This window comes from Streptomyces roseicoloratus, assembly GCF_004117935.1.
In the GTDB taxonomy this organism is placed as follows: Bacteria; Actinomycetota; Actinomycetes; order Streptomycetales; family Streptomycetaceae; genus Streptomyces; species Streptomyces roseicoloratus.
The window spans coordinates 1-57,671 of the sequence record NZ_SDOY01000156.1 but is presented as its reverse complement, the minus strand read 5'-3'; the positions used below and the strand labels follow the sequence as shown (position 1 = coordinate 57,671).

Genomic DNA, 57,671 nt, shown 5'->3' with positions numbered 1-57,671 from the left:
AGGCGTTGCGTCGGGCGTTCACGATGTTCTGCACCTCCTCGTTGCTCAGTTCGCCCTGGTGGTACATGAGGAACTGGTTCAAAGGCGTGAGGGAGGCCTCCCTGCCTCGGGCGAACACGGCTGCCCTTGCCTGCCGCGCCTGTTCTTCCAGGTCTCCCTTGTGTTCGTCGGCCGTCTCGTCCGACGACTCCGCGACCAGACGGCCCGCCAACGTCTCCATGGCGCCACTACCCGTGTCCACGGCCAGAGGCACCACGATGGCCGCGGCACCTGCAGCCGCCGCTGTCGCTGGAAGGAACGCGACTCCGGCCGCGATGGCCGCGGTCGTACCGAACTCGATCCACGCGCCTCTTGCTTCCTGAGCCTTCTCGAAGTCCTCCTGGGTCTTCAGCGACTCGGCTGTGATCTGATCCGCCCGCGCGCGGTCCACGAGCCCATGGATGGCGGCGCCGGTGGAGACGGCCGCATCGACGCGACCTGCATCAATCCGACCACCATGCTCCTGTGCCTCTCGCTCCAGCACACTGGTGAGGTAGGCCTGCTCGGCGACGGAAACCGTGGCGTAGCTGTCAGGATGCTGTCCGAGCGTACTGAGGAAGGCAACGGCGTCATCGGGTCGGAGGAGCGCATGAGCCCCCCGCTCCCCCACATCCCCCCGTGGCGCAAACACGCTCTGCGCCACATTGCCGTCCCCCACCGCCCAGTTGAGGTCGTCGATGTACCCCGCCGCCATCGTCCCCAGGCTGTCGGCCAGCGCCGAGTGATGCTCCTTCAGGAACGTGGCGTCGCCGTACACGCCGACTACCTCCTGCATGATCCCCGCGGTCGTCTCGTCCCGAACGAGCTTCGGATGCGGGTCGTCCCAGGCGTGGCCCAGCGTGGCCGCCTCCAGGGCGTGCCCCAGGGCGTCGGGCAGGAAGTCCTTGGTTTTCGCCGCCTCCTCCGGGCCGCGGCCGTCGGTGTCGGGGAAGGACTCGTACTTCTCGTCGGTGAAGACGCTCAGATACGTCTTGAACCCGCCCTTCTCGTCCGTCCCGAGTGAGTAGTCGCCGCCGGGCGTCCCGTCCTCCTTGTACGAGGTCGGCGCCTTCGAGAAGAACTCCTTCGCCGCCTCGGGGCTGTGCCCCAAGGCCTCCAGCACCGGCAGCACCGGGTCGTAGCCGGCGCCGTTGACGCCGGAGGGGTTGAACGGGTTGTTGCGGAACCCGCCGAAGCCCTTGCTCTCGGCGAACGTCTTCGGGTCCTTGGCGTGCAGCTGCGTGACGTGCTCGGCGACCGGCACGAGGAACCGGGGGTTGTAGTCGCCGTTGCGGAGGAGGCCGCCGAGTAGCTGGTAGCCGTAGGGCGCGTTGTAGTCGTTCCTGGCCATGGGAATGCGCTCGGTGCCGAGGCTCCGCATCTCGGCGGACCAGCGGTCGGCCCATGCGTTGTCCGCGCGGGTCGCCTGGGCGAGGTTCAGGCCGAGGTTCTTCTGGAGTTCCCGAACGTCGGCGAGGCGCTGTTCGTCCACCTTGCCGTACTCGTAGGTGTCCGCCGACAGGTGCCCGAAGAACATGAGCGACTTCCTCGGACCGAGACCGTCGTAGAAGGTGCGGGCGAACTCCTTGGAAGAACTGTTGTCCGCGAGCAGCTCGTTGAGACGGACGAGCTCCGAGTGTGACAGCTCCTGGCCCTTCCGGGCGAGTTCGAGAGCCCGGTGGGCCTCTTCCGCGTCGAGGCTGGAGTACTTCGGAGCGCTGAAGTCGTGCCGGTCCGCCGTGATGTTCGCCTTGAGGGCGTTGGCGCAGGCCAGGTCGGCTTCGTCGCACGTTTCGAGGATGGCGCCGATGCGCTCCTGAAGGGCGCCGATCCGCTCCTCCTCCTGACGGATCAGGGCGAGGTAGTCCGCGTCCCGGCGCAGTTCGGCGTCATTGAGCCGGGAGATCGGATGAGGCGCCTCGACGGTGCCGTTGCTTCTGACGACCAGCTTCTGCTTCGGCGCCTCCGTCTCGGCGATGTGGCGTAAGTCGTCCTGGGCCTTCCTGAAGGCCTCGTAGCCCTGGAGAAGGATCTTGTGCACGCCCTCGGCGGCCTTCGCGGCGTCCGCGAACTCCTTGGCGGTCTTGTCCACGAACGGCTTGGTGACCTCGGCGTTGACGCCGCGCCAGTAGTCGTCCTTGGCCTTCGCGGCCATCGTGGTGCGGGCGTCCTCGGCGAGGCGGTCGAGTTTCGTCTTCATCTCGGACCAGTGGTCGACCGCGCTCTTCAGCTTGCCGAGCGAGGCCTGCATGACGTTGTCGTAGGTCAGCATCGTCGGCCCGCCCTTACGTCAGGTACTCGTTGAGCTTGGAGACCGACAGGGCCGCCCGGATGTCCTCGTCGTCCTTCGCGTGGGCGGCGGCGCTGTAGTCGAGGTGGTTCGAGATCTGCGCGCAGGCGTCCAGCAGGGTGCGGAGCTGCGCGTCCCAGGTCTTGTGGACGGTCGCCAGGGCCGAGCCCGTGAGGAAGGCGTTCTTGGTCAGGTCGCCGCTCGCCTCCGTGGTGAGGGAGGCGGCGTGGTTGCCGTCCTTGGCGAGGCGGCCGTGCAGGGCGAACGCGGCATGGCCGATCGCGCCCAAGTGGTTCCGGCTGACGGCCAAGTCGGCTCCGCCGCCTCCGCCCCCGCCGGGATCCGCCTGGTCGAGGCGCATGGCGGTGCGCTGGTGTACGTCGGCGCGGGCGGCGGCCCACTCCTGGTCGAACGAGTCCGCTGACACAGCTCCCCCTCTCCGTGGGCGGCTCCCCCGCCGCCCACGCGCTGCTGCCGGCCGATGCTAGTGCAACGGCCGGTGCAAAGGGGGTACTTCAGGCCACCACCACCGCCGCCTGCGGTCTGATCGGGAGGCGGTTGACGGGGCGGCCCGTGGCGGCGCGGACCGCGGAGGCCACCGCGGCCGGGGAGGTGACGACCGGGACCGCGCTGACGGGTTTGGCGCCGAAGGGGGCGACGACGTCGCGTTCCTCGACGAGTTTCACGATGCGAATGTCCGGGGCGTCGAGGGAGGTCGGGAGGGCGTAGCCCGTCAGGTCGGGGCGGCGGACCAGGCCGCGGGAGGTGCGGAGGTTCTCGGTGAGGGCCGCGCCGACGCCCTGGGTGACGCCCGCCTCGATACGGGTGGTCAGCTGGGCCGGGTTGAGGATCCGGCCGACGTCCTGCGCGACGGCCATCTCCACGACCCGGATCGCGCCGAGCTCCACGTCGACGTCCACGACCGCGCGGATCGCGCAGAAGGCGAGGCCGACGAAGGCGTCGCCCTGGCCGGAGTCGTCGAGGGGCTCGGTGGGGTGCGGGCGGCACTGGGCGGTGGCCCAGAGTTCCTTGCCCTCCATCGCCTCGGCGACCGTCGTCGACAGCACCCCGTCGTACGAGGTGATCTTGCCGTCGGTGATCTGGAGCAGTTCGGTCGACATGCCGAACTTGTGCGCCAGCGGCTGCAGGAGCTGGGTGCGGACCATCTTCGCCGCGCGCTCGACCGCGCCGCCCGAGACCCAGGTGTGGCGGCCGTGGGTGGCCGGGCCGGCCGGCGGCTGATCGGTGTCGACGGGGGCCACGTGGACCTCGTCGACGCCCAGGGTGTCCTGCACGATCTGGCGGGCGAGCGTCGAGAAGCCCGAACCCGTGTCCACGGCCGCGCAGATGACCGTCGCCACGCCGTCCTGGACCCGTACCGTCGCCGTCGACACCTCGTCGGTGCCCTCGGCGCCCAGCATGTGCACCATGCCGATCGCGTAGCCGACGCCCCGCCGCACCGCGCCCGGCTCCCCCGCGCCGTCCGGCCCGCCGGGCAGCAGCCAGTCGTCCTCCGGGGATTCCATGGGCAGCGACGGCAGCGGGAAGTCCCGTACGGCGGCGAGGAGTTCGGCCACCGGAGCCGGGCAGGTCACGGTCTGGCCGGTGGGCAGGATGTCGCCGGTCGCCAGCACGTTGCGCATCCGCAGCTCCGCCGGGTCCAGGCCCAGCTTCCCGGCGAGCTTGTCCATCTGCGCCTCGTACGCCGCGCACACCTGCATCGCGCCCTCGCCCCGCACATGGCCGGACGGCGGGTTGTTGGTGCGCATCGCCCAGCCTTCGACGAAGGCGTGCGGGACGACGTACGGGCCGCAGGCGAAGGAGACGGCGGCGGCCAGGGATTCGGACGAGGAGTCGGCGTAGGCGCCCGCGTCGAGCAGGATCTGCGCCTCGACCTTCACCAGCCGGCCCTCGGCGTCCGCGTGGTGGCGGTAGCGCAGCAGGGTGGGATGGCGGTGGGCGTGGCCGAGGAAGGACTCCTCGCGGGTCGCGGCGAGCTTGACCGGGCATCCGGTGCGGAGCGCGAGCAGGCCCAGCGGGATCTGGAAGCCCGGGTCCTCGCGGTCGCCGGTCGCGCCGGGCACACCGGTCACGACGACCTTGACCTGCTCGGGCGGCAGCCCGAAGCAGGCGGCGGCCAGGTCGCGGTCGGTGTGCGGGTCGGTCGACGCCGTGTAGATCTCCACGCCGCCGTCGGGCCGCGGCACCGCCAGCGCGGCCTCGGCGCCGATCGGCGCCGTGTCCTGCCGGCCGATCCGGTACAGGCCCTCGACGACCACCTCGCCGGTCACCTCCGGGTCGCCGAAGCTGAGCGGGATGTGCCGGATCAGGTTGCCGTCGGGGTGCAGCGGCTCGGCGGCGAAGGCCTTCTCGGGGTCGGTGACCGGCTCCAGGACCTCGTACTCGACCGCGATCGCGGCGGCCGCGAGCCGTGCCGTGTCCGGGTGGTCGGCGGCCACGGCGGCGATCGCCTCGCCGTGGTGCCGGACCAGGTCGGAGGCGAAGACGGGACGGTCGGCGACCCGCCGGCCGTACGTCGCGGCGCCCGGCACGTCGGCGTGGGTGACCACGGCCCGTACGCCGGGCATCTCGGCCGCCGCCGACGTGTCGATCGACACGATCCGGGCGTGCGGGTGCGGCGAGCGCAGGATCGCCGCCCACAGCAGGCCCTCGGCCCACAGGTCGGAGGCGTACGGGAAGGTGCCCTCGGTCTTCGCCCGCGCGTCGGCCTGCGGGAGCGAGACGCCGAGACCCAGGCCGAGGCCCTCGGGCTCCGTGGTCGTCGGGTCGCTGCTCACGCCGTGCCTCCGTCGTGCGGGTGGGGAATCTGGTGCGGGATACGGGCGGCCGCCCCGTCCGGGGACGAGGACGAGGACGGCACCGAGGACGGGGACTGCATCGAGGACGGGGACGCCGCCGACGGCGACGCCGACTGCGCGGATTCCGCCCCGGCCCCACGCCCCGCGACGATCTCGTTCACGGCGTCGAGGACACCGCGGTAGCCCGAGCAGCGGCACAGGTTGCCGCACAGCGCCTGACGGGTCTCCAGCTCGGTCGGCGCGTGATTGCCCTCGAGCAGGTCGTGCACGGTCATCGCCATGCCCGGGATGCAGAAACCGCACTGCACGCCGCACTTCGCCAGCGCCCGCTGCACATCGGACGGCTCGCCGTCCACGGCGAGGCCCTCGACCGTCCGCACCTCGGAGCCGGCCGCCGTGGCCGCCGGCACCAGGCAGGAGGCGACGAGCCGGCCGTCGACCTGCACGTTGCACGCGCCGCACTCGCCCTGCGAGCAGCCGTCCTTGGCCCCGGCGAGGCCGAGCCGCTCCCGCAGCACGTAGAGCAGCGACTCGCCGATCCAGGAGTCGGTGACGGGCCGGTCGACGCCGTTCACACGCAAGGTGTACGCGCTGGTGGGGTGCTCGTCGCTGTCCCGGCTGTCACCGGGGACGACGTCGTCGAACCTCGCCCCGGCGGCGTCCGTGGGAGCGGCGTCGAGCGACTCCCGCGGAAGCACGAGCTCCGGCTCGGGCACGGGATCCGGCTCCGGCACGGGATCCGACTCCGGCTCGGGCGCCGGATCCGGTTCCGCGGATTCCTCTACGGGTTCCTGTACGGGTTCCTGTACGGATGCGGGGACGGGCTCCTGTACGGAGGCGGATTCCGGTACGGGTACGGGCTCCGCCGTCTCCTCGGCGACCGGCTCCGGCTCGGGCTCCGCACCCAGGTCCGCGATCGGCTCCGGCTCCGGCTCCGTCACCGCCCACGGCGCCGGCGCGCCGCCCGGCAGGGTCGCGGGGGCGCCGCTCGCGTACTGGGCGAGCCGGGACGCCGTGTACTCGCCCGAGTCGTCGAGGCCGTCCGTGCCGTCCTCGACCGTCGGGATGGTCCACTGCCCCGTCGAACCCGGCCCGGCATCGTACGCGGGCGCGGGCGCCGACTCGTACGCAGGCGCGGGCGCGGGCTCGGTGTCGTACGCCGGCGCGTATTCCCGCCCGTACTCCTGCCCGTACTCCTGGAACTCCTGCCCGGGTACCTGTTCCTGCCCCTGCCCGGGTACGGGCTCCGCCGGCGGTGGCACCGGCCACGTGCCCGTCGCCGACGGGTCGGTCTGGGCCAGCGGCGTCAGCGGGACGATCATCGGCGGCACGTAGCCGTGGCCCGGGGCCTCCAGCGGGATGCCGTCCAGCATGAAGTCGGGCGGCAGCTGCACGAAGGCCGTGGCGTCGCCGTCGTAGCCCTCGCTCTGCGGGATCGGCTCCCAGCCGCCCGAGCCGTGGGGCCCGTGGGACCCGTGGGGCCCGTCGTGTCCGTGGTTTCCCCGTGCCTCGTCGCTCACGACAGCGCCCTCCCCAGTGCCCGTCGGGACAGCGCGGCGACCGTGCGCCGCAGGTGCAGTACGGCGGGCGGCAACGGCTCGTCGCCCTCCGGGTCCGGAATGCACGCGGCGGCGACGTACTCGCCGAACGCGGTCAGCGCCTCCGGCGCCAGGCCCCGCTCCGCGTCCCAGTCGACCAGCGAGGCGATCCACTGCTCGGCCTCCAGGGGCCGCAGCGGCATCGGCGCGATGGCGCCGACCGCGCAGCGCACGCCGCGGCGCGCCGGGTCGAGGACGACGGCGACGGAGGCGGTGGCGCGGGCCGGGCCGGTGCGGCCGGTGGCCTTCAGGAAGACCTGCGGGGCGTGCAGCAGCGGCACGCGCACGAAAGCGACGAGTTCGCCGGGCGCCAGCATGTCGCGGCCTGCCAGGAGGTGGCCGACGGGCAGCTCGCGGGTGCCGAGCGGCCCGACGACGACCAGCTCGGCCTCGAGCGCGGCGAGCACGGGCAGCGAGTCACCGGTGGGCGCGGCGGAGACGACGTTGCCGCCGAGGGTGCCGGCGTTGCGGATCTGCGGCGGGCCCGCGACGCGCGAGGCGGCGGCCAGGGCCGGGATGAGCGCCGCGAAGTCGGGGCGGCCCATCCGGGCGTGGGTGAGGCCGGCGCCGAGCAGGGCGTGTCCGTCCTGGTACTGCCAGCCGCGGATCTCGTTGATCCGGCCGAGTCCGACGAGTCCTGCGGGGCGCAGCTGCCCGCGGTTGACGGCGGCCATCAGGTCGGTGCCGCCGGCCACGGGAACGGCGGCCGGCATGGCCGTGAGCGCTGCCACGGCCTCGTCGAGCGAGGCGGGCAGCGTCACGGCTCGCGCCGCCCGTGATGCCGTCTGTGGTGCGTGCGTGGTCAACCCGCTGCCCCTTCCCGGTGTCCCGGTGATCCCCGACCGTCCCCGGCTGTCACGCCTGTGTCACGCCTGTGTGGGCGTACCGTACGTGCTCACAGCCCGGACGTGGCAACTCTGGCACATCTTCCGAGCCGTTCGTCGCGAGGGTCCGCGAAGGGACGGTTCCGTCCAGGATGCCGGGAGACCCCCTCGGGGACCGGGAGTTCCGTTTTGCCGCTCTTGGGTGACACCGGGCGGTAGGTGCCGTCACACGTTCGGGGGCTCCCCCTCCAGGGGACGGCCGAGAACACCGGGGCGGCGCTGCCAGGGGCGGGGGCCGGAGGGCGGCCGGTAGTCGACGCCGAGGGCGTCGAGCCGGCGGTAGTGGGTGGTCATGCGGCGTTCGAAATCGGCGAGATCACGTACCTCGGGGGCGGGCAGCCGGGACCAGGCGACCTCGGCGAAGGCGGCGAGCCGCGGCTGGGTCTGGTAGTCGACGCGGGCCCGGTTCTCCATCACCTCGGTCCACACGTTGGCCTGGGTTCCCATGACGTGGGCCGCCGCGGCGGCGGACAGGCCGGGCGGGACGGGCTCGAAGCGGTAGACGTCCGCGAGCGTCCGCACGTACCCGATGGGCATCGGCTCGTCGTCGCCGGGCGCCTGCCGGTGGTCGAGGTAGACGTGCTGTTCGGGGCACATCACCACGTCGTGGCCGGCCTCGGCGGCGGCGATCCCGCCCGCGTAGCCGCGCCAGGAGGACACGGCGGCGCCGGGCGCGAGCCCGCCTTCCAGGATCTCGTCCCAGCCGATGAGGCGGCGGCCGCGCTCGGCGAGCCAGCGGTCGAAGTGCCGGACGAACCAGGACTGGAGACCGTCCGCGTCGCCGACGCCCAGTTCCCCGATCCGGGCCCGGGCGGCGGGCGAGGCCTTCCACTGGTCCTTGGGGCACTCGTCGCCGCCGATGTGGACGAAGGGCGAGACCTCGGCCGGGAAGAGGTCGAGGACCTCTTCGAGCACCTCCTCGTAGAAGCGCAGGACGTTGTCAGTGGGGGCGAGTACGTTCGGACTGACTCCCCAGGTGTCCCAGACGGAGAGGGCGGTGGTGTCGATGACGTCGGTGTTGCCGAGTTCGGGGTACGCGGCGATGGCGGCCTGCGAGTGGCCCGGCACGTCGATCTCGGGGACGACCGAGATATGCCGGTCGGCGGCGTAGCCGACGATCTCGCGGATGTCGTCCTGCGTGTAGTAGCCGCCGTGCGGCGTCTCGTTCCACAGCGGTGAGGCCCGGTGTCCCCACTTGCTGCGCGCCCGCCATGCCCCGACCTCGGTGAGGCGCGGGTGCCGCCTGATCTCGAGGCGCCAGCCCTGGTCGTCGGTGAGGTGCAGGTGCAGCACGTTCAGCTTGTGCGCGGCCATCAGGTCGAGCTGTCGCAGGACGTCGTCCTTGGGCATGAAGTGGCGGGCGACGTCGAGCATGAGGCCGCGCCAGGGGAAGCGGGGCGCGTCGGTGACGGTGACCAGGGGCAGGTCCCAGTCGCGCGCGCCGCGCACCAGGCGTGCCTTGCGGTGGGCGTCGGGCCCGAGGAGCTGCCGGAGGGTCTGGGCGCCCCAGAACACGCCCGCGGGGCCGCCGCCTTCGATGAGGACGGCGGCGCCGGCCGACCCGGATGTCTCGGATTCGGGTGCCATGGGTGCCATGGGTGCCTCGGATGACTCGGATGACTCGGGCGCGCTGGACGCCCGGGGCACTCCGGTCGTGCTGGGCGCCCCGGGCGCGCCGGTCGTCTCGGCGGCGGAGCCGTCGGTGCTCAGCCGGTAGCCCTCGGGGCCGTACGCGCGCCGTACGTCGGCGCTGATCCGCAGGCGTACGGCGAAGGGGCCGGCGCCGTCGGCGAGCGGGAGGCCGGTGGCGGCGCCGAGCGTCGCCCGCAGCCAGCGGGCGGTGTCGTGCGTGCCGGGTCCGGCGTCGAGGGTGGTGCGTTCGTCCAGGGAGACGTACCCGGTCGAGCTGCCGCGTACCTCCATGGCGAGGGGCGCCGGGATCAGGTCCATGCCGGGGTACGGCTGTTGCACGGTCATCGCGTCCGTCCTGTCAGTCCTTCACCGCCCCGCCCAGTCCCGAGACCAGGCGGCGCTGTACGAGTACGAAGAAGACGAGCACCGGGACGGTCATCACGGTCGAGCCGGCCATGATGCCTCCCCAGTCGTTCTCGTCGGGCTTGAAGAAGACGAGCAGGGCCATCGGCAGGGTGGACCGCGAGGTGTCGCTGATGATGAAGGACTTCGCGAAGAGGAAGTCGTTCCAGGTCGAGATGAAGGAGAAGACGCTCGTCGCGACGAGTCCCGGGAGGACCAGCGGGAAGAGGATCTGCCACAGGAAGCGGGTGCGGCTCGCGCCGTCGATCGTCGCCTGTTCCTCCAGTGCCTCCGGCACCGCCTTCACGAAGCCGCGCAGCATCCAGATCGCGAAGGGGAGCGAGAAGGCGAGGTGCGGGAGGATCAGCGAGCCGAGGGTGTTGAGCTGCCCGAAGTCCCGCATGAGGAAGAACAGCGGGATCGCCAGCGCCTCGACGGGCACCATCTGCGCGACCAGGAACATCACGAGCAGGGTGGTCCGGAAGCGGAAGCGGAACCGGGTGACGGCGGTGGCCGCGAGGAAGGCGATGACGGTGGAGGCGAGGACCACCGTGCCGGCGACGACCAGCGAGTTGAGGAAGTAGCGGCCGAACTCCTGCTGGTCGAAGACCCGGCGGAAGGAGTCGAGGGACGGCGACAGGGTCCAGGGGCGCGGCCGGGCGGACTGGATCTCGCCGGCCGGTCTGAGGGCGGAGAGGACCATCCAGTACAGCGGGAAGGCGACCACGGCGGCGACGAGCAGGGCGGCGGCCTCGGCGGCTAGCCGCCGGGGGCGGCGGATCAGGGTCCTCCCGGGCGTCTGCCCGGGCCCGCGCGTCCGGAGGCTTCCGGGCCCGCGGGTCTGGAGTGCCCCGGGCCCGCGGGCTCCGAGGGTGCGCGGGGTGCTCGGGGGCCGGGGCGGCTGCGGGGCGCTCACCGCTCCTCCTCCCCCTGCCCGCGCAGCAGCCTGAGGTGGACCAGGGTCACCGCCAGCAGGATCAGCAGCATGACGACGCCGATGGCGGAGCCGAGGCTGTACTGGGAGGAGGCGAAGGCCTTCTGGTAGGCGTACACGTTGAGGACGAGGTTCTGTCCCGCGATGCCGCCGCCGCCCGTCATCACGTAGATCTGGGTGAAGATCTTGAAGTCCCAGATGATCGACTGGATCGTGACGACCACGAGGACCGGCCGCAGCATCGGGGCCGTGACGGAGCGCCAGGTCCGCCACGGGGACGCGCCGTCGAGCGCGGCGGCCTCCAGGACCTCGGCCGGGACGGCCCTGATGCCCGCGTAGACGGTGACCATCACGAACGGGAACGAGCACCAGACGACCTCCATGAGGACCAGCGCGAAGGCGCTGTAGCGCCCGTACGTCCATGAGAAGTCGCCGAGGCCGAGCAGGCGGTTGACGGGACCGTGGTCGGGGTCGAACAGGAAGACCCAGACGGTGGATCCGGTGACGGCCGGGGTGGCCCAGGCGCCCAGCGCGGCGAGCATCAGGGCGAGCCGGGGCAGGGCGCGGACACGGGTGAGGAGGACGGCGAGGGCGCAGCCGACGGCGAGGGTGGCGACCACGCAGGCGGCGGCGAAGAGGACGGTGGCGAGGAGGACCTGCCGGAACTGGGGGTCGGAGAAGAGGTCGGTGTAGTTGCCGAAGCCCCGGAAGGAGGTGGGCCGGCCGCCGCTGACCTGGGCCTGGGTGTACTCCAGGAAGGAGATCAGGCCGAGCTGGTAGAGCGGGTAGACGAGGAGCCCGCCGAGGACGGCGAGGGCGGGCAGCAGATAGAGCCAGGGCGTCCAGGCGGAGCCGGCCCGGCGGCCGCCCCGGCGACCGGTCCCGCGACCGGTCCGCCGTGGCGCGGAGCGCCGGGGTCGCGCGGCGCCGCTGCCCTTGCCCGGGCGGGTTGCCGTGAGGGTCATCGGGTACGCCTCAGCCCGCCGCCGCGAAGGCCGCGTCCATCTTCCTGGCGGCGTCGCCGGACGCGGTCCTGACGTCCTTCCGGCCGCTGACGACCTCCTGGAACATCGTCGGCAGCACGAGCGAGGCGTCGATCCGCCCCCAGCCGGCCGAGGCGGGGACGAAGCGGGCGCCGGCGCCGAGGGTGTCGATGAACGGTTGCACGAACGGCTGCTTCTGCGCGGCCTGCCGGCGCACGTCGGTGTACGTGGGCAGGAAGCCGAGCGCGTCGAAGAGCCGGGCCTGGGTGTCCTTGCCGGCGAGGGCCTTCATCAGGTCGACGGCGAGGGTGCGGTGGCGGGTGCTCCTGAGGACGCCGATGTTGTTGCCGCCGGCGAAGGCGGGGGCGATGGAGCCGGGCGTGGTGCCGGGCAGCGGCACCACGGCGTACTTGCCCTTGACCGCGCCGGCCTCGACGGCGGCGTGGCTGAAGTCGCCGCCGATGGCCATGGCGGCCTTGCCGGAGGCGAAGGCGGTGACGGTGGCGTTGCCGCCCATCTCGGCGCACTTGGCGGCCGGGCAGTTGTCGTCGCCGAAGAGGGAGGTGTAGGCGGTGATGCCCTTGCGGGCGGCCTCGCCGGCGATCGCCGAGCGGTACGAGTCCCCTTCGGCGGTGGCGAGTTCGCCGCCGTGGGCCCAGATGAAGGGCAGGGCCCCGTAGGTGTAGGCGCCGCCGACGGCGAGCCCGTACAGCTCGGGCCTGGCCTTGCGGACCTTCTTCGCGGTCGCGATCAGTTCGGCCTGGGTCCTGGGGGCGGCGAGGCCGAGCTCGCGGAAGACGTCGGTGCGGTAGTAGAGGGCGCGGACGCCGACGAAGAACGGGGCGCCGTAGACCTTTCCGCCGACGGTGACGGAGGCCCGGGCGGCGGGATCGGTGTCCTTGGCCTCGGGCCAGGCGCCGAACTCGGCGGTGACGTCGGCGAGTCCGCCGTCCTTGACGTACGACGCGGTGTCGGTGTTGCCGTACTCGACGAGGTCGGGCGCGGAGGCGGGGTCGTTGAAGGCGGCCTTGATGCGCTGGGCGCGGCTGTCGACGGGGATGTACTCGACCTCGACCTTCGCGCCCGCGTGCTGCTGCTCGAAGGCGGCGACGACCCGGTCGACGACCTGTTCCTTGGGCTTGTTGGCGACCTCCTGGAAGAGCCAGACGCGCAGGGTGCCGGTCTTCTCGTCGGCGGTGGCCGTGCCGCCGGAGGTCTGCGGGGCGCAGGCGGTGAGGGTGACGAGGGCGGCGGCGAGGGTGGCGAGGGCGGTGCGGGCGGGCAGCTTCACGGCGGTTCCCCTCCAAGCGTGTTGCAACATACGCAACGAGCGTTTCGTGTTGCACAACACGCGTGAGGTTAGGGGCCGGCCACCGCCACGACAAGTGGTCTCGACCACTCCTCACCACTCCGTGACCCGGCGCGGAGACCGGCCCGGCGCATGCCCGAACCGGTGACGGGCGAACGGCAGCGGCCCCCGGCGCGCGCACCCTGGGGTACGCGCGCCGGGGGCCGCCCCGAACCGCGGAGTCCGGCCGACCGGACTCCCGGACCGCCGGACCGGCTGCTACTTGCCGCCGCCGTCCTTGCCGCCCTTGTCCTTGTCGCCGCCCGACCCCATCGACTCGTAGATCTCCTTGCACATCGGGCAGACCGGGTACTTCTTGGGGTCGCGCCCCGGTACCCAGACCTTGCCGCAGAGTGCCACCACGGGAGTGCCGTCGAGGGCGCTCGCCATGATCTTGTCCTTCTGGACGTAGTGGGCGTAGCGCTCGTGGTCGCCGTCACCGTGGGACACCTGCGGCGTCGGCTCGACGAGGGTTCCCGTACCTGCCCCGCGCTCGGGCTCGAGAGTGCTCATGGCCCCCAGGGTACTGAAAGACGCCCGGCTCAGTTCAGCGAAGGGTCGTCCGGGTACGTCGCGACCATCGCGAGTTCGCCGCGCTGGCGGCGGAGGACCTGGCGCCAGAGGGTCTCGGGGTTCGGGGAGGAGACGTCGCCGGGTTCCGACTCGACGACGTACCAGGCGCCGTCGCGCAGCTCGGTCTCCAGCTGGCCGGGTCCCCAGCCCGCGTAACCGGCGAAGATCCGCAGGGCGCCGATGGCCGGCCCGAGGAGTTCGGGCGGGGTCTCCAGGTCGACCAGGCCGATCGCGCCGAACACCCGGCGCCAGCCGAGCGGGCCCTCGTCGCCGGGGATGACGGCGATGCCGAGGGCGGCGTCGAGGGAGACCGGGCCGCCCTGGAAGACGACGCCCGGTTCGCCGGCCAGTGCGGCCCAGGGGGCGAGGATGTCGCCGACCGTCACCGGCGTCGGGCGGTTGAGGACCACGCCGAGGGAGCCCTCGTCGTCGTGGTCGAGCAGCAGGACCACCGCGCGGTCGAAGTTCGGGTCCGCCAGCGCGGGGGTGGCGACGAGCAGTCGGCCTGTGAGCGAGGACACCTCGGTCATGCGACACATGATTCCGCACTTTCGGCGTTCGCGGGGGTTCTGCGGGCGTTCTGCGGGGGTTCCCCGGACGGGTCCGGGGTAGGCGGGCGCCATCGCAGGTCAGCCGGGCGCGGTCCGGGCCGTGGTGTGCGGCGGGAACGCGGTACCGGGAAGAAGCGGACGGTGACGCTCCGCGAGAGCGCGGGGACGGAGGGTGTTGTGCCGAATTCATTACCTTCGCGGGGCCCCCTCAGCCACACAAGTGAGGTCTCCTGGCCCCTTACTCTTTTCTCTGGCCACCCGACCGACGACCCGGAACGCGAGATTCATGACCGGCACAGACAGCCATGATGTACTGCTTGTCCATGGCGGAACCCCGCTGGAGGGCGAGATCCGCGTTCGCGGCGCGAAGAACCTCGTGCCCAAGGCGATGGTCGCCGCCCTGCTCGGCAGCGAGCCGAGCCGACTGCGCAATGTGCCCGACATCCGTGACGTCCGCGTGGTCCGCGGACTGCTCCAGCTGCACGGGGTGACGGTCCGCCCCGGCGAGGAGCCGGGCGAGCTGATCATGGACCCGACGCACGTCGAGTCCGCCAACGTGGCCGACATCGACGCCCACGCCGGATCCTCCCGGATCCCGATCCTCTTCTGCGGCCCGCTGCTGCACCGCCTCGGTCACGCCTTCATCCCGGGCCTGGGCGGCTGCGACATCGGCGGCCGGCCGATCGACTTCCACTTCGACGTCCTGCGCAAGTTCGGCGCCACCATCGAGAAGCGGGCGGACGGCCAGTACCTGGAGGCCCCGCAGCGGCTGCGCGGCACCAAGATCCGCCTTCCGTACCCCTCCGTCGGCGCGACCGAGCAGGTGCTGCTGACCGCCGTCCTCGCCGAGGGCGTCACCGAGCTGTCCAACGCGGCGGTCGAGCCGGAGATCGAGGACCTCATCTGCGTGCTGCAGAAGATGGGCGCGATCATCGCCATCGACACCGACCGCACCATCCGCATCACCGGTGTGGACAAGCTCGGCGGCTACAACCACCACGCCCTCTCCGACCGCCTGGAGGCGGCGTCCTGGGCCTCGGCGGCGCTCGCGACCGAGGGCGACATCTACGTGCGCGGCGCGCAGCAGCGCTCGATGATGACCTTCCTCAACACCTACCGGAAGGTCGGCGGCGCCTTCGAGATCGACGACGAGGGCATCCGCTTCTGGCACCCGGGCGGCTCGCTCAACGCGATCGCCCTGGAGACGGACGTGCACCCCGGCTTCCAGACCGACTGGCAGCAGCCGCTGGTGGTGGCGCTGACGCAGGCCTCGGGCCTGTCGATCGTGCACGAGACGGTGTACGAGTCGCGGCTCGGCTTCACCTCGGCGCTGAACCAGATGGGTGCCCACATCCAGCTGTACCGCGAGTGCCTGGGCGGCTCGGACTGCCGCTTCGGCCAGCGCAACTTCCTCCACTCGGCGGTCGTCAGCGGCCCGACCCGGCTCCAGGGCGCCGACCTGGTCATCCCGGACCTCCGCGGCGGCTTCTCGTACCTGATCGCCGCCCTCGCGGCGCAGGGCACCAGCCGGGTGCACGGCATCGACCTGATCAACCGCGGCTACGAGAACTTCATGGAGAAGCTCGTCGAGCTGGGCGCCAAGGTCGAGCTCCCGGGCAGCGCGCTGGTCTGACCGGAGTCGTACGCGGCCTCCGGCCGGCCGCCGCACGGCGCCCGCACGGGGCCGTACGGCGGCCGTACGAGGCCTCTGAAGGGCAAAGGAAAGGGCGGCCACCCCTGGAACGGGTGGCCGCCCTTTCGGCTGCCTACAGGCTGCTTACTTGCCCTTGGCGGCTTCCTTGAGCTTCGAGCCCGCGGAGACCTTGACGCTGAAGCCGGCCGGGATGTTGATCGGGTCGCCGGTCTGCGGGTTACGAGCGGTGCGAGCGGCACGGTGGGTGCGCTCGAAGGTCAGGAAGCCGGGGATGGTGACCTTCTCGTCGCCCTTGGCGACGATCTCGCCGGTGATCTCGGCGAAGGCGGCCAGCACGGCGTCGGCGTCCTTGCGGGTCACCTCGGCGCGGTCGGCCAGGGCGGCCACCAGCTCACTGCGGTTCATTTCGTTACTCCCGTATTTCTTCTTGCCTGTGAGGCGGGTTGCCTGTGAGGCGGGCCACGCGGCGGGGCCGCATGATGGGCACTGCGAAGCCGATGCTGCCAGGGCCCTCGGACAGTGCCCGGACCCGGGTCTGGTGACAGACCATCGCGCCCAGACCGCATCCTGCCCCCACCAGCGGCGGGAACGCCAATCCGGCACCCTCTGGGGTCACACGAAAAGCGCCAGTGCCCCTCGATGGTGACGTTGCGTCGACTCCGCGCGGACGGTGCGGAGCCGGACTACCACCCTAAAGGCGGGTTTGGGATGCGGCGACCCGCGACACGCGCCGGGGTCGCCGCCGGGTCCGCGTCGGGGCCGCTCCCACGGCCCCGCCGGAGGCTCAGGCGCCCGCCGCCTTGGCCGCGTTGCGCACCGCGCCCGCGACCGCTCCCGCGACCTTGTCGTTGAAGACCGAGGGAATGATGTAGTTCGGGTTGAGCTCGTCCTCGGTGACGACGTCGGCCAGGGCACTGGCGGCGGCCAGCATCATGTCCGTGTTCACCGTCCGGGACTGTGCGTCGAGCAGACCGCGGAAGACGCCCGGGAAGACCAGCACGTTGTTGATCTGGTTCGGGAAGTCCGAGCGGCCGGTGGCCACGACGGCGGCCGTCTGACGGGCGACCGCCGGGTCGACCTCGGGGTCCGGGTTCGCGAGCGCGAACACGATCGCGCCCTCGGCCATCGCGGCCACGTCGTCCGCGCCGAGCACGTTCGGGGCCGAGACGCCGATGAACACGTCGGTGCCCGCGACGGCCTGCTTGAGGGTGCCGGTGACGCCCTCGGGGTTGGTGTTGTCGGCGATCCAGCGCAGCGGCGAGTCCGCCGGGGCGGCGACCAGGTCCTCACGGCCCGCGTGGACGACGCCGTGGATGTCGGCGACGACGGCGTGCTTGACGCCGGCCGCGATCAGCAGCTTGAGGATGGCCGTACCGGCGGCGCCGGCACCGGACATGACGACCCGTACGTCGCCGATGCCCTTGCCGACCACGCGCAGCGCGTTGGTCAGGGCGGCGAGGACCACGATGGCGGTGCCGTGCTGGTCGTCGTGGAAGACCGGGATGTCGAGGGCCTCGCGCAGCCGGGCCTCGATCTCGAAGCAGCGCGGCGCGGAGATGTCCTCCAGGTTGATGCCGGCGAAGCCGGGGGCGATGGCCTTGACGATCTCGACGATGGCGTCGGTGTCCTGGGTGTCCAGGCAGATCGGCCAGGCGTCGATGCCGGCGAAGCGCTTGAAGAGGGCCGCCTTGCCCTCCATGACGGGCAGGGCGGCCTTGGGGCCGATGTTGCCGAGGCCGAGGACGGCGGAGCCGTCCGTCACGACCGCGACGGAGTTGCGCTTGATGGTGAGGCGGCGGGCGTCCTCGGGGTTCTCGGCGATCGCCATGCACACGCGGGCCACGCCCGGGGTGTAGATCATGGACAGGTCGTCACGGTTGCGGATGGGGTGCTTGGACGCCATCTCGATCTTGCCGCCGAGGTGCATCAGGAACGTACGGTCGGAGACCTTGCCGACGACGATGCCCTCGATGTTCTTGAGCTGCTCGACGATCTCGTCGGCGTGCGCCGTGGAGGTCGCGGCGATGGTGACGTCGATGCGCAGCTTCTCGTGGCCCGAGGCGGTCACGTCGAGGCCGGTGACGGATCCGCCGTGGGTCTCGACCGCCGTGGTGAGCTGGGAGACCGCGGTGCCGCTCGCGGGCACCTCGAGCCGGACCGTCATCGAGTACGAGACGCTGGGCGCCGTTGCCATGGCCGTGTTCCTCTGCTTTCCCTAGCTTCGTTGCTACGCCGGCCCGACTGGTCGCCGGACGGCGCCCTCCGATCGTCGCACCTACCTGCGGGTAGCAGGTAATACGGTCATTTCGTTTTCGGAAAGTAGTTTCCACCATACGAGAGATGACCGGGAAACAGAAGAGGCCCCCGGCACGGGACGGGCAACGGAAGAGGCCCCCGTCACCCGAAGGTGACGAGGGCCTCCCCACGTAGGCGACACCGGCCCGCCATGCTCGCCTCGCGGCAAGTGGTCCCTCTGAGGGACGAAGGTTGGGCCCGGGGGCTTGGATCGAGCCGGTGTCACGACCAGGCTAACAAAGAGCCCGGCGAAGTGATTCCTGCGGCGCGGGTTGACCGAAATCGATCCCGCGCCGCTTCGTCGTCAGTCCCGCAGCAGGTCCGGTACGCCGTCCGCGTCCGGCAGGTCGCGCTCGCCGGAGATCACCGAGAGCGCCTGCGTCGAACGGGTCAGCGCCACGTAGAGCACCCGCAGGCCGGCCGGCGACTCGTCCGCGATCTCCGCGGGCGAGACGACCACCGTGGCGTCGTACTCCAGTCCCTTCGCCTCCAGGGAGCCCAGCGCCACGACCCGGTCGCCGAGCCCCGCCAGCCAGCGGGCGGCCTCGGCGCGCCGGTTCATCGCGACGACCACACCGACCGTGCCGTCCACCTCGCCGAGCAGCCGCTCGGCTTCCCGACGTACGGTTCCGGCCAGGTCGCCCTTCTCGGCCACCGCCGCGAACCGGGGCTCGACGCCCGTGGAGCGGACCGCCTTCGGCGACTCCTTGCCGGGCATCGCCAGCGCGAGCACCTTGGCGGCGAGCTCGGCGATCTCGGCCGGGTTGCGGTAGTTCACGGTGAGCTCGAAGCGGCGCCGGGGCCGGGTGCCCAGGGCCTCGTCGCGGGCCGCGGCCGCCTCGTCCGGGTCGGACCAGGAGGACTGGGCCGGGTCGCCGACGACCGTCCAGGTGGCGTGCCGGCCGCGGCGGCCGACCATGCGCCACTGCATGGGCGTGAGGTCCTGGGCCTCGTCGACGATGACGTGGGCGTACTCGGTGCGCTCGGCGGCGAGCCGCTCGGCCCGCTCGCGCTGGCTCTCCTCCCGTACCGGCATCAGCTCCTCCAGGCCGGTGAGCTGGTCCAGCGGGTCGTACTCGCGCTTCTTGCGGGGCCGGGCCGGGGCGCCGAGCAGGGTGTTCAGCTCGTCGAGCAGCGCCACGTCGTGCACGGAGAGGCCGGGGCGGCGCAGCGAGCGGGCGAGCCGGCGGACCTCGCCGGGGTTGAGGATCCGGCGGGCCCAGCGGCCGAGCCGCTTCTCGTCGGCCATGGCGTCGAGGACCCGGCGCGGGGTGAGCTCGGGCCACCAGGCGTCGAGGAAGGCGAGGAAGGAGTCCTCGGTGGAGACGTCCTCGTCGAAGGAGGAGCGCAGCTCGGCGGCGAGCTCGGGGTCGCTGTGCCGGCCGGCGGCACCGGACTTGGCGTACAGCGCGTCGAGCAGCAGGCGGCGGGCGCGCGGGCGGAGCAGGTTGACGGGGGCGGTGCCGGACAGCACGTTCTGCCGGATCCGGCGGAGCTCGTCGGCCTCCAGCTCCAGGCGGCGGCCGAAGGCCACGACCCGCAGGAGGGTGGGGGTGACCGCCGGTGCCGCCGCGGTGCCGGCCTCGTCGTCCTCCTCCCCCAGCGTGAGCTGGGCCTTGGGCGCGGGCGTCTCCAGGGCGCCGCGCGCGGCCTTGCGCAGCACGGCGAGCATGCGCGAGGAGCCCTTCACCCGGGCGACGGCGGGCTCGTCGTACGCGTCGGCCTCGACGCCGTCGACCAGCGAGCCGAGGGCGCGGATGGCGACCTGGCCCTCCTCGCCGAGCGAGGGCAGCACGCCCTCGGTGTACGAGACGAGGAGCGGGGTCGGCGAGACGATGAGGATGCCTCCGGCGTAGCGCCGCCGGTCCTGGTAGAGCAGGTAGGCGGCGCGGTGCAGGGCGACGGCGGTCTTGCCGGTGCCGGGGCCGCCCTCGACGTACGTGACGGAGGCGGCGGGCGCGCGGATGACCAGGTCCTGCTCGGCCTGGATGGAGGCGACGATGTCGCGCATGGTGTGGCCGCGGGCCTGGCCGAGAGCCGCCATGAGGGCGCCGTCGCCGATCACGGGCAGCTCGCGGCCGTCGAGGCGGGCCTTGAGCTCGGGGCGCATGAGGTCGTCCTCGACGCCGAGGACCTTGCGGCCCTTGGAGCGGATGACGCGGCGCCGTACGACCCGGCCCGGGTCGACCGGGGTGGAGCGGTAGAAGGGGGCGGCGGCGGGGGCGCGCCAGTCGATGACGAGCGGGGCGTAGTCGGCGTCGAGGACGCCGATGCGGCCGATGTGCAGGGTCTCGCCGATGTCGGCGGTGTTGTCCGGGCGCACGGCGTCGGCGGCGGGTTCGACGGAGGTGTAGGCGCCGTCGGGGCCCTTCTTGCCGTCCTTGCCGTACAGCAGGTCGATGCGGCCGAAGAGGAAGTCCTCGAACTCGTTGTTGAGCCGGTTGAGGTGGATGCCGGCCCGGAACACCTGGGCGTCGCGCTCGGCGAGGGCGCCGGGCGTACCGACCTGGCCCCGCTGGGCGGCGTCCCGCATCAGGAACTCCGCCTCGTGGATCTTCTCCTCGAGGCGGCGGTAGACCTGATCCAGATGTTCCTGTTCGACACCGATCTCACGGTCTCTGACCGTGTCGACGGCTTCCTGCGCGGCCACCGGGCCCCCTTCTGACGTGCACTGGGCAGCCGTCGAGCGTACGCCACCCGGAGGCGGTATGTCAGGCCTGGCGGCGGCCCGGCCGGGGATGGGCGGCGCGGTGCCGGGCGACGCGGGCCCGGTTGCCGCAGGCCGTGCTCGAGCACCAGCGGCGGCGCCGGCCCCGCGAGGTGTCCAGATAGCAGCGGCGGCAGCCGGGTCCCTCGCAGCGGCGCAGCAGGGCGCGGGCGGCGGGATCGGTGAGCAGGTCGACGGCGTCGCGGGCGACGGCGGCGAGCAGGGCGCGGCAGTCGGGCTCGCCGCTGAGGGTGCGGACCAGGGCTCCGGAGCGGGTGCGGACGGCGCGGGGCGCGGGCGGGGCGGCGGCCGCGGCCAGCGCGTTGAGCAGCTCCAGGGCCGCGGGCCGGACCGGTCGGCCGTCCAGCTGGGCGGCGACCAGGTCGGCGACGCAGTCGCGCAGTTCGCGGAAGGGGCCGAGCCAGCGGGTGTCGAGGCCGCGCAGCCGGGTGGCGGGCGGGACGAGCCCGGTGGTGCGGAGGAAACCGGCGAGCGCCTCGGGAGTGTCGAGGCCCTCGACGGCGAGATCCAGGCAGACCCGCCCGGACTCCCAGCCTCCGGTCACGCCCCTGCCACCTCCCGCTGCCTCCTGCGGCTTCCTGCCGCTTCCTGCCGCGGTGCGCACTGCTCCGGGCGGGCCGGGACCAGAGTGCTCCTGGGGAGCGGAGCTGACCAGAGGGCGTTCCGCCGAGGAGATTCCGGGCGGGACCTCGCCACGTCCGTGGTGATCGCTAGGGTCCGTATCGGATCGCGACGGGCTTTCCGCACGGAGGGCCGTACGCGGAGGGGCGCCGGCCGGGGCGAGGCGAGGGGTGAGGCGAGGGGTGGTGGCGAGGGGGTGGTGGTGCCGAGCCGTACGAGAGGCGGACAGCGGTCGGCCCGGGCGTACGGGGGAGCCGCCCGGGCCGACCGAACACCGGACCGCTCGGGGGAGCGCAGTCCGGTGGTTCATGGTGTCCTCGCAGGTCAGCGGGGTCCGCTGGGGCCCGCAGGTCGAGGCACCCACAGCATGAATGTTGAACTGTCTATTATCTACGGGTCGTTTTTCCTACAAATTCGCACACGGACAATTCGGGAGGCCAGGTGAACAGGACGGCACTGCGGGCACTGCTCAAGGAGCGCCGTGAGCTGATCGCCCCCGAGGCGCACGGCCTCTCCCGCCCGACCGGCCGCGGCCGGCGTGCCCTCGGCCTGTCGCAGCAGCAGGTCGACGAGCTGACCTGCCGCGCGGTCGACACGTACAACCGCCTGGAGACCGGCCGCTACCCGAACCCGCCCGCCGACTACCTGCGCCAGGTCGGCCGCCTCTTCGGCCTCAACGAGCAGGAGTGGGTCTCGCTCTGCCGGTACGCGGGCATCGGCGACCCGCCCGGCCCGCTCAACCCGTCCTCCGGCCTGGAGGTCCCCGGCGCCTGGCAGGAGGCCGTCGACGGCATCGGCCACATGGCGTACCTCACCGACGCCTCCTGGAACGTGCTGGCCCACAACCGGCACTTCGCCGAGATGTACCCGGCCGGCCGGCCTCCCGCGAACACCATCCGCTGGATGCTCCTCGACGAGAGCGCGCGCGAGGACACCCTCATCGACTGGCACGACGTCTGGGCCCCGCTGATCCTCCCCCAGCTGCGCGCCGCGATCGCCGCGCGCCAGGAGGACGAGACCCTGCGCGCGATCGAGCGGGAGGTGCGCGCCGACGCGTTCCTCGGCCGGCTGTGGGAGGAGGGCGGCTTCCACATCCACCCCGACGGCGACGAACGCCCGCTGCGCCACGCCCTCCTGGGCCCCGGTCACGTCACGATCTGCGCCGCCCAGCCGCTGACGGCGCCGGGCGCCCGCCTGATCATCATGATCTTCCGCCCGGGCCTCCAGAAGTCCCACGTCCGCGCCCCGATGCTGCGAGCGGCCCCTCGGGGCACCTCTTCCTGACCGGGGCCGCCCGGGCCGGGTACGGGGCCGGAACGGTCCGGGCCGTATCCGGGTCAGTACGGGGCCGGGGCCCAGACCCGCCCCGGGTCAGGAGGACCCGGCCTGGTCCCCGTCCTCCTGCCCGTACTTCGTGTCCGCCGCCGGGTCCACGGCCAGGCGGTAGCCGCGCTTCACCACCGTCTGGATCAGCTTGGGCGTGCCGAGCGAGGTCCGCAGACGGGCCATCGCCGTCTCCACGGCGTGCTCGTCGCGGCCCGCGCCGGGCAGGGCGCGCAGCAGTTCGGGGCGGCCGACGACCCAGCCGGGGCGGCGGGCGAGCAGCCCCAGGAGGGCCATCCCGGCGGGCGGCACCGGGCGCAGCGCGCCGTCGACGAGGACGGCGTGGCCGCGGATCTCGACGTGGTGGCCGGCCACCGGCAGGATCCGGGCCCGGGCGGGCAGCCGGGTGCAGAGCAGCTGGACGAGCGGGCCGAGCCGGAAGCGCTCCGGCTGGTGGGTGTCGACGCCCAGACCCTGCAGCGGCAGCGCCGTCACGGGACCCACGCACACCGCGAGCACGTCCTGCCGAAGCGCCGTCACCAGCTCGTCGAGCAGCCCGCGTTCGCGCGCCCGGTCGATGAGCGAGGCGGCGGCCGGGGCGCTGGTGAAGGTCACCGCGTCCAGGGCGCGGGCGACGGTCGCGTCGAGCAGCCGGTCCAGCGGGCCGGGGTCCTCGGGCGGCATCCAGCGGTAGACGGGGACGGGCACGACCTCCGCGCCGCCCTCGACCAGCGCCTCGACGAAGCCGGGCAGCGGCTCGCCGTGCAGCTGGAGCGCGATCCGCCGGCCCGCGACGCCCTCGCCGAGCAGCCGGTCGAGGACCTCGGCCATCGACTCGGACGAGGGCGACCAGGACTCGGTGAGCCCGGCCGCGCGGACCGCGCCCTTCACCTTGGGCCCGCGGGCGAGGAGTTCGACGCCGCGCAGCCGGTCGAGCAGCTGCTCGCCGTACCCCCATCCGTCGGCCGCCTCGACCCAGCCGCGGAAGCCGATCGCCGTGGTGGCGACGACGACGTCCGGGGCGTGGTCGATGAGGTCCTTGGTGGCGGCGAGGAGTTCGGTGTCGTCGGCGAGCGGCACGATCCGCAGCGCCGGACCGTGCACCACGCCCGCGCCGCGGCGGCGCAGCAGCGCGATCAGCTCGTCGGCGCGCCGTGCCGCCGTGACTCCCACGGTGAAGCCCGCCAGCGGGCCGTGGCCCTGTTCCTGCCGCTCGTCCATGTCGTCGCCCCTGTCGTACTCGTCCCTGCCGGCCGAGACTGCCGGGGTCGCGTGTCGGTCTCGGTTCACCATTATTTCCTGGTCGTTACGGCCGTGCGGGGCCACTGTGACTCATGCCTCGGCGGGGGCGCGGTCCGGCTCCGCGCCGGCGGCCGTGTCCGGCACGGGCGCGACGTCGGCCGGCCGGCGAAGGTATACCGCCCAGGTCACGGCCATGCACGCCGCGTAGAAGAGCAGGAAGGCGACGAAGGCGCCGGTGCCGGAGCCGACGGTGAGGAAGGACTGGCGGAAGGCGAGGTTGATGCCGAGGCCGCCGAGCGCCCCGACGGCGCCGATGAGGCCCATGGAGGCGCCGGAGAGCCGCCGCCCGTACGCCTCCGCCGCCTCGCCCGCGAGGCCCCTGCGGCGGCCCTGGGTGAGGAAGATCGCCGGGATCATCTTGTAGGTGGAGCCGTTGCCGAGGCCGCTGAGCGCGAAGAGTCCGGTGAATCCGATCAGGAAGACCGTGAGCGACTCGACGACGGAGGCGTAGAGCACGACCCCGGCGGCGACGGCCATCGCCGCGAAGGTGAGGAGGGTGATCCGGGCTCCGCCGTGCCGGTCGGCGAGCGAGCCGCCGACGGGCCGGACGAGCGAGCCGAGCAGCGGGCCGATGAAGGTGAGCGAGGCGGCCTGGAGCGGGGTGCGGCCGAACTGGGTCTGGAGGACCAGGCCGAAGGCGAAGCTGTAGCCGATGAACGAGCCGAAGGTGCCGACGTAGAGGAAGGCCATGATCCAGGTGTGCCTGGCCCGCACGGCCTCGCGCACCGCGCCGGTGTCGTTCCTGACGGGCGCCAGGTTGTCCATGAAGAGGGCGGAGCACAGGGCGGCGACGGCGATCAGCGGCAGGTAGACGCCGAGCACGATCCTCGGGTGCATGGCGCCGGCGGTGCCGATGACGAGGAGGCCGACGAGCTGGACGACGGGCACGCCGATGTTGCCGCCGCCCGCGTTGAGTCCGAGCGCCCAGCCCTTCTTCCGCAGCGGGAAGAAGGCGTTGATGTTGGTCATGGAGGAGGCGAAGTTGCCGCCGCCGACGCCGGTGAGGGCCGCGACGAGCACGAAGGTGCCGTACGAGGTGCCCGGCTCCATCACCGCGTACGCGAGCCCGGCCGGCAGCAGCAGCAACAGGGCGCTGATCACCGTCCAGTTCCGGCCGCCGAAGCGGGCGACGGCGAAGGTGTACGGGATGCGGATGACGGCGCCGACGACGGTGGCGGTCGCGATCAGGAAGAACTTCCCCGCCGCGTCGACGCCGTACTCCGGCCCCATGAAGAGCACCATGACGGACCACAGGCTCCAGACGGAGAAGCCGATGTGCTCGGCGAGCACCGAGAACCACAGGTTCCGGCGGGCGATCCGCTCGCCCTGCTCACGCCAGAAGGTCTCGTCCTCCGGCTCCCAGCGTTCGATCCACCGACCGCCGCCCATCCCGCACCTCCGCTGTGTCGTCCGCGCTCGTCCGCGCCGTGCCGTGCCGTGCGCGCCGTGTCGTCTGCCTGCGGGACCGACGCTAGGAAGCGCGCGTTTCAGGGCGGTGGCGGGACGTGACGGGTGCGGAACCTTGCTCTCACCCGGAGCGCGGGCGGGCTGTGAGCGCCCCCTGGACGCCCGCGACGATCTCGCCCTCCGGCAGCCAGGAGCCGGGCGGGCGGACGTGCCAGCCCTCGTGGGCGGCGATCTCGGCGGCGGCCCGGCGCAGGGCGTCGAGCCCGGGGTGTCGCAGCCCCTTGCGCCACACCAGGCTCACGGGTGCCAGGGGTACGGGGTCGACGAGGGGGCGCAGGACGCTGCCGGGCATGGCCGGGAAGTCGACGACGGCGAGGACCGGGACCTGGGACTTGGCCATGACCCGGCGGAACTCCTCCTTGCCGACGGCGAGCGGAGCGGGTGCGGCGACGCGGATGTCCCGGCCGGCGAAGAGGAGCGCGGCGTACGCGGTCCACTCGGGCGTACGGTCGTTGCCGGCGCCCGCGTAGACGTCGCGGCCGGCGAGCGCGGCCAGCGGCACCTCGGGGAGTCCGGCCAGCGGGTCGCCCTCGGGCAGCACCACGGCCATCGGCTCGTACCGGACGAACTGGGCCTCCAGACCGGCCCGCAGGCCCGGCGCGAGCCCGCCGTACCGCCCGAAGGACACGTCGAGCCGGCCGGCGAGGATCTCCCGCGCGGCGCCGGTGAGGCCGCTCTCGTAGCGGGCCATCAGCTCGAGTTCCGGGGCGAGTTCGCGGGCACGGTGGAGGACGCGCTCGTGTCCGAGGCCGGCGCTGTTGAGGTCGACGAACAGCGGGCGCGGCGCGGCGCGGAAGGCCTCGGCGAGCTCGTCGTGGGCGGCGAGGACCCGGTGGACGTAGGGCAGGAGCCGTTCGCCGTCCGGGGTGAGCGCGACCTGACGGGTGGTGCGCACGAACAGCTCGGCGCCCAGCTCGCGTTCGAGCCGGCGGATGTCGCGGCTGAGGGCCTGCTGGGCGACGAGGAGCCGGGCGGCGGCGCGGGTGAAGTGGAGTTCCTCGGCGACGGCGAGGAAGGCGCGCAGGAGGCGGGGGTCGAGATCGTCGGGTCGGGTCACCGCCGCACATTAACAACACGGGTGCGTGAATGGCCATGGAAGAGGTGTTGGACCGCCAGGGGCAGGCCGACGGAGCCTTGGTCCATGCCGCAACCGGAACTCCTCCTCACCCCCCACGGCCCCGCCCTGGCCCCCCGCTACCGCGAGGCGGCCGCCCGTACCCCGCACCCGAACAGGGCCACCACCCCGGCCCACCGCTCCGCCGAGGCCGCCGGCCCGGTTCCGCCGCACTCCGACGAGGCCGCGGACCCGGTTCCGCCGCACTCCGACGAGGCCGCGGGCCCGATTCCGCCACACTCCGACGAGGCCGCGGCCCGAGTCTCACCCTCCGCCGGGACCGCAGCCCCGCCCCGCAGGCTCCCCGCCACCGCGGGCGGATCCGCCAACGCCTACCTCCGTCTCTTCTCGCTCCCCGGCGCCCGGGCCTTCACCGTCGGGAACCTGATCGCCCGGCTGCCCGCCGGCATGTTCGGGGTCAGTGCCGTCGTGATGATCGCCGGGACGTACGGCTCCTACGCCCTCGCCGGGGCCGTCGGAGCCGCCGGGCTGGCCGCGGGTGCGCTCGCCGCGCCCTGGATCGCGCGGCTCGTCGACCGCCACGGCCAGGCCAGGGTCGCGGTGCCGGCCACGGTGTGGGCCGTCCTCGGCCAGCTGGCGCTGCTGCTGTGCGCGCACGCGCAGGCGCCGGCGTGGACGCTGTTCGCGGCCGCCGTGCTCGGCGCCACCGCACCCAACACCGGCGGCATGTCCCGCGCCCGCTGGGCGCATCTGCTCAAGGACGATCCGGGCGCCCTGCACACCGCCAACGCCTTCGAACAGGCCGCGGACGAACTGTGCTTCATGCTGGGTCCCGTCCTGGCCGCGCTCCTCTGCTCGGCCCTGTTCCCGGAGGCGGGCACGCTGGCCGCCGCCGTGCTCTTCCTCTCCGGGATGCTGCTCTTCGCCGCGCAGCGGGCGACCGAGCCGCCGGCCGCCCCGCACGCCGGGGGCGGCGCGCCGCTGCGCGCCCCGGGCATGCCCGCGCTGCTCGCGGTGTTCCTCGCCACGGGAGCGGTCTTCGGCTCGATGGAGGTGGTCACGCTCGCGCACATCGACGGGCCCGTGGCGGGCCCGGTGCTCGCCCTCCAGGCCGCGGGTTCCGCCGTGGCCGGCCTGGTCTACGGCCGGGCCCGCCGCACCGCGACGCTCGCCCCCTGCCTCGCCGTGATGGCCGCCCTGATGACCCTCCCGCTCCTCGCGGCCACCACCGGCTCGCGGCTCGCCCTCGCGGGCGCCCTGCTCGCGGCGGGCATGGCGATCGCCCCGACGATGCTCACGGGCATGGGCCTGGTCCAGCGGCTCACCCCGGAGGGCCGGCTCAACGAGGGCATGACGCTCGCGGTCACCGCCCTGCTCGGCGGCATCGCGGCCGGCTCGGCCACCGGCGGCTGGCTCGCCGAGCACGCCCCGTCGACGACGTACGGCTACGCCCTGCCGGTCACGGCGGCGACCCTGGCGCTCGCGCTGCGCGTGGCGACGCGGCGGCAGCGGATCCGGTGATCCGAGCACCTCAAGGAGCGGGAGGAGACCGTCTGCCTTCCGCGCTCCCCCGCCGACGCGGCCCGCCTCATGGCCGCCATCGCCGGGCCGCCCATGACAAAGGCCCGGCCGTCGCGTGCGACTGCCGGGCCTCTGCCCACATGGGATGAGTGGAGATGGCGGGAATCGAACCCGCGTCCAACGGTGCGGAACCAGGGCTTCTCCGTGTGCAGTCTGGTACGAGTTTCTCGGCCCTCCGGATCACCCAGACAAGTCCGGAACGGGCTCAGTCACTGTGTGATTTCCCTCTTCACCCCGTGACCGGGATCAAGGTTTAGTCCCCTAGCTGATGCCAGGATCCGGGTCGGGAACAGCCCCGGGCTGACACTTCGCGAGTCGCTACTTAGGCAGCGAGGGCGAAGGAATCGCGCTTGGTGTTGGCGATTATTGGTTTCGGCGCGTGGTTAACGAGATCATTGCCGCTTCCTCGACACGCTTCCCCTGCTTCGACATCCGCTGTCGAAACCGATCATCCCCATGTTGATTTTTCAATCGTGCGCCCGCTGCGGGGCGCGTGCACCCTCCGTGGGGTGCGTGGCCCATCGTACGTGACCAACGGACACGGTTGCCAGCGTATTCCCGGCGACCGGCCGCACCGGTTGCCGGGCCCGGTCGCCCCGGCTACCGGGCCTCCGCCGCCCGCTGCCGGCGCCGGGCCGCCGCGATGGCGCGGCTCGCCTCGCGGGTGTCCTGCTTCTCCTTCAGCGTCTGGCGCTTGTCGTACTCCTTCTTGCCCTTGGCGAGCGCGATCTCGCACTTCACCCGGCCGCCGAGGAAGTACAGCGACAGGGGCACGATCGTGTGACCCGTCTCCGAGGACTTCTGCTCCAGCTTGTCGATCTCGGCGCGGTGCAGCAGCAGCTTGCGCTTCCGCTTCGCCGAGTGGTTGGTCCAGCTGCCCTGGGAGTACTCCGGGACGTGGATGTTGTGCAGCCAGGCCTCACCGCCGTCGATCTGGACGAAGCCGTCGACGAGCGACGCGCGGCCCATCCGCAGCGACTTCACCTCGGTGCCCATGAGCACGAGACCGCACTCGTAGGTGTCGAGGATGTGGTAGTCGTGCCGCGCCTTCTTGTTCTGCGCGATGAGCTTGCGCTCAGGCCCCTTGTCCTGGCTCTTCTTCTTCGCAGGCTTGCCCTGCACGTTGACGAGTCCCTTAGCCATAGTGCGGTCATTTTCGCACTACGAGCCCCCTCCGAGGCCACTCAATACCGTGCGGGCCCGCTCCTGCGCCCGGTCGCCGCCGCCCTCGCCGCCTCCTCCGCCCTCGGCGGCGAGGTCCGGGGTGATGCCCCGGCCGTCCACCGCGTGGCCGGCGGGCGTGCGGTAGTGGCCGACGGTGAGCTCCGCCACCGAGCCGTCGGGCAGCGTGCTGGGCATCTGCACCGAGCCCTTGCCGAAGGTCCGCGAGCCGACCGTGACGGCCCGGCCGCGGTCCTTGAGGGCTCCGGTCAGCAGTTCCGCCGCGCTCATGGTGCCGCCGTCGATCAGCGCCACCAGGGGCCGGGCGGTGTCGCCGCCGCGTTCCGCGTACACCGCGTGCTGTCTGCCGTCGACGTCGTACGTGGCGACCAGGCCGCCGTCCAGGAAGGCGGAAGCGGCGGTGGTGGCCTCGGCGAGCAGCCCGCCGGAGTTGCCGCGCAGGTCGAGCAGGACGCCGGCGTGGGCCGGCGCCGAGCGCACCGCCTGCCGTACCCGCTCCCCGGTGCCCTTGGTGAACGCGGCCACCCGGATCAGTACCGTGCGGTCGTCGAGCCGGCGGACCGTGACCGGGTCGACGTCGAGCCGGACGCGGCGCAGTGACGGGGTCCAGGAGTGGTCGCGGCGCTGCACGCCGAGGGCGACCGTGGAGCCGGGGACGCCGTCGCCGCGCAGCAGGGACACGATCTGGGAGACGGAGAGCGCGTCGACCGGGCGGCCGTCGACGGCGGTGATCCGGTCGCCGGGCCGCAGCCCGGCCCGCTCGGCCGGCCCGGCGGGCGTGACCCGGCTGATCTCGACGCGGTCCCGGGACGCCCGGCGGGCGGAGAGGCCCACGCCGGTGTAGGAGCCGTCGAGGGCCTGCTCGAACTCGGCGTACTCCCGCTTGTCGTAGACGGCGCCCCAGCGGTCGCCGCTGCGGCTGACGAACTCCTCGGCGGCCTTCTTGCCGGACTTTCCGTCGGCCATGGCCTCGGCGGCGGCCCGGGCGAGCGCGGCGCGGTCGACGGTGTCGCGGCCGGTGCCTTCACGCCCGGAAGTGCCGCGGGTGCCGGCGTCCGCCGCGGAGGCGGGTCCGGACTCGTAGGCCTGCTCCCCGCGGGGCAGCACCCCGGTGGCGGCGGCCGCGCCGAGCACCCCGGCGAAGACCAGCGTCAAAGCGGCCCCACGGAGGACTCCGCGGGGCCTGCGACAGAACTCGGGGCCGGCACCGGCACGCATGTCGCCCACTCTAGGACAAGCAGATGGCGCCGTACGGGGGTTGGCCGTACGACGCCATCCGGTCACGACGAGTGAACTGTCACACCTTCAGGTACTTGCGCAACGCGATGAAGGCGGCCAGAGCCGGCATCAGCAGACCGATCGCGAGGACGAGCGGCAGCTTGGCGAAGACGGCGTCCCAGCCGATGAAGTTCACCAGCTGCATCTTCTCGGCGAGCGCGATGCCGTGGTCGATCAGGAAGTAGCGGCCGACGAGGAGCATCACGCACGCCACCGCGCCGCCGAGGAGACCGGCGAAGGCGGCCTCCATGATGAACGGCATCTGGATGTAGAAGTTGGTCGCGCCGACCAGCCGCATGATGCCCGTCTCGCGGCGCCGACTGAACGCCGAGACGCGCACCGTGTTGACGATCAGCATCAGCGCGATGACCAGCATGAGCCCCATGACGCCGAGCGCGGCGATGTTCATGCCGTTCATCAGGTCGAAGAGGTTCTGCAGGATGTTGCGCTGGTCCTGGACGGACTCGACGCCGTCACGACCGGCGAAGGCGGTCGCGACGACCTTGTACTTCTCCGGGTCCTTGAGCTTGACCCGGAAGGACTCCTGCATCTGGTCCGGGGTGACGACGGAGGCGATGGCCGTGTCGCCGTACTGCTCCTTGTAGTGCTTGAAGGCCTCGTCGGCGGACTCGTGGTGGACCGTCTCGACGATGTCCATCTTCTTCAGATCGGCCTCGATCTGCTCCTTCTGCTCCTTGGTGACGGCACCCTTGGCACACCTGGCCGTGGTGGTCCCGTCGCTCTTGTTGCAGAGGAAGATGGAGACGTTGACCTTGTCGTACCAGTAGTCCTTCATCGTGCTGACCTGCTCGCGCATGAGCAGGGCACCGCCGAACAGGGCCAGCGACAGGGCCACGGACACGATGACGGCGAAGGTCATCGTCAGATTGCGCCGGAGACCGACCCCGATCTCGGAGAGCACGAACTGAGCGCGCATGGTGTGACTTTCCCCTGTCCGCTCAGTGCTGGTAGCCGTAGACGCCGCGCGCCTGGTCGCGGACGAGGCGGCCCTTCTCGAGCTCGATGACGCGCTTGCGCATCTGGTCGACGATGTTCTGGTCGTGGGTCGCCATGACGACGGTGGTCCCTGTCCTGTTGATGCGGTCGAGCAGCTTCATGATGCCGACCGAGGTCTGCGGGTCGAGGTTGCCGGTGGGCTCGTCCGCGATCAGCAGCATCGGCCGGTTGACGAAGGCCCGGGCGATGGCGACGCGCTGCTGCTCACCACCGGAGAGCTCGCCGGGCATGCGGTCCTCCTTGCCGCCGAGGCCGACCAGGTCGAGCACCTGGGGCACGGCCTTGCGGATCTCGCCGCGCGGCTTGCCGATGACCTCCTGGGCGAAGGCCACGTTCTCGGCGACGGTCTTGTTCGGCAGCAGCCGGAAGTCCTGGAAGACCGTCCCGAGCTGGCGGCGCATGTGCGGCACCTTCCAGTTGGACAGCCGGGCGAGGTCCTTGCCCAGGACGTGGACCTGGCCCTGGCTGGCGCGCTCCTCGCGCAGGATCAGCCGCAGGAAGGTCGACTTTCCGGAGCCGGAGGAACCGACGAGGAAGACGAACTCCCCCTTCTCGATCTCCAGGGAGACGTCCCGGAGCGCGGGGCGGTTCTGCTTCGGATAGGACTTGGAGACGTTGTCGAATCGGATCACGGATGCACCACGGTCGGCCGGGAGTAGGTGTGCGTGACCATACGCGAGTCGGGATGGCCCGTGCAGTCGCGGTCCGGGCTTGCGTGCTTTATCCTTTTCGTCCTTTCGCTCGCACTCTTACGGGGCGCGCCGAAAAGCCCGGGAGCTGGCACAGTGGTAAGGGGAACGCACGGACCGTGCCGGGCGTTGTCCTGATACGGACCCCTGCGGGAGGAGGAGAGCGCATGACCTATGACCGGCTGGTGTGCGCCAACTGCGCGGCCCCCGTCGCGGAGGGCCGCTGCCCCGTCTGCCGCGCCAATCGCGAGCGACTGCCCCAGCCCGCGGGCCTGACCCCGGCGATGCTGCTGACCCTGGTGATCGCTCTGGTGGCGGCGATGGCACTGCTGGCGGTCGTACAGGGCGCGTGAGCGCCGGAGCGCGAAGGAGTACGCAGGGGCCCCCGGAGGGGCATACGGCGGAAGGGCCGGAGGTGCGGGAAGCACCTCCGGCCCTTTCGCGCGCTGTACGCCTCAGCCGGACGGCCTACGGCGTCCGCGGCCTACGCCTGACGGTCTCAGGCGGCGGTCCGGCCGCTGACGAGACGCGGCAGGAAGCGGAAGCCGATGCCGCCGGCGATCATGGTGGCGGCGCCGATGATCAGGAACGAGGTCTCGGCGGCGCCGGTCTCGGCCAGCTCCTCCTTGGCCTTGCCCTGCTCGACGGGCTGCGAGCCGGCGTTGTTGGTGCCCGGGTTGTTGTCCGCGCACTCGGCACCGTCGAGGTCGACGGTGCAGGTGCCGGCGCCACCGTCGGTGGAGCCACCGGAGGTGGTGGAGCCGGTGCTGCCGGTGGAGCCGGTGGACGTGCTGCCGGTGCTGCCGGTGCTGCCCGTGGACGTGGAGCCGGTGGAACCGGTGCTGCCGGTGGACGTCCCCGAGGAGGTGCCGTTCGAGGTACCCGAGGAGGTGCCGTTCGAAGTGCCCGAAGAGGTGCCGTTCGAGGTACCCGAGGAGGTGCCGTTCGAAGTGCCCGAAGAGGTGCCGTTCGAGGTACCCGAGGAGGTGCCGTTCGACGTGCCCGAAGAGGTGTTGCCCTCGGACGTGCCACCCTCGGAGGTGTTGCCCTCGGAGGTGTTGCCCTCGGACGTGCCACCCTCAGAGGTGTTGCCCTCAGAAGTGTTGCCCTCGGACGTACCACCCTCAGAGGTGTTGCCCTCAGAGGTGTTGCCCTCAGAGGTGTTGCCCTCAGAGGTGTTGCCCTCCGACGTACCACCCTCGCAGGAGAGCGGGTCGACCTCACAGCTCGGGTCGTCGAGGGTGATCGAGATTTCGGGGCCGTTCACGGCCTGAGCGGCACCCGCGACGGTGAGCGACGCGCCGGCCGCGATCACGGCACCGGCAGCTATCCGCGCGACGCGGACCCGCGTCTTCTTGGTCATCTGGCTGCTACCCCCAGTAGCTGAAAATCGTCTGTAGAGCCGCGCGCGGGGCTCCGGAACCACGGGGGTGCCACACGTACTGGACCTGCCCCCGTTCACACGCGCCCCAGAAACACGCATGCCGCGTGCCACCCTTCCGAGTTTCCGATGACACGTCAAGGTCGTTGCGCGTGCGATGCCCGAAAGATCACCTTCTGCCCGCCATGCGGCGATGCAACTGTGACGTAAACCCTGAACTCCCGGCCACGCTCGACTGGTTCTCATGTCGACAAAGCGTCAGAACCGCCAACGCACCGCTTGCGCCCGCGAATCGTCCGAACGAAGCGACCATTCAGCTCGGCGAAGTGCCGGTCCAGGAACACCACGAGGCAGAGGTCACGACGACCGAGGTACCGGGGAGCCGTCACCACAGCCGAGGCTCAGGCGGCGGCCCAGTCCATCGCGTACAGGCCTACCAGGATGGCCAGGAAGCTCACGGAGGCACCCCATCGCCCCGCGGTTCCCCAGTTCTCCCAGCCGCGCCGACCTTTGGTCGATACCAGGAGCCCCAGCGCTCCGAGTATGAACAGCGCCAGTCCGTAGTGCGGCATGAAGGTCAACATCCTTCCGGCATCAATCCGCAGTTGGCTCTGAAATACCGCGCCTCGTAAGTCACCGTTGCGGCCACGCCGATGCTCGTGTTGATCTTGTCGTATCGCTCTGCGGCTTTGCCGAGCCGAACGGCTTCCCCCAGTCCGCGGCGCATCTTGTGGAACCCGTTCCGGGGTTCGTGGCACTGCGAGTCGTCGACCTGAGTGCGCTCTGTGCGGACGCCCCACGGTACAGAACCCTGCCGAGCGTGAGGGCCGCACCTCCGCCGGCGATTCCGACGAGATCCAGGGTTCCCCGTGGTGAGTGCGACTCCGCGCGCGTCCGTGGACGTCACCGGGCGGTCGGCGTTGTCGTACGTGGTCCTGGTGACGCCCTTGTCCGGGTCGTTCGCCTCGGTCACGCGGCCTCGGGCGTCATAGGTCCAGGAGACACCGGCCGGGTCGGTCATCCTGGCGAGCTTCTCGTGCTTGTCGTACGCGTAGGTCGTGGCCTGGAACCCGGTGCGCGTCCACGATGGTCGTGACGGCGGTACCGCCCTTGGGCGGCGCCTGCCGAAGACCGGCGACGTGCGGGTGAAGTGGTCCCGCTCCCTGCCTTCGACGCCGTCCACGGTGACCGTCGTCAAGGACAGCGCGGGCCGGTACTTCGCGAGCTTCGTCGTGGAGAGTGGCCCGGAAGAGGTACTGCCGCAGACGACGCCCGAGATCGGCATCGACCTCGGACACTTCGCGGTCCTCTCCGACGGGACGAAGATCGACTCCCCGCGCTTCCTGCGCCGGGCCGAGAAGCGCTAACAGGAGCAAGGCCCGGCTGAAGGTCGCCCGCGCTCACGCGCGAGTGGCCGACGCGCGGTCACGAACGCCGACCATCCGGCGTCGTGGACGGACTTGGCCAGGCGCGTACGCGCGAGTCCTTTCACCGCCAGGTCTCCACGGCGACCGCTTGGTTCTCGCGGATCAGCCGTGTGGAGAGCCGGTGGTGGAACTCGCGGCGGCCGCCCGGTACGGGCGGACCTTCGTCCGCATCGGCCGCTTCGAGCCCACGTCTCAGGTGTGCTCGGCGTGTGGCGTCAAGGACGGCCCGAAGCCCCTGCACGTCCGCGAATGGACCTGTGGGGCCTGTGGGACGGTCCTGGACCGGGACATCAACGCCCCGGTCAACATCGCCAAGGCCGCCGGACTGGCGGTGTCAGCCTGTGGAGCGCAGGTAAGACCGGGACTCGTCCCGGCACCGCGCGGCGAAGCAGGAACCCACCCGAAACCGCAAGCTTCAACGGCGCGGTAGGCGGAAATCTCCCCCCTACAGGGGGGAGAGGATGTCACTGCGCCTGTTCCTGCTGCTTGCGCCAGCGGATGCCGGCCTCCAGGAAGCCGTCGATCTCGCCGTCCAGGACGGACTGCGGGTTGCCGACCTCGAACTCCGTACGGAGGTCCTTGACCATCTGGTACGGGTGCAGGACGTAGGAGCGCATCTGGTTGCCCCAGGAGCTGCCGCCGTCGCCCTTCAGGGCGTCCATCTTGGCGCGCTCCTCCTGGCGCTGGCGCTCGAGGAGCTTGGCCTGGAGGACGTTCATGGCGCTCGCCTTGTTCTGGATCTGCGAGCGCTCGTTCTGGCAGGAGACCACGATGCCGGTCGGGAGGTGGGTGATGCGCACCGCCGAGTCGGTCGTGTTGACGCCCTGGCCGCCGGGGCCCGACGCGCGGTACACGTCGATGCGCAGGTCGGACTCGTCGATGTCGACGTGGTCGGACTGCTCGACGACCGGCAGGATCTCGACGCCCGCGAAGGAGGTCTGACGGCGGCCCTGGTTGTCGAAGGGCGAGATGCGCACCAGGCGGTGCGTGCCCTGCTCGACGGAGAGCGTGCCGTAGGCGTACGGCGCCTTGACCACGAAGGTGGTCGACTTGATGCCGGCCTCTTCCGCGTACGAGGTCTCGTAGACCTCGGTCGAGTAGCCGTGGCGCTCGGCCCAGCGCAGGTACATGCGCTGGAGGCGCTCGGCGAAGTCGGAGGCGTCCACGCCGCCGGCCTCGGCCCGGATGTTGACCAGGGCCTCGCGGGCGTCGTACTCGCCGGAGAGGAGGGTGCGGACCTCCATCTCGTCGAGCGCCTTGCGGACGGACACCAGCTCGGTCTCGGCCTCGGCCCGGGTGTCCGGGTCGTCCATCTCCTCGGCCAGCTCGAAGAGGACCGCGAGGTCGTCGATGCGGCCGCGCAGTGCCTCGGCCTTGCGCACCTCGGCCTGGAGGTGCGAAAGCTTGCTCGTGATCTTCTGCGCCGCCTCCGGGTCGTCCCACAGGGACGGGGCCGCGGCCTGCTCTTCGAGCACGGCGATGTCTGCCCTCATCTTGTCGAGGTCCAGTACGGCCTCGATCGACCCCATGGTCGAGGAGAGGGACTTCAGCTCTTCGGATACATCGACGACTGCCACGCGTCCAGCGTAACGGCTCCGGGCCGGGACCCGGACTCCCCTACGCCCGTGAGGCTTCCGAGGCGCCCCGGAAGCCGCCGGAACCGGCGCCCACGGGCGGCCCGGCACCAGGCCGCCCACGGGTCGCTGACGGGCCGCCGCCTGCTGCCGGGCCGCCGCCCACCGCCGGGACCGGACCGCCTGCCGCCATGTCCGTCACCCATGGGCGGCCCGGCTCCTACGGCTCCTACGGCTGCTGCGACTGCTTCGAGTCCTGCGGCGGGGCGTCCTCGCCGCCCGAGGCCGCCACGTAGCCGCCGACGCCCAGCGCGCCCGCGATCACGGCCGCGGTGACGCCGAGGACGATCCGGCGCTTGCGGACCGCGTCGGCCTTGTGGCGTGCCGAGCCGGGGCGGCGTGCGCCCGTGGGGCGCGGGGCGCGGGCGGTGCCGAGGGGCCCGCCGGAGAGCTCGTCGGGGCCGGGGACGCGCATGGAGGTGTGGGTGTCCCGGTTGGAGTCGGTGGAGGCGCCGGGGACCAGCGGTACGGCGGCCCGGCGCGGGGCGGCCTCGCCCGCCGCGCCCGCGCTCGCGCCGCCCGTCGCGTACGGGTCCTCCTCGGGCTCCGCCGGGTCGGCGTCCGGCTCGTCGACGTCGAGCGGCGGGATGCCCTTGAGCATGGGCAGCACGTCGCGCAGCCGGCTCCCGAGCTCCGAGGCGCGCAGCCGGGAGGCGGGCGCCTTGGCCAGGCACTGGACGATCAGCTGCCACAGCTCCTCGGGGATGCCGGGCAGCGGGACGACGGTCTCGGTGACGTGCCGGCGGAGGACGGCGCCGGGGTGGCCGCCGCCGAACGGCGTGAAGCCGGCCAGCAGCTCGTACAGGACCGTGGCGAGGGCGTAGATGTCGACGGCGGCGCGCGGCGGCAGGCCCTCGACGATCTCGGGGGCGAGGTAGTCGGGGGTGCCGATGATCCGGGTGGCCTTGGTGCGGCCGGGCGTGTCGATGAGCTTGGCGACGCCGAAGTCGGTGAGGAGGGCGGGGTGGGCGCCGCCGGGGCCGAGCGGGCCCTCCATGTCGAGCAGGATGTTCTCGGGCTTGACGTCGCGGTGGACGACGCCTGCCTTGTGGGCGACGGCGAGGGCGTCGGCGACGTCGGCGATGATCGCGACGGCGGCCTCGGGCGCGAGCCGGCGCTCGCGGTCGAGGCGGGTGCGCAGGTCGGTGCCGCGGACCAGGTCCATGACGAGCGCGAGGTCGTTGCCGTCGACGACGAGGTCGCGGACGGAGACGACGTGCGGGTGGTCGAGCCCGAGCAGCGCGGTGCGCTCCTGGACGAAGCGTCCGACGAGTTCCTGGTCGGAGGCGAGGTCCTCGCGCAGCAGCTTGATGGCGACGGGGCCCTCGGGGCCCTCGCCGAGCCACACCGTGCCGGCGCTGCCCCGCCCGAGGATCTGGTGGGCCGTGTAGCGGCTGCCGATATTCCGTGCCAAGACTGCTCCCTCAGCGGCTGCGGTTCGGCTCAAAGTTACGCGTCCGAGGGCGTCGACCGGCACTTCCGAGGGGAAATCACCCCTCGGAAGTCGACAAATCGACACCCTGGCCTGCCGCCGGGCGCCTCAGCGGGCGTCGGTCACTGCCCCGTACCGCCGGTGGCACCGCTGCCGCCGGTGTCGCCGCTGCCGCTGACGCTGTCGCCGAGCGAGGAGACCCAGTCGGTGAAGGAGCTGATGCCGTCGCCGATGGCCTCCCAGTAGCCCTTGCCCTGGGCGACCCAGTCCTGGAGCGGCGTGAGCTCCCAGATGAGCCAGCCCGCGACCACGAACAGCAGGATCGTGAACAGGCAGCCCTTGAGGCAGCCGAGGCCGGGGATGCGCATCGGGTTGGCGCTGCGCTGACGCGGCGGACGCGGCTCGCGCGGCACCGGGGCGGGCGCGGGCGCCGGGGGCGGCGGCTGCGGCGGCGCGTACTGCTGCTGCGGCTGCGGCGCGTACTGCTGCCGCTGGGGCTGCTGGTACGGCTGGGGCTGCGGGGCCTGCTGGTACGGCTGGGGCTGCGGGGCCTGCGGAGGTCGCTGCTGCCGGTACTGCTGCGGCGGCTGCTGGCCCGGCCCCGGCCCGTAGCCCTGCTGCGGCGCGCCCTGCGGCGGCTGCGGGCGCCGCTGCGGACGGCGGCGCAGCGGGTCGTCGTTCGGGTCGAGGTACTGCACCTGCGTCTGCTCGTTGCGGTCCCGCAGGGCGCCGAGCTGGGTCTGCCAGGGGTGCGGCTGCTCGGGCGGCGCGTCCTGCGGTACGGGCGGCATGACCGCGGTCGGGTCGGCGGCCTCCACGGGAGCGCCGGGCGGGCCGCTGGTCGGCATCACGCTGGTCGCCGCCGCCGGGTCGTACTGCGGCGGCTGCGGCACGCCCGCCGGGGCGGCCGAGCCGCTGGGCAGCACCTGGGTGGCGCCGGCCGGGTCGACGCCCGGGGTCTCGGGGACCGGCGCCGGGGCCGGGTCGGGCGCGAGCAGCGCGCCGACGCCCTCGGCGGCCTCGATCTGGGCCGGCGTGGCGTGCACGCCGATGCCGGCGGCGACCGTGCGCAGGCCGCGGGCCAGGTTCTGGGCGCTGGGCCGGCGGTCCGGGTCCTTGCTGAGGCAGCGCTCTATCACCGTCCACAGCGGGCCGGGGACGGTCGAGGGGCGGCGCGGCTCCTCGCTGAGGTGGCGGTGCAGGACCTCGAGGGCCGTGCCGCCGGCGAACGGCGGGCGGCCGGTGACCAGCTCGTAGAGGAGGATGCCGGCGCCGTAGACGTCGACGGCGGAGGTCTGCGGGCGGCCCTCCGCGGACTCGGGCGCGACGTACGCGGGCGTGCCGACGAACTCGTGGGTGCGGGTCAGGCCCGGGGAGTCGGCGAGGCGCGCGATGCCGAAGTCGGTCAGCATCGGGAACATCGCGCCGTCCCGTTCGGCGAGCAGCACGTTCGCCGGCTTGAGGTCGCGGTGGACGACGCCGTCGGCGTGGCTGGCGGCGAGCGCGTCGGCGATCTGCGCGGTGAGCAGGGCGGCGGCGACCGGCGTGAGCGGGCCGTTCTCCCGGATGTAGCGGTGCAGGTCGGGGCCCTCGACGAGGTCCATGACGAGCGCGAGGACGTCGCCTTCCACGACCAGGTCGCGGGTGCGCACGATGTTGGGGTGGGTGAGCCGGAGCAGCACGGACCGCTCGCGCAGGAAGCGCATGACGATGTCCGCGTCGTTGGCCAGCTCCTCCTTGAGGACCTTGATCGCGACGGTCTCGCCGGGCTGGCCGGGCACGGCTGCCTCGGCGCCGGCCGTCTCCCGCTGGCGGGCTCGCCAGACGGTGCCCGTGGCGCCGCGGCCGAGCGGCTCCTCGAGCAGGTACTTGCTGCCGATAGGCCGCACGTCACGCGCTCCCTGCTGATCGTGGTCCTGGGATCCCAGGCGCCGGGGCCCGGGATTCTGCGTCGTAGTCTCCCCGGGGTCCCTGTGTTGTTCTGTGACCCGTCCGGGTGTCCGACCCACTTTAGTGCCGCCGAACGGGTCATCGACCGTCCGCGAGATGGCCGATTCCGCTGCCGTACGTGTCCGGAAAAGAGACGCCCGGCGCGGGTCGCAGGTTGCGGGAAGAGCGGCGAGACGTACGCAACCAGGCGAAATAGCGTCCATGCGCGACCGAACAAGATCACTTCCGGGCGACCCGTGGGCGTGTTGTCAGTGGCAGGTGCGAGGATGCCTGCAGCACGTCGTGTCGGGGACGGGAGCCCCGCGCCGTGCCGACCTGTACCGGACGACGCGTCCGTGCGGGGCGGGGGGTTGCCAGTGGTCCGGTTCCCCTGCCCGGTGCGTCGCGCAGAAGGGACCGCTGACGGCGATGCAGATCCGGCTGACCGTCCTCGCGCCGCACGCCGGCCACGGCCTCGGGCGCGCCTGCGACGTGCTCGTCACCGCGCCCGCGGGGACCGAGCTGGCCGCCGTGGCCTCCTCGCTCGCCACGGCGGTCTCCGGCCCCGACACCTCCTCCTCCGGGACCACCGTGCTGTACGCGGGCGGGGAGCGGCTCGACAGCCGCCGCTGCCTGCTCGGCGAGCCGCCGCTGGTCGACGGGGCCGTGCTCTCCCTCCAGGTCCCGGGCCCGGACGACGCCATAGGCGAGGGCGCCCCGGCCCGGCTGCACGTGGTGGCCGGACCGGATGCCGGCGGTGTGCATCTGCTGCACGGCGGAGCGATCAGAATCGGCCGTTCTGTGGACGCGGACGTGCCGCTCGACGACCCGGACGTCTCCCGCGCCCACTGCACGGTGACGGTCGGCCCGGACGGCCGCGTCACGGTCACCGACGAGGGCTCCACCAACGGCACCGCGCTCGACGGTGCCGCGGTCGGCCCGCGCCCCGTGCGCTTCCCGCCCGGCGGCACGCTGCGGGTCGGCGAGTCCGCCCTGCGGCTGACCGGCCACGGCGGCCCGTCCGACGCGGCCCTCGCCACGGCGCCTGACGGCGAGGGTCACCTCCGGGTGACCCTCGCCGGCGACCCCGCCGGCACGCCGGCCGAGCCGGGCCCGGCCGCGTACGCCCCGGCGCACGGCGGTGCTCCCGTCCCGGGCGCCCGGGACGGGAGCACCGCCCACGCCCAGGACGCCACCCACGGCCAGGGCCGGTCCTACGGGCAGGAGCGGACACCCGGCCGGGGCGACGGCGAGGACACCGGCGCCGGCCTCGCGCACGCACGCGCGGAGGAGCCCGCCGAACCCGAGGCCGGGATCGAGTCCCACAGCCGGAACCGGCAGCCCCGCCGGCGCGGCCTCGGCGCCTGGGCCCGCCGGCTCGCGGGCGCCCGGGACGACGCCCGGGACGGCGAGTACGGCGTGGCGCCCGTGCCCGTGTTCACCGGCGCCCGCCCCGGTACCGCGCCCGGCGGCGACCCCGGCAGCCCGCCCGACACCTGGCCCGATCCGGCCGCCGTGCTGCTCACCGCCCTCGGCCCGGGGCCGCGCCTGTGGGAGCGGGACGCCGGACATCCCGAGGCGCTGGTGGTCCGGCTCGGCACGACGGACCGCGCCGATCTGTCCGGAGTGCCCGTCACCGTGGGGCTGCGCGAGGTCGGTTCGCTCGGCCTCGCCGGACCCGCGCCGCGGCTCGCCGGTCTCGCCCGCTCCGTGGTGGCCCAGCTCGCCGCCCTGCACGCCCCGGGCGACCTGGAGATCGTCCTGGTCAGCGCCGACCGGAACCGGCCGCTCGACGAGCGCCGCCGGGCCTGGGCCTGGCTCGGCTGGCTCCCGCACACCCGGCCCGCGCACGGCCAGGACTGCCGGCTGCTCCTCGCCTACGACCGGGAACAGGCCCACGCCCGCTTCACCGAACTCACCCGCCGCCTGGACGACGGCCCGCTCGGCCCCGGCTGGCCCAGCGCCGACAAGGCGGCCGTCGCCGAGGCCGCCGCCCGCCACGAGGGACCCGCGACCGTCGTGATCGTCGACGGCGACCCGGGCACCGCCGCGCTGCGCGAGACGGCGGCGCGGCTCGCCGGCGCCGGCCCGGCCTCCGGCATCCACCTGCTCTGCCTCGCCGAGGCGCCCGCCGCCTCACCGTCCTCCCCCGTCGCGGCCACCTACGAGACGGCCTGCGCCGCCTCCCTCGCCTTCCGCGAGTGCGGGGCGGCGGCGCTGCTCAGCGGCGACGTGGCGACCGCGCTGCGACTGCTGCGGACGGCCGGCGGCCGGGCCGCGGGGCACGGCACGGTCGGCGTCGTCGACGCCGTGTCCGTCGCCTGGGCGGAGCGCTTCGGCCGCGCCCTGGCCCCGCTGCGGACGGAGACCGCCGGACACCACGGACCGGGCAGGGCCGCCGCCGCGCTGCCGCCGTCCGCCCGGCTCCTGGACGAGCTGGGCCTGGCCCGGGCCACGCCCGCCTCCCTGATGGCCCGCTGGGCCTCCGCCGCGGACGGCACCGCGGTCCTGGGCGCGGGCCCGCGCGGCCCGGTCGCCGTGGACCTCACGCAGGAGGGCCCGCACCTGCTCGTCGAGGGCCCGGCGGGCAGCGGCCGTACGGAGCTGCTGCGCGCGATCGCCGCCTCGCTGGCCGCCGGGGCCCGCCCCGACCGGCTCGGCCTGCTCCTCGTCGACGGCGCGGGCGGCGAGCGCGGCGAAGGCCTCGCGGCCTGTACGGAGCTGCCGCACGTGACCGAGCACCTGGTCGCCTCGGACCCGGTGCGGATGCGGGAGTTCGCGCAGGCCCTGGGCGCCGAGCTGAAGCGCCGCGCCGAACTCCTCGGCGACACCCACTTCGCCGACCGCCGCTCGGCCCGGCTGATCGGCCAGCGCTCCGCGAGCCCGGCCGAGTCCGTACCGGCCGCCGCCCGCGTCCCGGAGGCCCGCACGGCGGCCGCCCCCGCGGCCCCGGCCGCCGGGGGCACCCCGCCCCCGGGCTCGGACCTCCTCGCCGACCGCGCCAGCGGCCGCACGCTGCGCGTGGCACCCGACGGCGCGGTCGGCGACGCGCCGGGCAACCGCGCCCCTCGCAGCGGCGCCTTCCCGCTCGGCGACACGGCGAGCGGCCGGACGCCGCGTCCGCGCGAGGTGTACGACCAGCAGACCGACACCACCACGTACCGCACTCCGCCGCCCGGCGCCGACCTCCTCGGCGACCGGCCCAGCGGACGCACCCTGCGGCTGACGGCCGACGCCCTGGGCGACACGCCGAGCAGCCGGACCGACCCGGTCCGCAGCGGCCCGGCGGCGGAGGGCGCCGGCGCGCTGCCGCGCCTGGTCGTCCTCGTGGACGACTTCGACGCGCTGGTCGCACCCGCGCTCGGCGCACCGGGCCGCCCGGCGGCCGGCTCAGTGGTCCGCGCGCTGGAGGCGGTCGCGCGGAACGGGGCGCGGCTCGGCGTCCACCTGATCGCGGCCTCGGCACGCCCGGACCGCACGGCGGACACGGAACTGGCCCACGGCGCCCGCCTGCGCATCGTCCTCGACCCGCCTCCCGCCTCGCCCGGCCCGGACGCACCGCAGCCGGGCCGCGGCCGGCTGGGCCACCCGGACGGCCGAGTGACGCCGTTCCAGGCGGGCCGGGTCACCGGCCGCATCCCGCGCACGGCGACGCTGCGCCCGACCGTCGTCCCGCTGGAGTGGGAACGCATGGGCGACCCGCCGGCCCGCCGCCCGGTCCGCGAACTGGGCAACGGCCCGACCGACCTGGCCCTCCTCGCCAGCGCCCTGGACCGCGCGGCCCGCTCGGTGGAGGCCACACCGATACCGCCCCTGGTGTCGCCGACCCACGCCTGAATCCCGTACCGCCCGGGGAGTCCAGCGGGCTCGGGAAACGGCGGAACCGCCCTCGAGCCCCGCTTGACGCCACGTCACGACCGCATCACGAATGCCCACTTGACACGCAAGGCGCTATTGCGGCCCCTCCGCACCCGGCGTAGACCTGAGCGCACGGGACCGGAAAACGCGGGAGAGGCGGGGCTCGGATGCGTAACGGCAGAACTCTTCGACTCGGTGTCGTGGCGGCGGTCGCCGTACTCGCGGCCACGGGCTGCGGTGGCGGCGGCGACGACAACGGCGGCGGAAACGGCACCCAGCCCGGCACCTCGGCGCCGGGCAACGCGCCAGGCGTCGCGCTGCCCTCCCTCAAGGGCGAGAAGATCGAGGTCGCCGCCGTCTGGACGGGCCCCGAACAGGCCAACTTCACCAAGGTCCTGAAGGAGTTCGAGAAGCGCACGGGCGCGACCGTCACCTTCGTGCCCGCCCAGGACCCGATCGTGAACTTCCTCGGCACGAAGATCGCCGGCGGCTCGCCGCCGGACGTCGCGATGCTGCCGCAGGTCGGCGCGATCCAGCAGGCCGCCGCCCAGAAGTGGCTCAAGCCGCTCGGACCGGAGGCGAAGGCCCAGCTGGAGAAGAACTACTCGAAGGGCTGGCAGGACCTCGGCGCGGTCGACGGCACGTCGTACGGCGTGTACTTCAAGGCCGCCAACAAGTCCCTGGTCTGGTACAACGCGACGGCGTTCGACAACGCGGGCGCGAGCGAGCCGAAGACGTGGAAGGACTTCCTCGCCACCGCCGAGACGATCTCCGCCTCGGGCGTGACGCCGGTGTCGGTCGGCGGCGCGGACGGCTGGACGCTCACCGACTGGTTCGAGAACGTCTACCTCTCGCAGGCGGGCCCGGAGAAGTACGACCGGCTCGCCGGGCACACCCTCAAGTGGACCGACCCGTCCGTCGCCCAGGCGCTCACCACGCTCGCCGAGCTGTTCGGCAAGCCGGCCCTCATCGCGGGCGGCACGAACGGCGCGCTGCAGACCGAGTTCCCGGTGTCCGTGACGCAGACCTTCACGGGCGGCGACCAGCCGAAGGCGGCGATGGTCTTCGAGGGCGACTTCTCGGCGGTGAACATCGCGGAGACCGGCGCGAAGATCGGCACGGACGCGAAGGTGTTTTTGTTCCCCGCCGTCGGCGACGGCGCGGCGCCCGTGGTGACCGGCGGCGACGCGGCGGTGGCGCTGAAGGACAGCAAGGGCGCGCAGGCCCTGCTCACCTTCCTGGCCTCGCCCGACGCGGCCAGGATCTGGGCGGCGGAGGGCGGCTTCCTGTCGCCGAACAAGGCGCTCGACCCGGCGGCGTACCCGAACGAGGTCCAGCGGAAGATCGCCACGTCGCTGATCGGCGCGGGCGACGGCTTCCGCTTCGACATGTCGGACCAGATGCCGCAGTCGTTCGGCGGGACGCCCGGGAAGGGCGAGTGGAAGGCGCTCCAGGACTTCCTGAAGAACCCGAAGGACGTGGCGGGCACCCAGGCGAGGCTGGAGGCCGAGGCGGCCAAGGCGTACAAGGACTGAGCGATGACGGGCACCCGCAAGACCGCCGCCGACGCCCGCCACGACACCGAGGGGCCCCGCCCTCGGTCCGGGCCCCGGTCCCGGACCCGCTCCCCCTCCCGGTCCGGGGCCCGGACCGGAGCCCGGACCGGGACCCGCACGCGCAGGACCGTGACGGCCGCGGCGTTCCTCCTCCCCGCCCTCGTCCTCCTGGGCGCGCTGGTCGTCTATCCCATCGGGTACTCGGTCCAGCGGTCCTTCTTCGACCGGTCCGGAGAGTCGTTCGCGGGCCTGGACAACTACGTCACGCTGTTCACGGACGACACGATCCGCACCGCCGTCCGCAACAACCTGATCTGGGTGGTCGTCGCCCCGGCCGTGGCGACGGCACTCGGCCTGATCTTCGCGGTGCTCACCGAACGGGTGCGCTGGGGAACGGCGTTCAAGCTGGTCGTCTTCATGCCGATGGCGATCTCGATGCTCGCCGCCGGGATCATCTTCCGGCTGGTGTACGAGCAGGACCCGGACCGCGGCGTGGCCAACGCCGTGTGGGTCGGGGTGCACGACACCTTCGCCGAGTCGTCGGGCTTCCCGCGCGCCCGGCCCCTGCCGGTGCACCCGCTGGAGGCGGCGGGCGGCGGCGCGTACGTCACCAAGGCGCCGGTGCGCGCCGGGGAGCCGGTGGCGCTGCCGCTGATCGGTGTGCCACCGGCGCGGATGCCCGGGGACGCCCGGCCGGCCCGCGCCCCGGCCGCCTCCGGCGGCGGGATCTCGGGCACGGCGTGGCTGGACTTCACCCGGGGCGGCGGCGGGAAGCCGAACGCCGTCGACCCGAAGGAGCTGGGCCTGAAGGGCCTGCGGATCGAGGCCGTGAAGGACGGCGAGGTCGTGGCCCGGACGACGGCCGGCGCCGACGGCACCTTCACGCTGCCGGCCGTCGCCGACGGCGCGGTGCTGCGGCTGCCCGCGAGCAACTTCCGCGAGCAGTACAACGGCGTGGCGTGGCTCGGCCCCCACCTCGTCACTCCGGCGATCATCGGCAGTTACGTGTGGATGTGGGCCGGATTCGCGATGGTGCTGATCGCCGCCGGGCTCGCGGGACTGCCGCGTGACGTCCTGGAGGCGGCGCGGGTCGACGGGGCGAACGAGTGGCAGGTGTTCCGGAGGATCACGGTCCCGCTGCTGGGGCCGGTCCTCGGCGTCGTCCTCGTGACGCTGATGATCAACGTCCTGAAGGTCTTCGACCTGGTCTTCATCATCGCGCCGGGCTCGGCACAGGACGACGCGAACGTGCTCGCGCTCCAGCTGTACCGCTCGTCGTTCGGCACGGACGCGGACCTCGGCGTGGGCTCGGCGATCGCCGTGCTGCTCCTGCTGCTGGTCCTGCCGGTGATGGCGGTCAACATCCGCCGCATGCGAAGGGAGAACCGCCGATGACGTCCTTCGCCTCGGACAAGGCCGACCGCCCGGGCGGGGACCCCGCGGCCCGTCCCGCCGCCGAGCCCTCCGCGCGGCCCGCGCGGGCCCGTACGTCCCCCTCCGGCACGGCCGCGCGCCTGGCCGCGCGGGCCGCGTCCGGCGGGATGCGGCTCTTCCTCGTCCTGGTGGCGCTGTTCTGGCTGATGCCGACGGTCGGGCTGCTGCTGTCCTCGCTGCGCTCGCCGTCCGACATCGCGTCGAGCGGCTGGTGGCAGGTCTTCACGGCCCCGGCGCAGCTGACCACCGAGAACTACCGCGATCTGCTCGCGAACGACGCGATCACCGGCTCGCTCGTCTCCACGGTCCTGATCACGGTGCCGGCGACGCTCCTGGTGATCGTGATCGGCTCCTTCGCCGGCTACGCCTTCGCGTGGCTGGACTTCCCGGGCCGCGACTGGTGGTTCCTGCTGGTCGTCGCGCTGCTGGTGGTGCCGGTGCAGGTGGCGCTGGTGCCGGTGTCGAAGCTGTTCGGCGCGGTCGGGATCTTCGAGACGACGCTGGGCGTGGTGCTGTTCCACACGGCGTTCGGCCTGCCGTTCGCGATCTTCCTGCTGCGGAACTTCTTCGCGGAGATCCCGCGCGAACTCCTCGAGGCGGCCCGGCTCGACGGCGCCGGCGAGATCCGGCTGTTCACCCGGGTGGTCCTGCCGCTGGGCGGCCCGGCGGTGGCGTCGCTGGGCATCTTCCAGTTCCTGTGGGTGTGGAACGACATGCTGGTGGCCCTGATCTTCGCGGACGCCCAGTCCCCGCCGATCACGGTGGCCCTGCAGCAACAGGTCCGCCAGTTCGGCAACAACGTCGACGTCCTCGCCCCGGGCGCCTTCGTCTCGATGCTGATCCCGCTGCTCGTCTTCTTCGCCTTCCAGCGCCAGTTCGTCTCGGGCGTGATGGCGGGCGCGGTGAAGTGACCACGGCCCGACGACCGCCCGGGGCGCGGGCCGCGTCACCGGAACGGGCGCCACGTCCGTAGCAAAAGCGACAAAGCGGACTACAGTGCGGTGGGGTGACGACCGATCCGCCCGCGCCCGACCCCACCCGCACCACCGGACCGCCGCCCGACGGGGCCCGTGCCGGCGCGAGCGGCCCGCCCCCGGACGGAGCCGCCCGCGCCCGCACCACGGACCCGCCGGCCGGCCGGGGCGCCGGCCGAGGAGACGGGTCGCTGCCCGCGCTCAGACGATCGCCGTTCGAGTCCGAGACCTTCACCTCCGCGACCTTCGTGACCGTCGGTCGCGGGCCGCTGCTCGCGCTCGTCGCCGTCTGGGTGCTCACCCGTGCCGGGATGCTGCTGCTCCTGGTCCGCGACGACCTCGGCATCGGCGGGGTCGCCAGCGAGGTGTCCGGGCTCTACCGGCACTGGTACGGCCAGTTCGCGCACGGCACCTTCCCGCCCCACGACGTCACCTGGCAGTACCCGCCGGGCGCGGGCCTGGTCATCATGTCGCCGGGCGCCCTGCCCTGGCTCACGTACTTCCAGGCCTTCGTCGCCCTCGCCCTGCTCGCCGACGCCGCCGTCACCGCCGCGCTCGCCCGCGCCGACAGCGCCCGGCTCACCCACGGCGCCTGGTACTGGACCCTCGGCCTGCCGCTGCTCCTGCACATCCCGCTCGCCCGCTACGACGTGCAGACCACCGCCCTCGCCGTCCTCGCGCTGCTCGCCCTCACCTCCCGCCGCGCCGCCGCCCACCGGATCGGCGGCGTGCTCGCCGGCATCGGCGCCATGGTCAAGGTCTGGCCCGCGCTCGCCCTGATCGGCACCCCGCGCGGCCGCACCACCCGCGAGGCCTGGACCGCCGCCGCGGCCACCGCCGCGACCCTGCTCGCCGTCCTCGCCCTGCTCTTCGCCGAACCCCTCGGCTTCCTGCGCCAGCAGGGCGACCGGGGCGTCCAGATCGAGTCGCTCGGCGGCACCGGGCTCGCCCTCGCCGGGGCGGCCGGCATCTGGCCGGGCGCTGCGCAGTTCCGTTACGGCGCCTTCGAGTACGTCGGCCCGTACGTCTCCACCATCGGCCACCTGGCGCTGTTCCTCACCGCCGCCGCCTTCATCTGGCTGGTGTTCTGGCGGATCAGGGCCGGCCGCTGGACCGAGGCCACCCCGCTCGACGCGGCCCTCGCCGCCGTCCTGCTGTTCACCGTCACCAGCCGGGTGATCAGCCCCCAGTACATGATCTGGCTGCTCGGCCTCGCCGCCGTCTGCCTCACCTCCCGCCGCACCGTCATGCGCCCGGTCGCCCTGCTGCTCCTCCCGGCCGCGGCCCTCAGCGCCCTCGCGTACCCGGTGCTCTACCTGGACGTCGTCGCCGGCACCTGGCAGGGCCTCACCGTGATGGCCCTGCGCAACGCGCTCCTCCTCGCCGCGGCGGTGCTCGCCGCCCGCCGCCTGTGGACGTCGACGGTCACCTCGTAGCCGGGCACGACGCAGGGGCGCCCCCGCCGTTCGTGCCGGCGGGGGCGCCCCTTCCTGCGCCGCGGAGGGCGTCAGCTGTGGGTGCGCAGCAGCGAGCGCATCGTCCGCATCGCGACCGACAGGTTCGCCAGGTCGAAGGCGTCCGAGCCCTGGATCTCCTCCAGGGTGGTGCGCGCGCGGCCCAGGATCGCGCTGTTCTTGTCCTCCCACGCCTTGAACCGCTGTTCCGGCGTCGAGGTGCCGTTCCCGGCCGCCAGGACGTCCGAGGTCAGCGCGGCGTGCGCGGCGAAGAGGTCCTCGCGGATGGAGGCGCGGGCCATCGACTGCCAGCGGTCGGCCCGCGGCAGCTCGATGATGCGGTCCATCAGGTCGGTGATCCGCAGCCGGTCGGCCAGGTCGTAGTAGACCTCGGCGACCGCCAGCGGGTCCTTGCCGGTGCGGTCCGCGATCGCGACGATGTCGAGCGTCGGGAAGGCGGAGGAGAACCCGGCCACGCGCAGCGCCAGCTCCTCCGGGACGCCGACGCCGGTCAGCTCGTCGAAGATCGACTGGTACCACTCCAGGTCCGCGCCGCGCAGCAGCTGCGGCAGCTTCTCCCAGACCTGCCCGACCCGGTCCGCGAAGAACTCGATGGTCTCGCCGATCTGGAGCGGCTGCGGCCGGTTGTTGAGCAGCCAGCGGGTGCCGCGCTCGACGAGCCGGCGCGAGTGCAGCCGCATCCGGGTCTGGAACTCGGCGGCGACCTTGTTGTCGAGGGCCTCGACGGCGTCCCAGACCTCGCCCAGGCGGAAGATCGTGCGGGCCGCGGTCTGCGCGCGCACGATCTCCTCGACCGACGCGCCGGACTCCTCGCGCAGGCGGTGCAGGAAGGTCGAGCCGCCGGTGTTGACGGTGTCGTTGACCAGGACCGTGGTGACGATCTCCCGGCGCAGCGGGTGGTTGTCGACGGCCTCGGCGAACTTCTCGCGCAGCTGCGTCGGGAAGTACGCGTGGAGCAGCCCGCGCAGGTACGGGTCGTCCGGCAGGTCGGTGCCGATCAGCTCGTCGGCCACCGTGATCTTGGTGTACGCGAGGAGGACGGCGAGCTCCGGCTGGCTGAGGCCGCGGCCGGTGTTGAGCAGCTCGCGGATCTGCCGGTCGTTGGGCAGGAACTCCAGCGAGCGGTCGAGCGCGCCGTCGCGGCCCAGGCGGCGCATGAAGCGCTGGTGGGCGTGGAGCAGGGACGGCGACTGGGCGACGGCGTTGGCCAGGGCGGTGTTCTGCGCGTAGTTGTTGCGCAGCACGAGCGCGCCGACCTCGTCCGTCATCTCGGCGAGGATCTTGTTGCGCTGCTTGACGGTCATGTCGCCCTCGGCGACCAGTCCGTTGAGCAGGATCTTGATGTTGACCTCGTGGTCGGAGGTGTCCACGCCGGCGCTGTTGTCGATGGCGTCGGTGTTGACCTTGCCGCCCTCGCCCTCGGGTCCGCCGGAGCGGGCGAACTCGATGCGGCCCAGCTGGGTCGCGCCGAGGTTGCCGCCCTCGCCGATGACCTTGGCGCGGACGTCCTGGCCGTCGACGCGGATGGCGTCGTTGGCCTTGTCGCCGACCTCGGCGTTCGACTCGGCGGAGGACTTCACGTACGTGCCGATGCCGCCGTTCCACAGCAGGTCGACGGGCGACTGCAGGATCGCCTTCATCAGCTCGGCCGGTGTCATCTTGGTGACGCCCGCCTCGATGCCGAGGGCGGCCCGCATCTGCGCGTTGACCGGGATCGACTTGGCGGTGCGCGGGTGGACGCCGCCGCCGGCCGAGAGCAGCGCGGTGTCGTAGTCGGCCCAGGAGCTGCGGGGCAGCTCGAAGAGGCGGCGGCGCTCGGCGTACGAGGTGGCCGCGTCCGGGGTCGGGTCGACGAAGATGTGGCGGTGGTCGAAGGCCGCGACGAGCCGGATGTGCTCGGAGAGCAGCATGCCGTTGCCGAAGACGTCGCCGGACATGTCGCCGACGCCGACGACGGTGAAGTCCTGGCTCTGGGTGTCGTGGCCCAGCTCGCGGAAGTGCCGCTTGACCGACTCCCAGGCGCCGCGGGCGGTGATGCCCATGCCCTTGTGGTCGTAGCCGGCGGAGCCGCCGGAGGCGAAGGCGTCGCCCAGCCAGAAGCCGTACTCCTCCGCGACGCCGTTGGCGATGTCGGAGAAGGTCGCGGTGCCCTTGTCGGCGGCGACGACCAGGTAGGTGTCGTCCTCGTCGTGGCGGACCACGTCGGCCGGGGGCACGACCTCGCCGGCGACCAGGTTGTCGGTGATGTCGAGCAGCGCCGAGATGAAGGTCTTGTACGAGGCGACGCCCTCGGCCAGCCAGGCGTCACGGTCGACCGACGGGTCGGGGAGCTGCTTGGCGACGAAGCCGCCCTTGGCGCCGACCGGCACGATGACGGTGTTCTTCACCATCTGCGCCTTGACCAGGCCGAGGATCTCGGTGCGGAAGTCCTCGCGGCGGTCGGACCAGCGCAGACCGCCTCGGGCGACCTTGCCGAAGCGCAGGTGGACGCCCTCGACGCGCGGCGAGTACACCCAGATCTCGAAGGCGGGCCGCGGCGCCGGCAGGTCGGGGATGGCCTGCGGGTCGAACTTCATCGACACGTACGGGTGCCGCTTGCCGTCCGCGGTCTTCTGGAAGAAGTTGGTCCGCAGCGTCGCCTTGATGACTGTGAGGAAGGAGCGCAGGATGCGGTCCTCGTCGAGCGAGGCGACCTGGTCGAGGGCGCCGTCCAGCTCCTCGAGGAGTCCGTCGATCAGTTCGGTGCCGGCGCGCTGGCGCTCCGGCGCCATCCGGGCCTCGAAGAGGGAGACGAGCAGCCGGGTGGTGTGGACGTTGTTGCGGAGGGTGTCCTCCATGTAGTCCTGGCTGAACGTCGAACCGGCCTGGCGCAGGTACTTCGCGTAGGCGCGCAGCACCATCGCCTCGCGCCAGGTGAGCCCGGCGGACAGGACGAGCGAGTTGAAGCCGTCGTTCTCGGCCTCGCCGGTCCAGGTGGCGGCGAAGGCCTCCTGGAAGCGCTCGCGGGCGTCGTCGCCGAGGTAGTCGCCGCCGTTGCCGGAGGGCTGCGGCATCCGCAGGCCGAAGTCGTAGACCCAGGCGTGGGTGCGGTCGGCGCAGCGCAGCTCGTACGGGCGCTCGTCGGTGACCTCGACGCCGAGCCGGTTGAGGACCGGGAGCACGGCGGACAGCGAGATCTGCTCGCCCGTCTTGTAGATCTTGAAGCGGCGCTCGCCGGTGCCGGAGGCGACCGGCTCGTAGAGGGAGAGCGCGAAGTCCTTGCCGCTGTCGGCCAGGGCCTCCAGGTGGCACAGGTCGGCGACGGCGGCGCGCGGCGAGTGGTCGGCCTTGTAGCCCTCGGGGAAGGCGTTGCCGTAGCGGCGCAGCAGCTCCGCGGCACGCTCCTCGCCCAGCTCGGCGTTGAGCGCCTCGCCGAAGCCGTCGGCCCAGGAGCGGGCGGCGTCGGCGAGCCGGGACTCGATGCGGTCGACGTCGGCCTCGGTCAGCTTGCTGAGCACGGTGCCGGGCTCGACGCGGATGACGAAGTGCAGCCGCGACAGGATCGACTCGGTGTTCCAGGCCGTGAAGTCGACGCTGGTGCCGTTCAGCTCCTCCTTGAGGAGGTCGATGATCCGCAGCCGGACGCGGGTGGTGTAGCGGTCGCGCGGCAGGTAGACGAGCGCCGAGTAGTAGCGGCCGTACTCGTCCTGGCGCAGGTAGAGGCGCAGGCGCCGCCGCTCCTGGAGGTACAGGACGCTGGTGACGATGGACTGCAGCTCGTCGACCGGGGTCTGGAAGAGCTCGTCGCGCGGGTAGGTCTCCAGGATCTGGAGCAGGTCGCGGCCGTCGTGGCTGCTCGGCGAGAAGCCGGCGCCCTCCAGGACCTCCTGGACCTTGCGCTTGACGACGGGGACGCGGCGCACGGACTCGGTGTACGCGGCCGAGGAGAACAGGCCGAGGAAGCGGCGCTCGCCGATGACGTTGCCGTCGGCGTCGAACTTCTTCACGCCGACGTAGTCGAGGTACGAGGGCCGGTGCACGGTCGAGCGGCTGTTGGCCTTCGTCAGGATCAGCAGCTTGTGCTCGCGCGCCTTGGCGCGGGCGTCGGCGGGCAGCCGGCTGAAGGACGGCGAGACGGGGTGGGCGTGGTGGTCGTCGCCGCTGTGGTGCGGGTCGGAGCGCAGGATGCCGAGGCCGGTGCCGGGGATGGCGGCCAGGGCGTCACCGTTGACGAGCTCGTACTCGCGGAAGCCGAGGAAGGTGAAGTGGTCGTCGGCGAGCCAGCGGAGCAGCTCGCGGGCCTCCTCGACCTCGGTGGGCCGCAGGTCGGAGGCGGTGGGCTCGTCGGCCAGGCCGTCGGCGATGCGCAGCGCGGAGTCGCGCATCTTCTCCCAGTCCTCGACGGCCTCGCGGACGTCGGACAGGACGCGCAGCAGGTCGTTGGTGATCTGCTTGAGGTCGGCCTTGTCGGTCTCGCGGTCGATCTCGACGTGGATCCACGACTCGGTCAGCGCGTCGTGGGGCAGCTCGCCCTCGGGCCGCCTGGCGAGCACCTCGATGAGCCTGCCGGTGACGTCACGGCGGACCGTGACCTGCGGGTGGATGACCACGTGGATGCCACGGCCCTGGCGCGACAGCTCGTTCGTCACGGAGTCGACGAGGAAGGGCATGTCGTCGGTGACGACCTCGACGACGGAGTGGCTGCAGGTCCAGCCGTTCTCCTCGACCGTCGGGGTGTGCACGCGGACGTTCGCGGTGCCCTGCGGCCGGTTCTCGGCCAGCCGGTAGTGCGAGAGCGCGGCGCCGAAGACGTCGACGGGGTCGCGGTCGGCCAGGTCCTCGGGCGCGGTGTGCAGGTAGTAGCGCTGGAGGTAGTCGAGCACGGTCGCGTGGTCCGGACGCTTCCCGTTGTCCGGCCCTGTCGGAAGTCGCCCCCCGACCGGGCTGTTCTCAGCTACCCGGGCGGCCCGATCGAGCAGCTCGGCCTTGGCTTCGTCCAGCTTGGTCTGCATGTCCTCTGACTCCTGTCGCGCGCCGTTGCGTGACGTCGGTGGAAGAAAGGACACAACGCCACGACGCGGTGGTACCGGTCGAAAGAGACGTTATGCCGCGATGAGAGATGCCCGGGCGCTTCTCGGCCACCGGGCGGGAATCGGCGTACGCACTCTCGGCCCGGCCGCTGCGGCGGCCCGGGCGGAAGCCGGGGGCTGCGCTGCCCCCACGGCGTATCGCGCTGATCACGCTAGAAGCCTATCGCTGATGACCCCCCGGCCGTCATGAGCCTTATGTGTACAAAAGCGGGGCGGGAAGTTTGACAGTGTGGACAGCGACGAATGTTCTCCCGGGCACACACCGACATCAGGGGCCTGACGGATCTGGGAGTCGCCATGGCGAAGATCTTGATCGTGACCGGGGACGCGGCGGAGTCGCTGGAGGTGTTGTACCCGTACCAGCGGCTCCTCGAAGAGGGGTACGAGGTCGACATCGCGGCCCCGTCCCGCAAGCGGCTGCGCTTCGTGGTCCACGACTTCGAGCCGGGCTACGACACGTACACGGAGAAGCCCGGCTACACCTGGCCCGCCGACCTGGCCTTCTCGGAGGTCGACCCCGGCGCGTACGTGGCGGTGGTCGTCCCGGGCGGCCGGGCGCCGGAGTACCTGCGCAACGACCCGGAGCTCCGCAAGATCCTCAAGTCCTTCTTCGACGCGGACAAGCCGGTCGCCCAGATCTGCCACGGCCCTCTGCTGACCGCCGCCCTGGGCTCCCTGGAGGGCCGCCGCGTCACGTCGTACCCGGCGCTCGAACTCGACATGCAGGCGGCGGGCGCGACGTTCCAGGACACGGAGGCCGTGGTGGACGGCCGCCTGGTCTCGTCCCGGGCCTGGCCGGACCACCCGAGCTGGATGCGGGAGTTCCTGAAGGTGCTGCGGGAGGCGAAGGCGTAACGCCCCCGCGTCGGCCCCGGCCCGGCCCGCGGGCCGGGGATGACCGCGCGGCCTGGGGCCCGATCCGCCGGACGGGCCCTCGCCGGACGGGCCCTCGCCGGACGAGCTCGTCCGCGAGGTGCGCGTCGGTCCCGGCCGCCCGGCCCGCCGGGGCCGGGGCGACCACGCGTCCTAGACGAGCTCGTCCGCGACGGCGACCGCCTCCGCGAGCGAGTCGACGACCGGCACGCCCGCCGCCGCCAGGCTGCGGCGGCTGTGCGAGCCGCCCGTGTACAGCACGGCCTTCGCCCCCACGTGCGCCGCCGCACGGGCGTCGTCCGCCGCGTCGCCGATGACGACGATCCGCGCGGCGTCCACCTTCAGGGCCGCCAGGTGGCGCACCATGTGCCCGGACTTCCCGTCCGTCGACCGGTCGGTCCGTCCGTCCATCCGCACGAACCGCTCGGCGATCCCGTGCCGCCGCACCAGCGGTATCAGCTCCTCGTGCGGCGCGAGCGAGAGCAGCGACTGCGTGTGCCCGGCCGTCTGCCGCGCGGCCAGCAGGTCCGCCGCGCCGGCGGTGAGCCCGCAGCCCTCGGCCTGGGCCCAGTAGTGGCGGTGGAACGCGTCGTCCATGACGAGCCACTCCTCGTCGGTGGGCAGCCGCCCCATCAGCCGTTCGTAGAACTTGGGCACCGGCACCGTGTACAGCTCGCGGTACCGCTCCAGGGTGATCGACGCGAGCCCCAGCTCGGCGAAGGCCGCGTTGGTGGCGCCGATCACCGCGCCGATGTCGTCGAGCAGAGTGCCGTTCCAGTCCCAGACCAGGTGCTTGCCGAGCCTGCCGTGCGTGCCGTGCGTCCCCATGGGAGGCCACGGTACCGGTCCGCTCCGACAGCCGGCGCTGCCGAGCGGCCGGCGCGGCCCTGGCGGACCCGGTCAGCGACAAGGCCTGGCAGCCGGGCAGCGGCTCAGCGGAGCAGCGCGGCGGGGCGGGGCGGGCGAGGCGAGGAACGGGCGGTCGAGCAGCGCGACGACCCGGCGGCGGCTCAGCCGAGCAGCGCGGGGATCTCCTGCACGCCGAACCAGAGCAGTTCGTGGTCCTCGGCACCGTCGACGACGAACTGGGCGTCGTCGTCGCCCTGGTCCGCCGCTCCGAGCGCGTCCGCGGCGGCCGAGACGTCCGCCTCGGCGTCGTCCGCGTCGGCGTGCACGGCCGCGGCCTTGGCCAGCGGCACGGCGGCGGCGATCCGCACCTCGCCGAGCGCGCCCGGGTCGAGCCCGCGGTCGGGGTCCACGACGGCGTCCTTGTCGGGGACGTCGACGGCGACGACGACCCGGCGGCGGGCGGCCTCGGGGTCACCGGCGAGCAGCCGGAGCGAGGCGGCCGCGGCGCGGTTGAGGGCGGCGTACTCCAGCTCCTCGATGTCGTCGGACACGTACCACTCCCGCAGGGCGGGCGTGACGGCGTAGGCGGTCAGCGGTCCGGGACCGAGCTCGCCCGCCTTGTGCGCCTGTGCGAGACCGGGGAGGGTCAGGGGTACGTACACGCGCATGGCTGGCCGCTTTCGTAGTCGGAGACGCCCTCAGGATACGTGCGCACCCCCGGCCACCGGGACCCCGCACCCGCCCGGGACGGGCCTCGCGGCCCCCGGCCGTCCCCCTGATAGGTGAACCACTCCGGGTGACCGCCGGAGGGTGATCCCGGCTTGCCGGTCCGGCGGCCGACCCCGTACAAGATCCCCCGACGGGGGTTACCGATCGGTACGGCTCGGTGACTCAACGCGACGAACACGGGGATCGCCATGACCACTTCTCCACGCACCGCACCACGCCGCCCTTCCGGCCCCTCCGGGCCCTCCCGGCCGTCCGGCCCCGCGGGCACCCGCCCGCGCGGCCGGGCCGGCACCGCTCCCCGCCGCCTGGTCCCGCCGCACGTCATGTTCGCGGAGCGGCTGCTCGCGGTCCTGAGCGGGGAACGGCCGGTGCACTGGATGCTCGGCCGCACGATCGGCGAGGCGTACGAGCAGCTCGTCCGGCTCGCCCCGGCCACGCCGCTCCGCTCCCCCGGCCCGCGCCCGGTCCTGCGGCGCTGCACGGCCCACCTGCCGGGCCACGACACGGCCGTCGAGGCCTTCGCCACCATCGCCACGGGCGACCGCGTCCGCGCCATGGCCTTCCGCCTCGAACGCGGCGAAGACCACCGCTGGCGCTGCGCGGCCGTGGAACTCGACGGCCTGCCCCCGGGCCCGGACGCGGGCTTGGGACGGCCGGGACGGCCGTAGACCCGCACGGCAGACCGGCAGGGGGGCGCGGGGGCCCGGGGCCCCGTGGCCAGCGCGGCAGGGGCGGAGCGGGGGCCCGGGGGCCCCGTGGCCCAGCCCGGCAGGGGCGGAGCGGGGGCCCGGGGGCCCCGTGGCCCAG

The 57,671-nt window shown here is 72.9% G+C and carries 41 protein-coding genes, 1 other RNA gene and 1 pseudogene (1 of these 43 running past the window's edge); 12 read left to right on the top strand and 31 right to left on the bottom strand.

All coding sequences use genetic code 11. From position 1 onward, the window contains the following. From ESG85_RS27380 to ESG85_RS27330, 11 genes are all read right to left on the bottom strand, one after another. Positions 1–2,290, bottom strand: the 5' portion of a protein-coding gene (locus ESG85_RS27380; RefSeq protein WP_128983797.1) for a hypothetical protein. 68 nt of this gene lie to the left of the window's left edge; the window shows 2,290 of its 2,358 coding nt (coding positions 1–2,290); its start codon is at positions 2,288–2,290; its stop codon lies off the left edge, out of view. A 13-nt stretch (positions 2,291–2,303) separates the two neighbouring features. Then, positions 2,304–2,735: a hypothetical protein gene (locus ESG85_RS27375; RefSeq protein ID WP_342781419.1), complete on the bottom strand. Its 432-nt coding sequence runs from the start codon at positions 2,733–2,735 to the stop codon at positions 2,304–2,306. Positions 2,736–2,823: 88 nt separating this feature from the next. Continuing rightward, on the bottom strand, positions 2,824–5,106 hold the full coding sequence (locus tag ESG85_RS27370; RefSeq protein WP_246095313.1) for a molybdopterin cofactor-binding domain-containing protein: 2,283 nt from the start codon (positions 5,104–5,106) through the stop codon (positions 2,824–2,826). Next, positions 5,103–6,647 (bottom strand): (2Fe-2S)-binding protein, encoded by a 1,545-nt coding sequence (locus tag ESG85_RS27365; protein WP_425471284.1) that lies wholly within the window; start codon positions 6,645–6,647, stop codon positions 5,103–5,105. Before ESG85_RS27365 ends, ESG85_RS27370 begins: the two co-directional genes overlap by 4 nt. After that, entirely contained in the window at positions 6,644–7,531 is an 888-nt protein-coding gene (locus tag ESG85_RS27360; protein ID WP_128983795.1) for an FAD binding domain-containing protein, read from the bottom strand. Before ESG85_RS27360 ends, ESG85_RS27365 begins: the two co-directional genes overlap by 4 nt. A gap of 243 nt (positions 7,532–7,774) precedes the next feature. Beyond that, positions 7,775–9,586 carry a beta-N-acetylhexosaminidase gene (locus ESG85_RS27355; protein WP_281288086.1) on the bottom strand — a complete coding sequence of 604 codons (1,812 nt, stop codon included), beginning with the start codon at positions 9,584–9,586 and terminating at the stop codon, positions 7,775–7,777. Between the two features lie 13 nt (positions 9,587–9,599). Continuing rightward, positions 9,600–10,427 carry a carbohydrate ABC transporter permease gene (locus ESG85_RS27350; RefSeq protein ID WP_128983822.1) on the bottom strand — a complete coding sequence of 276 codons (828 nt, stop codon included), beginning with the start codon at positions 10,425–10,427 and terminating at the stop codon, positions 9,600–9,602. Between the two features lie 128 nt (positions 10,428–10,555). Further along, on the bottom strand, positions 10,556–11,542 hold the full coding sequence (locus tag ESG85_RS27345) for a carbohydrate ABC transporter permease (RefSeq protein WP_128983793.1): 987 nt from the start codon (positions 11,540–11,542) through the stop codon (positions 10,556–10,558). Positions 11,543–11,552: 10 nt separating this feature from the next. Beyond that, positions 11,553–12,851: an extracellular solute-binding protein gene (locus tag ESG85_RS27340; protein ID WP_128983791.1), complete on the bottom strand. Its 1,299-nt coding sequence runs from the start codon at positions 12,849–12,851 to the stop codon at positions 11,553–11,555. Between the two features lie 276 nt (positions 12,852–13,127). Further along, on the bottom strand, positions 13,128–13,421 hold the full coding sequence (locus tag ESG85_RS27335) for a DUF3039 domain-containing protein (protein ID WP_128983789.1): 294 nt from the start codon (positions 13,419–13,421) through the stop codon (positions 13,128–13,130). 29 nt (positions 13,422–13,450) lie between these two features. Further along, a complete protein-coding gene (locus ESG85_RS27330) occupies positions 13,451–14,011 on the bottom strand; it encodes a YqgE/AlgH family protein (protein ID WP_164986329.1) in 561 nt (186 codons plus the stop codon). 307 nt (positions 14,012–14,318) lie between these two features. Here ESG85_RS27330 and murA point away from each other — a divergent pair, with 307 nt between their 5' ends. Next, positions 14,319–15,665 (top strand): UDP-N-acetylglucosamine 1-carboxyvinyltransferase, encoded by a 1,347-nt coding sequence (gene murA, locus ESG85_RS27325; protein ID WP_128983785.1) that lies wholly within the window; start codon positions 14,319–14,321, stop codon positions 15,663–15,665. Positions 15,666–15,809: 144 nt separating this feature from the next. On the opposite strand, the gene ESG85_RS27320 is transcribed toward murA, so the two are convergent. From ESG85_RS27320 to ESG85_RS36295, 4 genes are all read right to left on the bottom strand, one after another. Then, positions 15,810–16,091 (bottom strand): HU family DNA-binding protein, encoded by a 282-nt coding sequence (locus ESG85_RS27320; RefSeq protein WP_128983783.1) that lies wholly within the window; start codon positions 16,089–16,091, stop codon positions 15,810–15,812. A 379-nt stretch (positions 16,092–16,470) separates the two neighbouring features. Next, on the bottom strand, positions 16,471–17,880 hold the full coding sequence (locus ESG85_RS27310) for an NAD-dependent malic enzyme (RefSeq protein WP_128983779.1): 1,410 nt from the start codon (positions 17,878–17,880) through the stop codon (positions 16,471–16,473). 405 nt (positions 17,881–18,285) lie between these two features. Continuing rightward, a complete protein-coding gene (locus tag ESG85_RS27305; protein WP_128983777.1) occupies positions 18,286–20,631 on the bottom strand; it encodes a HelD family protein in 2,346 nt (781 codons plus the stop codon). Positions 20,632–20,692: 61 nt separating this feature from the next. Then, entirely contained in the window at positions 20,693–21,253 is a 561-nt protein-coding gene (locus tag ESG85_RS36295; RefSeq protein WP_246095312.1) for an ABATE domain-containing protein, read from the bottom strand. A gap of 518 nt (positions 21,254–21,771) precedes the next feature. Here ESG85_RS36295 and ESG85_RS27295 point away from each other — a divergent pair. After that, positions 21,772–22,614 (top strand): MmyB family transcriptional regulator, encoded by an 843-nt coding sequence (locus tag ESG85_RS27295; protein WP_128983775.1) that lies wholly within the window; start codon positions 21,772–21,774, stop codon positions 22,612–22,614. 87 nt (positions 22,615–22,701) lie between these two features. On the opposite strand, the gene ESG85_RS27290 is transcribed toward ESG85_RS27295, so the two are convergent. The 3 genes from ESG85_RS27290 to ESG85_RS27280 form a co-directional block, all read right to left on the bottom strand. After that, positions 22,702–23,874, bottom strand: coding sequence for a uroporphyrinogen-III synthase (locus ESG85_RS27290; RefSeq protein ID WP_246095311.1), 1,173 nt, complete (start codon positions 23,872–23,874; stop codon positions 22,702–22,704). A gap of 111 nt (positions 23,875–23,985) precedes the next feature. After that, a complete protein-coding gene (locus ESG85_RS27285; protein WP_128983771.1) occupies positions 23,986–25,344 on the bottom strand; it encodes a nitrate/nitrite transporter in 1,359 nt (452 codons plus the stop codon). A 139-nt stretch (positions 25,345–25,483) separates the two neighbouring features. Further along, on the bottom strand, positions 25,484–26,479 hold the full coding sequence (locus ESG85_RS27280; RefSeq protein ID WP_128983769.1) for a LysR family transcriptional regulator: 996 nt from the start codon (positions 26,477–26,479) through the stop codon (positions 25,484–25,486). Between the two features lie 84 nt (positions 26,480–26,563). Here ESG85_RS27280 and ESG85_RS27275 point away from each other — a divergent pair, with 84 nt between their 5' ends. Continuing rightward, the gene (locus ESG85_RS27275) at positions 26,564–28,018 is read left to right on the top strand and encodes an MFS transporter (RefSeq protein ID WP_246095310.1); all 1,455 of its coding nucleotides are present in this window, start codon (positions 26,564–26,566) and stop codon (positions 28,016–28,018) included. A gap of 147 nt (positions 28,019–28,165) precedes the next feature. On the opposite strand, the gene ssrA is transcribed toward ESG85_RS27275, so the two are convergent. The 5 genes from ssrA to ftsE form a co-directional block, all read right to left on the bottom strand. Then, positions 28,166–28,534: a transfer-messenger RNA gene (ssrA, locus tag ESG85_RS27270) on the bottom strand. 144 nt (positions 28,535–28,678) lie between these two features. Beyond that, positions 28,679–29,221, bottom strand: a complete 543-nt coding sequence (smpB, locus tag ESG85_RS27265; protein WP_128983767.1) for an SsrA-binding protein SmpB — start codon at positions 29,219–29,221, stop codon at positions 28,679–28,681. Positions 29,222–29,239: 18 nt separating this feature from the next. Next, complete coding sequence (locus ESG85_RS27260; RefSeq protein ID WP_128983765.1) at positions 29,240–30,478, bottom strand: S41 family peptidase; 1,239 nt, start codon at positions 30,476–30,478, stop codon at positions 29,240–29,242. Positions 30,479–30,557: 79 nt separating this feature from the next. Continuing rightward, positions 30,558–31,475 carry a permease-like cell division protein FtsX gene (gene ftsX, locus ESG85_RS27255; RefSeq protein WP_128983763.1) on the bottom strand — a complete coding sequence of 306 codons (918 nt, stop codon included), beginning with the start codon at positions 31,473–31,475 and terminating at the stop codon, positions 30,558–30,560. A gap of 22 nt (positions 31,476–31,497) precedes the next feature. Further along, on the bottom strand, positions 31,498–32,187 hold the full coding sequence (ftsE, locus tag ESG85_RS27250; RefSeq protein WP_128983761.1) for a cell division ATP-binding protein FtsE: 690 nt from the start codon (positions 32,185–32,187) through the stop codon (positions 31,498–31,500). 224 nt (positions 32,188–32,411) lie between these two features. On the opposite strand from ftsE, the gene ESG85_RS27245 reads away from it, so the two are divergent. Beyond that, on the top strand, positions 32,412–32,597 hold the full coding sequence (locus ESG85_RS27245; RefSeq protein WP_128983759.1) for a hypothetical protein: 186 nt from the start codon (positions 32,412–32,414) through the stop codon (positions 32,595–32,597). Between the two features lie 146 nt (positions 32,598–32,743). On the opposite strand, the gene ESG85_RS27240 is transcribed toward ESG85_RS27245, so the two are convergent. Both ESG85_RS27240 and ESG85_RS35140 read right to left on the bottom strand, forming a co-directional pair. Beyond that, positions 32,744–33,607: an LPXTG cell wall anchor domain-containing protein gene (locus tag ESG85_RS27240; protein WP_128983757.1), complete on the bottom strand. Its 864-nt coding sequence runs from the start codon at positions 33,605–33,607 to the stop codon at positions 32,744–32,746. 419 nt (positions 33,608–34,026) lie between these two features. After that, positions 34,027–34,197, bottom strand: coding sequence for a hypothetical protein (locus tag ESG85_RS35140; protein WP_164986328.1), 171 nt, complete (start codon positions 34,195–34,197; stop codon positions 34,027–34,029). 549 nt (positions 34,198–34,746) lie between these two features. On the opposite strand from ESG85_RS35140, the pseudogene ESG85_RS37035 reads away from it, so the two are divergent. Then, a pseudogene (locus ESG85_RS37035) lies at positions 34,747–35,482 on the top strand (RNA-guided endonuclease InsQ/TnpB family protein); the annotation flags it as partial. Positions 35,483–35,516: 34 nt separating this feature from the next. On the opposite strand, the gene prfB reads toward ESG85_RS37035, so the two are convergent. The 3 genes from prfB to ESG85_RS27215 form a co-directional block, all read right to left on the bottom strand. Further along, positions 35,517–36,629: a peptide chain release factor 2 gene (gene prfB, locus ESG85_RS27225; protein ID WP_128983754.1), complete on the bottom strand. Its 1,113-nt coding sequence runs from the start codon at positions 36,627–36,629 to the stop codon at positions 35,517–35,519. A gap of 226 nt (positions 36,630–36,855) precedes the next feature. After that, the gene (locus ESG85_RS27220; protein WP_128983752.1) at positions 36,856–38,100 is read right to left on the bottom strand and encodes a serine/threonine-protein kinase; all 1,245 of its coding nucleotides are present in this window, start codon (positions 38,098–38,100) and stop codon (positions 36,856–36,858) included. Between the two features lie 140 nt (positions 38,101–38,240). Beyond that, positions 38,241–40,007 carry a serine/threonine-protein kinase gene (locus ESG85_RS27215; RefSeq protein ID WP_128983750.1) on the bottom strand — a complete coding sequence of 589 codons (1,767 nt, stop codon included), beginning with the start codon at positions 40,005–40,007 and terminating at the stop codon, positions 38,241–38,243. A 469-nt stretch (positions 40,008–40,476) separates the two neighbouring features. Between ESG85_RS27215 and ESG85_RS27210 the strand changes: the two genes are divergently transcribed. The 5 genes from ESG85_RS27210 (at position 40,477) to ESG85_RS27190 (ending at position 49,305) form a co-directional block, all read left to right on the top strand. Further along, the gene (locus ESG85_RS27210) at positions 40,477–43,884 is read left to right on the top strand and encodes an FtsK/SpoIIIE domain-containing protein (protein ID WP_128983749.1); all 3,408 of its coding nucleotides are present in this window, start codon (positions 40,477–40,479) and stop codon (positions 43,882–43,884) included. A 188-nt stretch (positions 43,885–44,072) separates the two neighbouring features. Further along, positions 44,073–45,440: an ABC transporter substrate-binding protein gene (locus ESG85_RS27205; RefSeq protein ID WP_128983747.1), complete on the top strand. Its 1,368-nt coding sequence runs from the start codon at positions 44,073–44,075 to the stop codon at positions 45,438–45,440. Between the two features lie 3 nt (positions 45,441–45,443). Beyond that, positions 45,444–46,856 (top strand): carbohydrate ABC transporter permease, encoded by a 1,413-nt coding sequence (locus ESG85_RS27200; protein WP_128983745.1) that lies wholly within the window; start codon positions 45,444–45,446, stop codon positions 46,854–46,856. Further along, a complete protein-coding gene (locus ESG85_RS27195; RefSeq protein WP_181019130.1) occupies positions 46,853–47,806 on the top strand; it encodes a carbohydrate ABC transporter permease in 954 nt (317 codons plus the stop codon). Before ESG85_RS27200 ends, ESG85_RS27195 begins: the two co-directional genes overlap by 4 nt. A 311-nt stretch (positions 47,807–48,117) precedes the next feature. After that, a complete protein-coding gene (locus tag ESG85_RS27190; protein ID WP_246095315.1) occupies positions 48,118–49,305 on the top strand; it encodes a glycosyltransferase 87 family protein in 1,188 nt (395 codons plus the stop codon). A gap of 71 nt (positions 49,306–49,376) precedes the next feature. Here the strand turns inward: ESG85_RS27190 and ESG85_RS27185 are convergent, their stop codons facing one another. Continuing rightward, complete coding sequence (locus tag ESG85_RS27185; protein ID WP_128983743.1) at positions 49,377–54,335, bottom strand: NAD-glutamate dehydrogenase; 4,959 nt, start codon at positions 54,333–54,335, stop codon at positions 49,377–49,379. 375 nt (positions 54,336–54,710) lie between these two features. Here ESG85_RS27185 and ESG85_RS27180 point away from each other — a divergent pair, with 375 nt between their 5' ends. Then, the gene (locus tag ESG85_RS27180) at positions 54,711–55,268 is read left to right on the top strand and encodes a DJ-1/PfpI family protein (RefSeq protein WP_128983741.1); all 558 of its coding nucleotides are present in this window, start codon (positions 54,711–54,713) and stop codon (positions 55,266–55,268) included. A gap of 171 nt (positions 55,269–55,439) precedes the next feature. On the opposite strand, the gene ESG85_RS27175 is transcribed toward ESG85_RS27180, so the two are convergent. Both ESG85_RS27175 and ESG85_RS27170 read right to left on the bottom strand, forming a co-directional pair. Then, on the bottom strand, positions 55,440–56,114 hold the full coding sequence (locus tag ESG85_RS27175) for an HAD family hydrolase (protein ID WP_128983739.1): 675 nt from the start codon (positions 56,112–56,114) through the stop codon (positions 55,440–55,442). 182 nt (positions 56,115–56,296) lie between these two features. After that, complete coding sequence (locus ESG85_RS27170) at positions 56,297–56,803, bottom strand: DUF6912 family protein (protein WP_128983737.1); 507 nt, start codon at positions 56,801–56,803, stop codon at positions 56,297–56,299. 249 nt (positions 56,804–57,052) lie between these two features. Here ESG85_RS27170 and ESG85_RS27165 point away from each other — a divergent pair, with 249 nt between their 5' ends. Then, positions 57,053–57,532 (top strand): Rv3235 family protein, encoded by a 480-nt coding sequence (locus tag ESG85_RS27165; RefSeq protein WP_128983735.1) that lies wholly within the window; start codon positions 57,053–57,055, stop codon positions 57,530–57,532. Positions 57,533–57,671: the final 139 nt, after the last annotated feature.

Excerpts from the sequence above, each read along its gene's own strand:
- ESG85_RS27355 (WP_281288086.1), bottom strand. The coding sequence starts at position 9,586 with ATGACCGTGCAACAGCCGTACCCCGGCATGGACCTGATCCCGGCGCCC.
- ESG85_RS27345 (WP_128983793.1), bottom strand. The coding sequence starts at position 11,542 with ATGACCCTCACGGCAACCCGCCCGGGCAAGGGCAGCGGCGCCGCGCGA.
- ESG85_RS27335 (WP_128983789.1), bottom strand. The coding sequence starts at position 13,421 with ATGAGCACTCTCGAGCCCGAGCGCGGGGCAGGTACGGGAACCCTCGTC.
- ESG85_RS27330 (WP_164986329.1), bottom strand. The coding sequence starts at position 14,011 with ATGACCGAGGTGTCCTCGCTCACAGGCCGACTGCTCGTCGCCACCCCC.
- murA (WP_128983785.1), top strand. The coding sequence starts at position 14,319 with ATGACCGGCACAGACAGCCATGATGTACTGCTTGTCCATGGCGGAACC.
- ESG85_RS27320 (WP_128983783.1), bottom strand. The coding sequence starts at position 16,091 with ATGAACCGCAGTGAGCTGGTGGCCGCCCTGGCCGACCGCGCCGAGGTG.
- ESG85_RS27310 (WP_128983779.1), bottom strand. The coding sequence starts at position 17,880 with ATGGCAACGGCGCCCAGCGTCTCGTACTCGATGACGGTCCGGCTCGAG.
- ESG85_RS27290 (WP_246095311.1), bottom strand. The coding sequence starts at position 23,874 with ATGGACGAGCGGCAGGAACAGGGCCACGGCCCGCTGGCGGGCTTCACC.
- ESG85_RS27285 (WP_128983771.1), bottom strand. The coding sequence starts at position 25,344 with ATGGGCGGCGGTCGGTGGATCGAACGCTGGGAGCCGGAGGACGAGACC.
- ESG85_RS27275 (WP_246095310.1), top strand. The coding sequence starts at position 26,564 with ATGCCGCAACCGGAACTCCTCCTCACCCCCCACGGCCCCGCCCTGGCC.
- smpB (WP_128983767.1), bottom strand. The coding sequence starts at position 29,221 with ATGGCTAAGGGACTCGTCAACGTGCAGGGCAAGCCTGCGAAGAAGAAG.
- ESG85_RS27260 (WP_128983765.1), bottom strand. The coding sequence starts at position 30,478 with ATGCGTGCCGGTGCCGGCCCCGAGTTCTGTCGCAGGCCCCGCGGAGTC.
- ftsX (WP_128983763.1), bottom strand. The coding sequence starts at position 31,475 with ATGCGCGCTCAGTTCGTGCTCTCCGAGATCGGGGTCGGTCTCCGGCGC.
- ESG85_RS27245 (WP_128983759.1), top strand. The coding sequence starts at position 32,412 with ATGACCTATGACCGGCTGGTGTGCGCCAACTGCGCGGCCCCCGTCGCG.
- ESG85_RS27240 (WP_128983757.1), bottom strand. The coding sequence starts at position 33,607 with ATGACCAAGAAGACGCGGGTCCGCGTCGCGCGGATAGCTGCCGGTGCC.
- ESG85_RS35140 (WP_164986328.1), bottom strand. The coding sequence starts at position 34,197 with ATGCCGCACTACGGACTGGCGCTGTTCATACTCGGAGCGCTGGGGCTC.
- ESG85_RS27210 (WP_128983749.1), top strand. The coding sequence starts at position 40,477 with ATGCAGATCCGGCTGACCGTCCTCGCGCCGCACGCCGGCCACGGCCTC.
- ESG85_RS27205 (WP_128983747.1), top strand. The coding sequence starts at position 44,073 with ATGCGTAACGGCAGAACTCTTCGACTCGGTGTCGTGGCGGCGGTCGCC.
- ESG85_RS27200 (WP_128983745.1), top strand. The coding sequence starts at position 45,444 with ATGACGGGCACCCGCAAGACCGCCGCCGACGCCCGCCACGACACCGAG.
- ESG85_RS27195 (WP_181019130.1), top strand. The coding sequence starts at position 46,853 with ATGACGTCCTTCGCCTCGGACAAGGCCGACCGCCCGGGCGGGGACCCC.
- ESG85_RS27185 (WP_128983743.1), bottom strand. The coding sequence starts at position 54,335 with ATGCAGACCAAGCTGGACGAAGCCAAGGCCGAGCTGCTCGATCGGGCC.
- ESG85_RS27180 (WP_128983741.1), top strand. The coding sequence starts at position 54,711 with ATGGCGAAGATCTTGATCGTGACCGGGGACGCGGCGGAGTCGCTGGAG.
- ESG85_RS27175 (WP_128983739.1), bottom strand. The coding sequence starts at position 56,114 with ATGGGGACGCACGGCACGCACGGCAGGCTCGGCAAGCACCTGGTCTGG.
- ESG85_RS27170 (WP_128983737.1), bottom strand. The coding sequence starts at position 56,803 with ATGCGCGTGTACGTACCCCTGACCCTCCCCGGTCTCGCACAGGCGCAC.
- ESG85_RS27165 (WP_128983735.1), top strand. The coding sequence starts at position 57,053 with ATGACCACTTCTCCACGCACCGCACCACGCCGCCCTTCCGGCCCCTCC.